Below are 57,456 nucleotides of genomic sequence, written 5' to 3' on the forward strand. Positions count from 1 at the left end.
TTGCGGCTGCTATCGATTCGTTAGTTGATATCAGGTCACGCATACCAGCCACGAACTAGACTGCATTTATTTGCAGAACAGAAGAGGTTTACGAGATGGAAGTTATTCTGCTCGAGAAAATTGGTAAGCTAGGTAACCTCGGTGACAAAGTTTCCGTAAAAAGCGGTTTCGGTCGCAACTACCTAGTACCGCAGGGCAAAGCTGTTCCTGCAACTGCAACGAATGTTGCAAAATTTGAAGAGCGCCGTGCTGAACTAGAAGCTGCTGCTGCAGAAAAACTAGCAGTTGCTACAGCACGTGCGGAAGCACTGAACGAACTTCAGGTAACTATCACATCTAAGTGTGGTGACGAAGGTAAATTGTTCGGTTCTATCGGTACTCGTGATATTGCTGATGCGATCACAGCTGCTGGCGCTAATGTTGATAAAAGCGAAGTTCGTTTACCAGAAGGTGCATTGCGCGCTATTGGTGAATTCGGAATCGATATTCAGCTTCACGCTGAAGTAACAGCAACAGTTAACGTAGCTGTTATTGGCGAGTAATCGCCTTTAGCTAAGTACAACTGTGCTGTAATATAAAGCACCGCAGGGTTAATCCTGCGGTGCTTTTTTGTTTTTAGGCCGCTGCTAAATTATGGAAATGAGTCAACTTACAGACGAAGATCTGGCAAAAATTAAAGTTCCCCCCCATTCGATGGAGGCAGAGCAATCTGTTTTGGGCGGACTTATGCTGGATAACAATGCATGGGATACGGTGTCCGAGGTGGTATTGGAGGATAATTTTTATCGCCAAGAGCATCGTCAGATCTACCGTACTATGCAGAAGCTGGTTAATGATGGTAACCCTATTGATGTGGTCACCCTCTCAGAAGAGCTGGATCGTACCGCTGAACTAGAAAGTGCGGGCGGTTTGGATTATCTGATTGAGCTGGCTAAAAATACGCCCAGTGCATCCAATATTCGGGCGTACTCCGAAATTGTGCGTGACCGTGCATTATTGCGTCAGATGATATCGGCTGCCAATGAGATTGCAGACCAAGCGTTTCATCCTGAAGGACGCAGTTCGGAAGAGATTCTGAATGAAGCAGAGCAAAAGATTTTCCGTATCGCGGAGAATCGGCCTAATCAAGGTGGTCCCGAAAACGTAAACACCCTGCTTAAAAAAGCTGTTGATCGTATAGATACACTATTCAATAGCGATGGTGACCTGACAGGGGTTACAACCGGGTTTGATGACCTTGATGCAAAAACTGCAGGTTTGCAGCCTTCTGATTTGATTATTGTTGCTGCGCGTCCCTCCATGGGTAAAACCACGTTTGCGATGAACTTGGTTGAAAATGCGCTGATGGCGTCCGACAAACCGGTGTTGGTATTTAGTCTTGAGATGCCGGCGGATCAGCTGGTTACGCGTATGTTGTCGTCGTTGGGCCGAATAGATCAAACCCGTGTACGTACGGGAACCTTGGAAGAAGAGGATTGGCCTAAGTTAACAACCGCCGTCAATATGATGCGTGATAAGCCGCTGTTTATTGACGATCAGGCTGGTATTAGCCCCAACGAAATGCGGACGCGGGCACGGCGTATAGTACGTGAGCATGGGGAGCTTTCGCTCATCATGATCGATTACCTTCAGCTCATGCAGATGAAGACGAAAAATATTGAAAGCCGAACACAGGAAATATCTGAAATATCTCGCTCCTTAAAGGCGTTAGCCAAAGAGTTGGAGTGTCCTGTTGTGGCACTATCTCAGCTCAACCGTTCACTTGAGCAACGTCCTAATAAACGCCCTGTAAACTCGGATCTGCGTGAGTCGGGAGCTATTGAGCAGGATGCCGATGTGATTATGTTTATCTATCGTGATGAGGTTTATAACGAAGATTCAGAGCATAAAGGGGTCGCTGAAATTATTATTGGTAAGCAGCGTAATGGTCCGATTGGTACATCAAGGCTCGCCTTTATTGGTAAATATACGAAGTTTGAGAACTTAGCACCTGATGTCTATGCTCAATACGTAGGTGCAGATGATTAATAAACGGGAAGATGATTTTTTATTAACCTGTTGAGTACAAAAAAGGCCGCAATAAGCGGCCTTTTTGTTATCTGCTGTTTACTCCGTGTCTTTAATAACTTTATTGGTAAACTCTTCAGGCACAGCTGAGACTTTACGCGTTTCATAATTAAAAAAGACGACCCCTGTTTTGGCGTGAGCCAGTTCTACAGCGGTTTTTTTGTTGGTGATTAAATAGTAAATATCACAGCCATATGCGTTTAGATCGGCAATCGCTATATCAATCTGTAATTGGTCACCATGAAAGCCTTCAGCTTTATAAACAATGGCTGAGTCCGTCATGATCAAGCCAAGGCCTTCAATATCAAGCTCTCCATAATGATAATGGTTCAGGAAGCGGATTCTCGCTTCATGAATAATAGAGAGCATTGCATCATTACTGAGGTGTCCACCATAGTTAATATCGCTGATACGAATAGGCAGCTCAGTGGAAAAGATATAGTTTTCTGGCATATCTAGTTTGATTCTTGCCATGTTTCCTTACCTTGTATAATGGGCGACGGCATCGACCATGCCGGTAGTTAATTGGTTGAGATCCTCATCCTGCATAATATAGGGTGGCATCACATAAACCAATTTTCCAAATGGACGAATCCAGAGTCCACGTTCTATAAATAGTTTTTGAATTTTAGCGGTGTTTACCGCTTCTTTCATCTCAATAACACCGATAGCGCCTAGGCAGCGAACATCTGCCACGCCTTCTAAGGTTTGTGCTTCGGCTAAACCTTGCTTGAGCAATCGCTCGATACGGTTAACGTCGCTTTTCCAGTCGTTGCGCTGCAATAGAGCCAAGCTTGTGTTGGCCACTGCACAGGCTAGAGGGTTGCCCATGAAGGTTGGGCCGTGCATAAAACAGCCCGCACCTCCCGCTGAAATAGTCTCACCAATATGTGTAGTGGTCAGTGTTGCCGCTAAGGTCATATATCCCCCTGTCAGGGCTTTCCCCACACAGAGTATATCCGGTTGTATATCGGCGTGTTCACAGGCAAACAACCGCCCGCTACGGCCAAACCCTGTGGCTATTTCATCGGCAATTAATAGTACATTATATTCATCACAGAGTTTACGTGCTTCTTTAAGGTAGTGGGGTGAGTAAAAACGCATCCCTCCTGCGCCTTGCACTATAGGCTCCAAAATGAGGGCGGCAATGTTGTGATGATGTTCATCGAATAAGGCTTTTAGGGGGGCAATATCGTCACTGTCCCAAGGTTCATCGAACCGGGTTTGGGGAGCGGGTGCAAAAAAGTGTTGGGGCAGTAAGCCGGTGAAAATTTCATGCATTCCCGTCACGGGGTCGCAAACAGACATGGCGCCAAAGGTATCACCGTGATATCCATTTTTAATGGTAATCAGTTTGTTTTTTTCGCTAAGATCTTGGGCGTGAAAGTACTGGATAGCCATCTTTATGGCCACTTCAACGGCCACCGAACCTGAGTCGGCGAGAAATACTTTATCTAAGTTGGCGGGGGTCATTGCCACCAGTTTTTTGCACAGTTCGATAGCGGGTTCATGGGTAAGGCCGCCAAACATCACATGGGACATTTTATCAATTTGCTCATGTGCAGCCTGGTTAAGTTCAGGGTGTCCATAACCGTGTATGGCTGACCACCAGGATGCCATGCCATCAATAAGTTCCCGCCCGTCCGACAGCGTTATTTTTACGCCGGATGCCGATTCTACAGGGTAGGTTGGCGGTGGATTTATCATCGATGAGTAGGGGTGCCATATATGTTGCTGGTCAAAAGTGATCTGTTTGGAGCTAATCATCGTAATGGATCCTAAAGAACGGTGAAAATATATAGTGTGAGACTAACTTAGGTATTTGATCCGCAACTTTTAATATAAAAAATAACAGTGGTAAGGAACTAAATACAAAAACGATGTTCTATTTAAACACGTACTCGCTGTAATAAAAAAATTCAGATTTATTTTTTTAGTATTTGAAACTTTATTTAATACATTGAGTCACAAATGACAGAGCACGTTATGAGCTTGAATCAATTTTAGAAAATATAATGCAAGATATAACAAATTATAATTGGGGTGAATTCAAAATGGTTAAAAATATTTCAGTAAAACCTATGGTAGCAGTTGTTGGCGCAGCATTCATTGCAGGTATGGCAACAGCACCTTTAGCATCCGCTGCAGAAAACCCTTTTGCGGCTAAAGAGCTGTCTTCAGGTTATAGCCAGCAAGTTGCTATGAACGAAGGTAAGTGTGGCGAAGGCAAGTGCGGTGGCGACAAAGCTAAAAAAGCTGAAGGTAAGTGCGGCGAAGGCAAATGTGGCGGCGATAAAGCTAAAAAAGCTGAAGGCAAATGCGGCGAAGGCAAATGTGGCGGCGATAAAGCTAAAAAAGCTGAAGGCAAATGCGGCGAAGGTAAATGTGGCGGCGATAAAGCTAAAAAAGCTGAAGGCAAATGCGGTGAAGGTAAATGTGGCGGTTCTAAGTAACCCCCGCTAGGCTTTTATTGTAGCTTTATAGAGGCCCTGCGATGCGGGGCCTTTTGATATCAGGTTTGAGGTGTGTAGATGAGCAGAGAAAACTATCCTGTACAAGGCGCTGGCTTTGGGTTTCGACGTTGTATGTCGGAAACATTGAAAGAGGTGGAGTCTAGTTCGTTTGATTTTCTTGAGATCGCTCCAGAAAACTGGATGGGCTTGGGTGGGCGTTTTGGTAAGGCATTTCGTCAGTACACTGAGCAGCACCCGTTTATGGCGCATGGTTTGTCGCTCTCTATTGGTGGGCCAACGCCTCTTGATATGGATTTTCTGTCTAGGCTAAAGCAGTTTTTAGCGGATCATAATATTCGCGGTTACTCTGAACATTTAAGTTATTGTTCGGATGATGGTCACCTATACGATTTAATGCCAATCCCTTTTACCGAGGAGGCGGTTAAATATGTCGCAGGACGCATACGTCAGGTGCAAGATGTTCTAGAGCAGAAAATTGCTATGGAAAATGTCTCGTATTATGCGGCGCCGGGTTCAGAAATGACGGAACAAGCGTTCCTCCTTGCTGTCCTCGAAGAGGCGGATTGTGACCTGTTGTTAGATGTAAATAATATTTATGTTAATAGCGTTAACCATGGCTATGATGCCGCAGACTTTCTAAAGGCGATGCCTGCTGAGCGGATTATGTATCTGCATATCGCTGGGCATTATACCGAGGCAGACGATTTGTTGGTGGACACTCATGGTGCGCCAGTAATTGATCCTGTTTGGTCATTATTACAGCGCGCCTATGAACAATTTGGTGTGCTTCCGACATTATTGGAAAGAGACTTTAATATCCCATCACTCCCTGAGTTACTTCAGGAAGTTGAACAAGTTCGTTTCTATCAAAATCAGTGGAAGATGATCCATGCACAAACCGTCGCCTGATCAACCTAACTTTCAGAACGTGCAGTATCAATTTGCTGCGCATATCAGAAACCCCCAGGAGAATGCTGCGCCTGAGGGGATTGAAGATCGTAGAATGGCGATCTACCGCGACCTGTTTTTTAACAATGTTGAAGGCTTTCTTGCGGGTAATTTTCCAGTCTTAAAGCTTATTAGTTCTGAGCAATACTGGCTTCGCTTAGCGCGTGATTTTTTTGATAAACACCGTTGCCATACGCCCTATTTTTTAGAGATTGGTCAGGAGTTTATCGAGTATGTGGCGGATGAGCGTGAGCCGAGTATCGAGGATCCGGCTTTTCTCCAGGAGTTGATTCATTATGAATGGGTTGAATTAGCGCTCGATGCATCGACCGTGGAGTTGCCTTTACAGGATGTTGATGCAAATGGCGACCTGCTAACAGGGCACCCAGTACAGTCGCCTTTAGCGTGGTTACTGTCTTATCAGTTCCCTGTGCATTGTATCCGTCTCGATTATCAGCCAGAGGCACCTTTGGAGGCGCCGACCTTTCTTATCGCTTATCGCAACCGTGAAGATGAAGTTAACTTTATGGAAGTTAATTCTGTCACGGCTAGGTTGCTCTACTTGCTCTCGGAGGATGAGGGGCTGTCGGGTGCGGACGCACTCAAGGCGATCGCTGATGAGATGCAGCACCCTGATCCACAGCAGGTGATCGATGGAGGGTTACAAACGATGGAACATTTGCGTTCCAAAGGGATCCTATTAGGGACAAATATCAAATCTAATGCTGCCGTAGGTTAAGGCGCTTTGGCATTATACGTATAATAAAGGATGTAATTATGGCCAATGCTGTCATTAATATAGCGAACCGTTTGCAAGATATATTGGATCGAACACGGTGTGTAGATGGCTTAGCGCCGCTGCTACTACGTTTGTATTTAGCACCCGTATTTATGCAAGCGGGCTGGAATAAACTCTCTCATTTTGAAGATACCGCGGCTTGGTTTGGTAACCCAGACTGGGGTCTTGGGTTGCCGATGCCTGAGGTGATGGCTGCTTTAGCTGCTGGCACAGAGCTCTTTGGCGGTGCTTTGTTAATTGTTGGCTTAGCGGTACGTTGGATCAGTATTCCGTTAATGGTGACCATGTTGGTAGCTGCTTTTGCAGTTCATTGGGATAATGGCTGGTTAGCGATCGCGGATGGTAGCAGTTGGCTAGCTAATGAGCGTGTTATGGAAGCTCAGGAGCGTTTAGCTGCGGTAAAAGGCGTCTTGCAAGAGAACGCTGATTACGATTGGTTAACTGGGCGGGGCTCAGTGGTGATTTTAAATAACGGTATTGAGTTTTCGATAACTTATCTCATTATGTTATTTAGTTTATTTTTTACAGGTGCGGGTCGTCTCTTTAGCATTGATTATTGGGTAGCTAAGCTATTTCGAGATTAGGCAGAGAGTTAAAAAGCACAGCACAATAAAAAAGGCCGTTAACGGCCTTTTTTATTGTAATGAAACTGAGTTAGCGTTGTTGAGTCTGGGAGAATAAACCGATATAGGCATCAGCATACCAATGAGAAGCACTCATTAGGTCGTTCACTGATGCAGAGTCTAAAACCCGCTCAATATAATATTCATATAATGCGCTAGATTCTTCGATAAAATTTTCTATATATCCAATATCGTAATTCATATACACCTCAAGGGTTAATTAACTCAGCTCCTTAAATCGTTCCGTGGTAAGGAAAGTGCGGGGTAAACTAACGCTTATTTTACGTTCATCTTATACTTTAGTCAAAATTGATATAGATCAATGTTTTTTAAAGGCTTTCCTCTAGCAGGCGTTTCTTTTGCTCTTCACTTAACGAATCAACTGGTTGGTCTGTCAGTGATTCGAGCATCTCATTTAATAAGGGGGCACATTCATTACCTGAGTTGAGGGCGTTATCGATCAGCTCACCAATGGTCATGTCCGGTTCCTGATTCAGGGCTTGTTGGTCATCCATACACTGTAGGTAGTTTTTCATATATGAACTGCTTATTTTGCCTTTTTCATCAACGAGCGCAGGAAGTTGGAAGAGCCATTGCTGTAGTTGCTCTGTTAGTGGGTCGGTATCTTCATCGGCGGCTAGATAAGACGATGTCGTCAGTAGTAAACAGCTGAGTAAAAGCCTATATAAATATGTCATTGTCACTCCTTAAAGTATGGGATGCAGCTTAGTACGCGCGAACTGAAGAGGGTCTGAATATTTCATTTAACGCACTTGCTCAATTGTATCTACATAGATGTGTGTGTCTGTAATTCTGAAGCGGATATTCAGGTCATGTAATCGTATACCGTAGGCTTTATCAGGGTCATTTTTTTTGTAAGCGGGGCGTGGGTCACATTTGAGTAGTTCGCTGATCTGGCTTTTTAGGGGTTGCTGCAAGCGCTGGGCTTCGGTTTGCAATGCGCTGAGTGCGTTGTCAGAAAAGAGGAGTGTTTGTGCTAACGGTGTGATTGTCTCAGCAAAGGGAAAGGTCGCTTCCGGTAGGCTATCGGAGTAAGGCAGGTAGGGCTTTATATCAAGAATGGGCGTACCGTCTAACAGATCAGCGCCGCTGACAGTAAGCTCTACACCGCACTCAGTGGTATGTATCTCCAGCAGTTTTACCGATGATAACCCAATCGGGTTGGGCCGAAAAGGAGAACGTGTTGAGAATACTCCGAGACGTTTATTACCGCCGAGTCGGGGGGGGCGCACGGTCGGCTTCCAGCCTTTGTCGACGCATTCGCTAAAAATAAAGATGAGCCAAATATGACTGCAGTCCTGTAAGCCTCGAATGCTTTCCTCGCTACTGTAGTTTGGCAGCAAGGTGATGGTGGATACGACGGTGTCGGCAAGCCCCGGTTGTCGAGGAATACCAAATTTCTCTTTATAAGGGCTTTTGACAACGGCAATGGGCTGGAGTGTATAAGTATCTTGCATCAATGGTTTTATCTTTTATTGATTAATCGCTGAATCACGACTCTGCATAGGGGTTAAGCTGCTCCAAAAACGAGCGGCTTTTTCAACCTGTTCAGATAATCTGTGAATATGACTTAAGGCATCAAGCAGTAAGATACTGTCCTGTGGGTTGAGTGTGCCTTTAATACTGCTTTCTAAAATAAGGGACTTAATGGTTTGATATTTGTGCTCTAGTCTTTTGATCAGTTTACGGCTATCGATACCTGATATGCATGAATTATCGGCTATTTTGCAGCTGTCGATTAATTCGATAGTACTGTGTTGATAACTATGCACCTGTTCGCGAATGGATCTGTCTGAGAGTTGCTCAATATATTCATAGTATTGAGGTATTAGAGCAGATAAACGCGCGATTTCACTATAGTACCGTGTAATACGCATTGCGGAGGGTAGTATTTCACTGATCTCGGTTGTTAAGTTGTTTTGAGCTATCTTCTGGTTATATTCGCCGATTTGTTCATTCAGTTCATGAACGCTATGCATTGATGTGGTCAGTTTCGCTGTTTCGGAGAGTTCAGCGCTCACTGCCGCTTTAGCCATTTTCGATGTCAGCACGCTAACACGGCTTAATTCATTTTTCATTGCTTCTACGGCTAAGGCGGGGGATGCAAGAATCGTTTTATCAAGAAATCTAGGTTGGCCAAAACGCTCTTCTTGCGAGCAGAATCGCCGATTAAGAAACTGTTCTAGATGGTTAGTGAACGGCCATAAAATGGCGACCCCGATCAAATTGAAGAGGGTATGAAAAGCGGCTAAAAGAATAACTAAATTAAGATTTTTTAGATCGTTGTTAATGATTCCAGCAAGTAGTACTAATAAAACAACCCCAATAAGCCCCGTTATTAAATTAAAAATAACATGGGCCGCTGCAATTCTTTTTGCATTAGATGTAGCGCCGATGACAGACAGTATGGCGGTTGAGGTTGTGCCTAAGTTAGCCCCGATAACGAGGGCGCCTGCTGATGCGATTGGAATGGAGCCCGCCGCGGTCAATGAAAGTGTAATAGCCATGGCGGCAGATGATGACTGCATTAACAAGGTTAAAATAAATCCGGCTAACACGCAGAGTATTAAGCCCAGTGCTGAATCTGTCATTTGATCAAGGGGCAGATAGCTATCTAAACCATCAAACGCATTTTTAAGATAATCGAGCCCAATAAAAAAAAGACCAAATCCCGCTAAGGCCATACCTAAGTGACTCACTTTACGGTCGCCGCCGATGAGTTTTAAGAGCATGCCGATCGCGACCATAGGGAGAGCAAAGGCGCTAATTTTAACTTGAAAACCGATCAGTGCGACCAGCCACCCTGTCATTGTTGTGCCGATATTACAGCCATAGATAACGGCGATGGATTGTCTAAGTTTAAGTAAACTCGCATTCACAAAGCCAATGGTTGCGATGGTGACTGCACTGGAGGACTGCACGATTGCCGTGATGAGAATGCCGGATGCTAACCCCTTTAAGGGCGAACCTGTCGCTGCTTGTAAGGCTTTTTTCAAACCGTGACCTGCAGCTTGCTGCATGCCTGTGGTCATTAAATGCATACCAAGAAGGAATAAGCCTACGCCTCCGGCTAAGTCACCCAATAGTCCCAACATCATAAATAACCACATCTCAAATCGGTAAACTTAATTGTTGTGCTAAACCGACAAAGAATCAATTAGATGTCAAAATCATTCACTAATAATTACTGCTCATTTGGGTGTTCTTGCTAGAACAATCGCATCAACACGTTCAGCGCCGGCACTGAGTAATGTTTGCGCGGCTGCATCTAAGGTCGCACCGGTTGTCATCACATCATCCACTAATACGATATGTCGGTGAGGAGGGGCGATACATTTGAATACGTTATGTTGGTTTTTTAGACGCTCATCCCGTGTGAGTGTCATCTGTCGCCGAGTTAGTTGTGTTTTTTTTAATAGGCGTGTTTCTACGTTCATATTGAGCTTTTTACCGAGTTCTAAGGCGAGAAGTTCGGCTTGGTTGAAACCTCTTTTATAAAGATTGAAACGATGCATCGGCACCGGAACTAAAGCATCCGCGTGTATCGGTAATGAACCGTGGGTCGATAACAGCTGGGCGAGGTGGCCGATATACTGTGTTTTTCCACTGTATTTTATCTTCCCTATAAAATGGTCAATTGGGAATTTATAGAGGAAGAGGGCATCGACGTGAGTAAATGCAGGTTTCTTTTTAAGGCAGGAGCCGCATAAGGTGTCGTGGTTGGTCGCGGTTAAAGGAAGAGCGCAGATAGCGCACCGTGCCTCTAACCAAGGGAGGTCTTTTTGGCAAGCGCTGCAGATGCCTGATGGGGTGTTACAGTGTTGCAGGCATATAATGCATAGATCAAATAATGACCTATAGTCTACTTTATTGAATATCATAGGTTGACAGTTCCTTCTGTCAGGATAGAATTACGCTATTACATAGGCGTAGCCTGTAGAGCGTTGAAGCATCATGCTTCATGATCGTTATTTTCAAGGGGATGGTTTTAAGATGCAACAGTTGGGTGCAATTCGTCATGATTGGACAGAGGCAGAGGTGAAAGCGCTGTTTGAGCTGCCTTTCAATGATTTGATGTTTAAGGCGCATAGCGTGCATCGGGAGAACTTTGATCCTAATGAAGTGCAGGTGAGTACGCTGTTATCGATTAAAACAGGTGCATGTCCTGAAGATTGCAAATACTGCCCTCAGAGCGGCCATTACAATACGGGGCTTGAGAAAGAGCGCTTAATGCAAGTTGAGCAAGTGCTTGAGAAGGCAAGAAAAGCGAAAGAGACGGGATCGACTCGTTTTTGCATGGGAGCCGCTTGGAAGCACCCTGCAGATAAAGATATGCCGTATGTGATCGAGATGGTTAAAAAGGTTAAAGAGTTGGGCTTAGAAACCTGCATGACCTTAGGTATGTTAGATGAAGACAAAGCAGAACAGCTCGCGGATGCGGGTTTGGACTACTACAACCATAACCTTGATACTTCTCCGGAATTTTATGACAAGATTATTACCACACGTACCTACCAAGACCGTCTAGACACGTTACAAAATGTGCGAGACTCCGGCATGAAGATTTGTAGCGGTGGGATTTTGGGTATGGGCGAAACGGCAAGAGACCGCTATGGTCTATTGATGCAGTTAGCGAATATGCCTGTCCAGCCAGAGAGTGTGCCAATTAACATGTTGGTTAAAGTGGCAGGTACGCCACTGGAAAACGTAGAAGACCTGGATCATTTAGACTTTATTCGTACGATCGCTGTCGCACGTATTATGATGCCCGCCTCCCATGTGCGTTTATCCGCCGGGCGTGAGCAGATGAGTGATGAGACTCAAGCCATGACCTTCTTTGCGGGGGCGAACTCTATCTTTTATGGTGAGTGCTTGTTGACGACACCTAACCCAGAAACGCACCGCGACCTACAGCTTTTCCGTAAACTCGGTATCAATCCTGAGCAGCGTATCTCTGAAGCTGATGATACACAGGAAGCCGTTATACTGAATGACTTGCAGAAGCAGACGGATAGTCAGCACTTCTACGAAGCTTAACGCTGTTATCTAAGAACGAGGAGCAGCGTCTACTGCTCCTGATTTTTTGTCCGGATCTACTCCTTACTAGAGATCGTCTATGTCTTTTGATGATTTATCTGCTGAGCTTGAGCTAAGAAAGCAGCAATCCCTTTATCGTAGTCGCCGCACACTTCAAACGGCCCAGCAGCCCATCGTGCAAGTTGAGGGGCGGGAGTTTCTAGCGTTCTGCTCTAATGATTATCTAGGGCTGGCTAACCATCCTGAAGTGATCAGGAGTTTTCAGCAAGCGGCGAATAAATATGGTGTAGGAGGCGGCGCTTCCCATCTTGTTAATGGCCACAGTCAGGCCCACCATGAGCTTGAAGAAGCGTTAGCTGAATTTACCGGACGGCCAAAAGCGTTGTTGTTTTCAACGGGCTATATGGCAAATATTGGTGCGGTGAATGCGTTACTGGATAAGCGTGATGCTATTTTTCAAGACCGGTTAAACCATGCGTCGTTACTGGATGCAGGCTTGCTTAGTGGGGCACGGTTTCAGCGCTATCTACATAATGATGCGGATAGCCTAGATAAAAAATTAGCCAAAACTGATGCCCGTCGTCACTTAGTGGTGACCGATGGTGTTTTTAGTATGGATGGCGATGTGGCGGATCTTCCTGCGCTCTCCTCCGTGTGCAAAAAGCATCAGGCATGGTTGATGGTCGATGATGCCCACGGTTTTGGTTGTTTAGGGCAGCAGGGTGGCGGGTGTGCCGAATACTTCGCTATGCCGAATGACGATTTACAAGTCTTGGTGGGGACCTTAGGTAAAGGGTTTGGTACTGCGGGTGCGTTTGTCGCCGGTTCAGACGCGTTGATTGATACACTGGTACAGCATGCACGCACCTACATTTACACCACAAGTATGCCGCCTGCTGTTGCCGCGGCAACCCTCACCAGTTTACGCCTCCTTAAAGAGGAAACGTGGCGACGGGATAAATTAACTCAGCTCATAAAACAATTTAGGCAAGGGTGCTCTGAACTCGGGTTAACATTGATTGATTCTCCTACGCCCATTCAGCCAATTATGATTGGTGAATCCTCTAAAGCGATGCAGATAAGCAAAATATTAGAAGATGATGGTATCTATATTAGCGCGATTCGTCCGCCAACGGTGCCGCAAGGCGGGGCGCGGTTGCGGGTTACATTGAGTGCTGCCCATACGGAAGAACAGGTTAATCGCTTACTTCACGCGTTAGAGAAGGTGAGCTAATGGGCCTTTATGTTGAACGTTATGCCAATGCAGATAAACCTGAATTGGTTTTATTGCATGGCTGGGGTATGGATAGTCAAGTATGGGGGGGCTTTGCTGAGGCGCTATCCTCCTACTTTACTTTGACCTTAATTGATCTCCCAGGGTTAGGCCGATCGACTGGGTTTCCTGAACCTTACCGGGCCGATGCTGTTGTGGATATGTTAGTGGCGCAGGTGCCTAAGCGCGCCGTCTGGTTAGGTTGGTCTATGGGGGGGCAAGTGGCGATCGAGTTTGCAGCGCAACACCCTGAACGCGTTCAGGGGTTAATTACGGTCGCATCAAATCCCTGTTTTGTTCAGCGCAGTGATTGGCCCTGTGCTATGAGTGAGGCCACACATCAGCAGTTTGAACAATCATTAGTGTCTAATGTTAATAAAACGCTTCAGCGCTTTATTATGCTACAAACCCAAGGGGCTGAAGCGGGACGCGATACGCTGAAACAGTTAAAACGCATTCTAAAAGCTCAGGCCCACGCGGCACCTATACAAAGCCTTCAGCTCTTAAGAGAAGATGCCCGTCCTCAATTGGCCGCTTTAACGATGCCGGTTATGCAATTGTTTGGTGATAAAGATCTATTGGTGCCATCCGCTGCTGCACAAGCGTGTGGACAGTTATCGAAGGGCGAAATCAAGGTGTATGAGGGGGCAGGTCATCTGCCTTTTTATTCACATCAGGCCGAGGTTGTTGATGACGTTGTTCGCTTCGTTCAGGAGTCGATTGTTTAGTGGACATGCTTATCGACAAACAAAAGGTAGCGAGCTCGTTTAGTCGTGCAGCGGTGACTTATGACAGCGTTGCTGAGTTACAGCGTGATGTAGGCCATACACTGATGCAGCGCTTACCTAAAGAGCTTCGCTCTAGTGCTGGGCCGTGCGTGATGGATCTTGGGTGCGGCACGGGTTTCTTCTCGCCAAAATTAAAGCAGACATATCCTACGGCTCAGTTATTCAATGTAGATTTGGCGTTGGGGATGCTGCGCTACGCGCGGGAACAGAGAGCGGTGACCGGTGCCCATTGGATCTGTGCTGATGCGGAATACTTACCCTTTGCTAAGGGTAGTATGCATCTTATCTTTTCCAGTTTAGCGATTCAGTGGTGTGAAGACTTTCCCGCATTAATGCAAGAGATTGAGCGGGTGTTAGCGCCGGGTGGTCAGTTTGTTTTTGCTACGCTTGGGCCTAACACGTTGTGTGAATTACGCACGGCCTGGGGGCAAGCGGATCGCTATACACATGTAAATCAATTTCTCTCTTCCGATGAGCATTTGTCTGCTTTGCCGGACAGTCTCAGTGTTAATGTATTTGAAGAAGAGCTCAGGGTGTTACGTTATCCACAGCTTAAAGGGTTGACCGATGAATTAAAAAGGTTGGGCGCCCATAATATGAATGCAGGTCAGCAGATAGGTTTAACCGGTAGAGAAAGAGTCAAACGTTTTAAAGCGGCGTATGAAGCGCAGCGCCTGTCGGATGGCTCTATTCCTGCAACCTATCAAGTTTTCTATGGTGTGTTTGAAAAACGCTCAATGGAGTAAGACGTACAGATGGCTAAAAAAACCTACTTTATTGCAGGCACTGATACCGATGTGGGGAAAACCTGGGTAGCTGCGGGCTTGTTGGCTGCGGCGAATGGCAAAGGGTTATCAACCATGGGGCTAAAGCCTATTGCTGCTGGGTGTGAGCATACCGCAGAGGGGCTTAGAAACAGTGATGCGCTGTTGTTGCAAAATACCGCATCAATTCAATTACCGTATGAACAAGTGAACCCTTTCTCGTTTGAACCACCCATTGCGCCCCATATTGCGGCCATGGAAGAGCAGAGAATGTTAAGCGCCGATAGAATCGCGGCGTTGTGCCGCGGTGCTTTAATGCAACCTGCGGACTTCGCGATTGTTGAAGGTGCGGGGGGGTGGCGCGTACCCTTAAGTCATCGAGAAACGATGGCCAGCATTCCTAAACAGTTAGGTATTCCAGTGATTATGGTTGTCGGGATTAAGCTGGGGTGTATTAATCATGCGTTGTTAACGGCAGAGAGCATCGCTCGAGACGGTTTGAGGCTTGCAGGTTGGGTGGCCAATTCAACAGCTGAATCCATGTCATGTTATGACGAAAATGTGGCAACGATCTCATCAATGTTACGTGCGCCGTTAATCGCAGAAATACCGTTTTTGCAGGAACTTTCACCCGAAGCCGTAGCCCAATATATCGACATAGATAAACTAGAATCCTAGAAAGTTGGTTAAAATGTGAACATTTCGTTGCTATGATCTATAATAACAGCTGGAATGACTGTATTTGAATAAGCTGAGGTGCCAGCATGAATGTGACTAACGCAATGCAATCTGGTTTTATAGGCATCAACCGTGGCTTGGACAATGCGCCGAAAGCTGCGAGTGATGTAACTGGCTCAGGTAAACCTGAAGAGGTAGAGCAGGCTTCAGGTAGAAAACGAGATGAGGTTGTCGCCGAATCAGCAGCGGGGGTGTCTGTTGAAGCTGCGGCCACTAAAGTGGTGGGTGAGGTTGAAGAGTTAGGCCAGCCCGGATCCATTATTAATATACGCGTTTAATGACGTGATTCACGGATAGAATCAGAGAGTTAAGTGAAGCATCATCGTTTTACCACTAAATTAATAGAGAGGAGGGCTGTTTATGCAAATTACCAGCTCTAGTCACTCTCAGGCCCTAAATGCCAATACTGCACCTATTGAGCTTCGATCCCAAGATGCTCAACGGGTGTTGTCATCTGTTGCTAATCTAGCCTCTCAAGAGGTCTTGGCGTCTAATCAGGGTGCGCTTAATCGTGATCGCGTGACGCTGTCGGCCGAAGCTGCTGCATTATCTCGCTTGGCTTCGCCTAGTACTGGACTGGCGGCGGATGAGGGCGAATTTATTGGTTTAGAATCCACCGGGCGTTCTATAACTTCAGCCACTGCTCCTGCCACTTCACAAGAGGAGGAGCAGCAAGAGTTAGCCATCAGTCGTGAGTTGGCGAAGCGTGATCGTGAAGTGAAAGCGCATGAGCAGACTCACGCTTCCATTGGTGGTGCTTACGCCTCGGCTCCTAGCTATACATATGAGCGAGGTCCCGATGGACGAATGTATGCGGTTGAAGGTGAGGTAAAAATTGATACATCCCCCATACCTAATGATCCAGAAGCAACCTTAGAAAAAGCTGAAATTATTCAGCGGGCCGCGCTAAGTGTGTCTGAACCATCATCAGCCGATCGTGCTGCAGCCGCTGAGGCGCGTGCGATGGCGATAGAAGCGAGGGCCGCAATACTTCAGCAGGAGAGGGAAGCTGAGGTAGAAAAAACGGAACAAAACGCTGCAGCAAAGGATGAAGCACCTGAGGATGAAAAATCTGCCGGTGATGTTCTGCGCGAGTTAAGAGATGAAAAACTGGCCCGTTCAGATGGTGCTGCTGAAGCGTTGAATGAGTTTAATGATCGAATCAACGAAATTAACAAGCAGTTAGCAGAGATTAACAAAAAGTTAGTGGATGCAGGTGTGTTTCAGAAACGATTCCCCGAAGGCTTTTTCTTAGATAGCCAAGTTTAAATTGGCTTGTGTCCTGCTGGCCTAACGCCTTACCGCTTTTTGGCGCGGCTGAACCTCTTACCCCCTGTATTGTGGCGGCCTACGTAAACGCATGGGCTACGTTAATGCCTACCTTTGTTTAAGTGATTCAATGCAATTTTTGAAAAGTCGGCGGGTTTCTCCGCATGGGGGTTATGGCCTGATCCCATGACGACTTTATAGCGTGCCTGTGGAAAAAGTTTGAGTACTGCGTCCCGGTGGGCTGGAAGCATGTAGTCTGACAACTCGCCTTTTACGAACAAAACCTCAGCATTAAACGGATTGCCGTTAGGGGCCGCACAAATGTTGTCGTACTGGTTATAAAGCGCATCGAGGTTCATGAGCCACGCAAAGGTGTTGTCTGCTGTGCGATAAAGATTTTTTAACAAAAATGCTCGGGTACCGTGATCGTCCACATACTGTGCTAACTGTTTACTGGCTTCGTTTCTTGACGTTAATGTGGCAAGGTCTATTGAATATAAGCCTTCAAATACGTTCGCATGGTGGGGAGGGTATTCGATGGGGGATATATCAACCACAATGAGCTGATCAATGCGTTCGGGATGATTTAGGGCAAGTTGCATGGATGTTTTTCCGCCCATTGAGTGGCCAATAATATTCACTTTGTTAAATCCAAGGTGATCGATTAACTCTACAATGTCATCCGCCATCAAGGCATAACTCATATCGTCTGAGTGTGGGGAGTGTCCGTGATTTCTTAAGTCTACAGCGATAACCTGAAAGTGCTGGGAGAGGACTTTAATTTGGCCGCCCCAGTTATCCATTGTGCCCAACAGGCCGTGAAGGATAATTAAAGGCGCACCTTCACCCTGTTGTTTGTAGTTTAAAAGCATGACCGGTTCCCACTCATTAAAAAAGGCGGCCTAAACCGCCTTTCTATGATAAACGAAATTATAGAATTTCTAAAAGCTCAACATCGAAGACAAGCGCAGAGTAAGGCGGAATACCACCTGGAGAGCCCTGTTCGCCGTAAGCAAGGTTGTAAGGGATGTATAATTTCCACTTAGCGCCTTTGTTCATTAACTGAAGTGCTTCAGTCCAGCCAGCGATAACGCCACCGACTGGGAATTCAGCAGGTTGACCGCGGTCATAAGAGCTGTCGAACACTTTTCCATCGATGAATGTACCGTGGTAGTGGGTACGTACTTTGGATTCGCGCGTTGGTTTTTCGCTACCCTCTTCACCGGCTTCAAGGATTTCGTATTGAAGGCCTGACTCAAGCACAACTACGCCATCACGTTTTGCGTTATCGGTTAGGAATGCTTCACCTACAGCGGATGCTTTTTTGGCTTCTTCTTCCTGTTGAGCACGCATACGCTCATTAAGCACATTAAATGCTTCTTGGATTTCGCTGACTTCAACCTGCATACCATCGCCATTAACGGCATCAGCAATACCGGCTGAAATGGCTTTAATGTCCATGCCTTCAAAGGGTTGCTGTGCTAATTGATCGCCCATCTGGCGACCGATGCCGTAACTTGCTTTTTGTTCTAGTGTTTCTAGTTGTACATCAGACATGAATTAAGTCCTACTAGGTTTCTAAAAAAAACGAGCCTTCAGGCTCGTCCTAAAAATGTTTGTATTAAAATTATGGTGCTAAAAACAATGTGGGGTCGACCCGGGTATTATTCAAGCTTACGCTCCAATGAAGATGGGGTCCGGTTACTCGACCGGTTTTTCCAATCTCGCCCAACTTGTCGCCGGTAGTGACATTATCTCCAATTTTCACATCGATTTTGCTCATATGACAGTACATGGTGGTGAGACCAAAACCATGGTCAAGAATAACAGTATTGCCATTAAAGAAATAATTACCTGTATCAACCACTGTACCTTGGCTTGGCGCAACAATTGGGTCGCCGTGCGGGGCTGCAATATCTAAACCGCTATGTGGGTTTCGTGGCTGCTTGTTAAAGAAGCGCTTTAAGCCAAATGGACTACTGTAAGGGCCTTGGGCGGGGAGCGCAAACTGTGTTGTCGCTGCTGTAGGCTCACTCCAATGCTTGAATGCCGCAACCATTTTGGCTTTTTCTGTACGCCAGCGTTTTATATCTTCTGGGTCTGGATCTACGTGGCGTTTGTTTTTGACGGTTAAATACTGGGCTTTGTACTCTTTATCCTCTATTTCAAAATAGAAGGAGGTTGCGTTCGCCCGTAGGTGCTGCTTTTGGTTGGGTTTTGCGCTTAATGGAATGCCAGCAATAGCGAGCCATGCACTCTTGCTTGCGTGCGTGCTGCCCTGGCTGGGTATTACCATTACTCTGTTGCCTTTATACCAAGCAGAGGGGGGCGTGCTACTCTCAATCCCCGTAAGTGGAATAATTGCGATGCCGCCGGGGACACGGCTCTCTTGTGGTAGCGGCTGGGCATAGGTTGTGAGGCTGATAAATAACAGCCCAATGAATATCATTAATTTTTGCATAGTCATTATTCCGTAATTACTTCATCTACGCGGCAGCGTAAATGTCCTTTATATAGCTGGCTTTCAATCATATCGCCTTTTTGAACGCTGGACGCGTCCTGAATAACCGCGCCTTTCTCATCTTTAACAATAGCGTAACCGCGCTCCAAGGTAGCCAGTGGGCTTACCGTACTTAGTTGGGAGGAGAGGGCGCCAAGTTTAAGCCCTTTTTGTTGCAAAAAGGTGTGCATTGATTGGGTTAAGCGTCGCTGTAATGAGTGAATCTGCTCCTCCTTTAAGGGGAGCTGTTTATCAGGTGATTGTGCTTTTATTCTGGAGGATAGCTGTTGCTGTTGATGCTTACTATCAGTGATTTTAGTTTTAATGGCACTGAAGAGTTTGCCCTCTAGGTGGTCTAAACGTTGAGCTTGTTCGTTTAGTTTTTGTCCTGGGTGGCGCAAACGTGTTTTAGCGTGCTGGATGCTGAGTGCAGCCGTTTTTAACCTTTGCTCAATATGACGGACTAATCGCTGTTCAAGTAAGGTCAGTCTTTGTTTTAGCTGTTGTTGATCTGGACTGAGCATCTCTGCCGCAGCAGAGGGGGTCGGCGCTCGTGTATCTGCAATAAAATCGGTAATAACGACATCGACTTCATGGCCGACCGCGCTGATGATGGGGATCTCACAATCAAACACGGTTCTTGCGACCGCTTCGGTATTAAATGCCCACAGATCCTCTAAAGAACCGCCGCCTCGACCAATGATTAAAACATCACAGGTTTGATGAGCTTCCGCCAAAATGATGGCTTTACAGATCTGTGCAGGTGCTTCATCGCCCTGAACGGCTGTTGGGTAAATTGTGACCGGAAGGCCGGGAAAGCGTCGTTTTAAAACCGTTAAAATGTCGTGTACGGCCGCCCCTGTTTTTGAGGTGATAATGCCTATATGTGATGGGTGTGCAGGAATGGGCTTTTTATGTGTGCTATCAAATAGGCCTTCCGCTTGCAGCTTTCGTTTTAAGGCTTCAAATGCTGCTTGTAGGGAGCCACTACCGCTGGACTCCATAAAATCACAAATAAGTTGGTAGTCACCTCTGCCTTCATAAAGACTGACTTTTGCCCTGACAACAACCTTATCCCCTTGCTTAGGTTGCGGATTAATTACTTGGTTGCGATTTTTAAACATCGCGCAGCGAACCTGAGCGTTGTCATCTTTTAGGGTGAAGTACCAATGCCCAGAACTCGGGCGGACGAAATTCGAGATCTCTCCCTCAACTTGAATCGTTAGGAATGAGCGTTCGAGTAATGTGCGTGCCTGCCTATTGAGTTCTGAAACACTCATGGCATGTATACGACGCGTGTTTGTTTCGTTTGTTTCAGTCAACATGGGCTTATAGTAAACGAAGTTGAAGCCCTGATGCAGTAGCTAATAGTAAGTTGTGTTGAATTGTGTGAGTTTTTAATGCGGCGAAAAGAATATTTCCGTCTATAGTTGTGCTAATTAAGCCTGTTTTTAGCGATTGAGTGTAACTTTTCGATTGAGACAAAAGGCTAATTTCTGTATAATTTCGCGTTTAAATTTATTCACTACACAGGCTGGCAAATAATGTTGCGAATCGCTGAGGAAGCTCTCACTTTTGACGATGTCTTGCTGGTTCCGGGCTACTCTGAAGTACTGCCTAAAGACGTTTCACTGAAAACACGCCTCACTAAGGAAATTGAACTTAATATTCCTTTAGTCTCTGCGGCAATGGACACAGTGACCGAATCGGGTCTTGCTATCGCTATGGCGCAGGAAGGTGGTATCGGAATCATCCATAAGAACCTGACGATTGAGCAACAGGCTGCAGAAGTGCTGCGTGTTAAAAAATACGAGGCAGGGGTTGTAAGCGATCCGGTCACGTGTCGTTCTGATATGACAGTGGGCGATCTACGTCAGTTATCTGCATCTGTAGGCTTCTCGGGTTTTCCTGTTGTTGATGACGGTAATCTCGTTGGTATCGTAACCGACCGCGATTTTCGTTTTGAGCACAAACTTGATGCTTTAGTTGCGACGATTATGACGCCTAAAGAGCGTTTAGTTACCGTTGAAGAGGGTGTTGACCCTGACGACGTAAGAAATCTGCTGCGCAAACACCGTATCGAAAAAATATTGGTAGTCGATAAGAACTTTAAACTTTGCGGCATGATGACCGTGAAGGATATGAATAAAGCTGAATCGCACCCTAGTGGAGCAAAAGACGCTAAAGGCCGCTTAATTGTTGGTGCTGCGGTGGGTACTGGTCCAGAAACACCTGATCGCGTTGCTGCGTTAGTTGCTGCGGGTGTGGATGTGATTATTGTCGATACTGCACATGGTCACTCTAAAGGTGTAATTGACCGTGTTGCTTGGGTGAAAAAGACGTTCCCTCAGGTTCAGGTTATTGGCGGTAATATCGCCACTGCAGAAGCGGCTATTGCGCTGGCTGATGCGGGTGCTGATGGCGTCAAAGTAGGTATCGGTCCAGGTTCAATCTGTACGACGCGTATTGTGGCAGGTGTGGGTGTTCCGCAAATTAGTGCGGTTGCCAATGTTGCTGAAGCGATGGCTGAACGTGGTGTACCTGTTATTGCTGATGGCGGCGTACGTTTCTCTGGCGACCTTGCTAAAGCCATTGTTGCCGGTGCATCCGCTATCATGGTTGGCTCTATGTTGGCCGGTACTGATGAAGCGCCGGGTGAAGTTGAGTTGTTCCAAGGCCGTGCATTTAAATCATACCGTGGTATGGGTTCTTTAGGTGCAATGGGACAGTCTACTGGCTCTTCCGATCGTTATTTCCAAGATGCGTCTAAAGGTGTTGAAAAGTTGGTGCCTGAAGGCATTGAAGGGCGCGTGCCTTGTAAAGGACCTATGGGTGGCGTTGTACATCAGTTAGTTGGTGGTTTACGTGCCTCTATGGGCTATACAGGTAGTGCTAATATTGAAACGATGCGAACAGTACCTCAGTTTGTACGTATTACAAACGCAGGCATGAACGAAAGCCATGTTCATGATGTGAGCATTACTAAAGAAGCACCTAACTACCGCATTAGCTAATTTTATAAACGCTAAAAAATGGGCGGAGTTCATAACTTTGCCCATTTTTTTTTTGCAGACACATAAACTCTGTAAAGCATTGAGATCATACGTTATGACCAAAGATATTCACGCTCAACGGATTTTAATTCTAGATTTTGGATCGCAATATACTCAGCTTATCGCGCGTCGTGTTCGTGAGATTGGTGTGTATTGTGAAATTCGTGCATGGGACATGTCTGAAGACGAGATTCGCGAGTTTGCACCTAAAGGTGTGATCTTAGCGGGTGGGCCTGAATCAGTGACTGAAGGTGATTCACCCCGTGCGCCTGCGATCATTTTTGATCTAGGTGTGCCGGTCTTAGGTATCTGCTACGGCATGCAGACGATGGCTGAGCAATTAGGCGGCACGGTTTCAGCCTCCGATAAGCGTGAATTTGGTTATGCGCAGGTGCGTTTAGAAGATAGCCCTAGCCACTTGCTAGAAGGGATTGAAGACCATGTAGCTAACAACGGCTCTTTGTTGTTAGATGTGTGGATGAGTCATGGCGATAAGGTGACACAGCTACCTGAAGGTTTCTCTATTATCGCAGCGACCGAATCAGCCCCTATTGCTGCTATGTGTAACCCAACTAAGAACTTCTACGGTGTTCAGTTTCACCCAGAAGTAACACATACAAAACAAGGCGGTCGTATTCTTGAACGTTTTGTTGTGGATATTTGTGGTACTGAGGCACTTTGGACATCTGCGAATATTATTGCCGATCAGATTGAAAAAGTGCGTGCGCAAGTGGGCGATAGCAAAGTTTTGTTGGGCTTATCGGGCGGCGTGGATTCCTCGGTTGTGGCTGCGTTGTTGCATAAAGCGATTGGCGATCAGTTAACCTGTGTCTTTGTCGATAATGGCCTATTGCGTAAGCAGGAAGGCGATCAGGTTATGGATATGTTCGCTAAGAACATGGGCGTTAAGGTGATCCGTGTTGATGCGGAAGACCTATTCCTAGGACGCTTAAAGGGCGAGAATGATCCAGAAGCCAAGCGAAAAATTATCGGTAATACTTTTATCGAAGTGTTTGATAAGGAAGCCACTAAACTTACTGAAGTTAACTTCCTTGCGCAGGGTACGATCTACCCCGACGTAATCGAATCGGCTGCAGCAAAAACCGGCAAAGCGCACGTGATTAAATCCCATCATAACGTTGGCGGCTTGCCAGACGATATGAAGATGGACCTAGTTGAACCGCTACGCGAGCTGTTTAAAGATGAAGTCCGTAAGCTGGGTCTAGAGTTGGGCTTGCCTTACGATATGGTCTACCGTCATCCTTTCCCAGGACCGGGTTTAGGTGTGCGTATTCTGGGTGAAGTGAAGAAAGAGTATGCAGATATTCTGCGTGAAGCGGATGCGATCTTCCTTGAAGAGCTGCATAAAGCGGATTGGTACCATAAAACAAGTCAGTCTTTTGCCGTATTCCTACCGGTTAAATCGGTAGGTGTTGTCGGTGATGGCCGTCGTTATGAGTATGTTATTGCGCTTAGAGCGGTAGAAACGATTGATTTCATGACGGCACGTTGGGCGCATCTGCCTTATGAGCTGTTGGAAACGGTTTCTAGTCGTATTATTAATGAGATCGCGCACGTATCACGCGTAACTTATGATGTAAGCTCTAAGCCACCGGCTACGATTGAATGGGAGTAGGGTTGGCAATAAATAGCTGATCAGACCTTTTCGAAGTGAAAAATGCCAGTCAGTTTCTGATTGGCATTTTTTTTGGTTTTTATTGTGATACGTGCCTTCCATTTTTTAAACAGTGGTAGTACAACACCGACCGCGGCCTGAATATGAAAGCCATTGCTGACAAAATGGAGGTATTCCAAAACAGGTTGGCCGGGCGTGCTTACAAGGACATGAAGAGATCGGTCGATCAAATCGACAAAATGAGACGCTGGCCGTTTGGTCGACGCAAGTAGTTAGAAAGCACACGGGCCGGTGATGGTGCACCGGCCCGCATTTCCACATACCACCTGACAGAGAGGTGACACATGACAACCACACATAATATCGAAGTTCAGCAAGCAATTCATCAGGCAGCGACCAAGCTGGCCGCCCTGGAGTTCATCGACTAGGAAACCGCCCGGCAGATTTCGCCCGTTGCGGAAGCCGTCGCCAATATGTTCACGATCCTGTACTACCAGGCTGAAACTGGTCGAGCGACGCCGGAGGACTTCCAGGAGGCGTTGGACACTATTCGCCAGGTGACAAGGAGGTAAGGCAAAAGATGATGAGCGAAAAGGCAAAACGAATAACGAGGAAGAGCAGTACACCTATCAAGGTGTACAGCTTACCCGAGGAAAAGGAACATATCGAGGTGCAAACAAAGCGAGCAGGCATGAGCGTTACGCGTTATCTGCGTGAGGTTGGCCAGAGCTACAAGATCAAGGGTGTGGTCGATTGTGAGAAGGTCCGGGAGTTGGCTCTAATCAACGGCGATCTTGGCCGTTTGGGTGGCCTATTGAAGCTATGGCTGACCGATGACGTGCGAACTGCCCAGTTCGGCCAGTCAACAATCCTTGCTGTCCTCCGCAAGATTGAGGCCACACAGGAGGAAATGGGAAAAGTTATGACCAAGGTGGTCATGCCGAAGATATGAACCACAACAGGTTGATTCAGAGCAGGCGGCCAACTGGTCGCCTTTATTAACGTTAAACCAACGAAGAATCTATCGTTGGATTTGTGTCAGTATATCGATTACTGTAGCGAGAATGGTAAAGTAGTATATAAGTATAAATCTTTATATTTTAGTTCCATATTTATTTAGTGGGCTAGGGATGGAGTAAGGTGATCGATTATGGAACAGTCTTTTTCAGTTAAAAACTTCCGGAGTATTTATGATCTTGATCTGAAAAATCGAGGAGATTTAGAGCGTGAATACTTCGAAAAAGCATATGCAGAAAGACTGAAAATTAGAGTTTTAAAAAAGTTTAAGTATCGGATTCTATCCAAATTTAAAAAAGGCGTGATAACAAAAGAATCCTATGAGAAAAGGGTGGATTTGATCCGTAAGTTATTGGAGGTAAGAAAGGGTAGATACAATAGTTTTGTAAATGATGAAATTGAAAGTATTTGCAATAAGGTAAATAGGAAGGGGTATAATCTCCCATTATCAAAGCTTCCCGATCAGATTTCTGGTAAAGATGTATTTACAATTGGGAAAAGCGTGGAGAGTGTATTTGTTACAAGGCATTTACATAACATAATAAGAAGTACTTATAATATAAAGCAATCGCATCGTGACTTAATCGTTAGCAGAGTTAAAAGTATTTGTTTGGATAAAAGTCCTAAATATATTGTTAAAGCTGACGTAAAAGATTTTTACGAAAGCATTGAGCATGAACTAATTATAAAAAAGCTGCACGCATCTACGAAGCTGTCTGTATTGCCTAAGAGAATACTTACCCAACTTCTTAGATCATATGCTAAATTGGTGGGGTGTGATAAAGGGCTTCCAAGAGGTGTTGGTTTGAGCGCCTATTTATCAGAAGTATATATGAAAGACTTGGATGAAGAGCTGGTGAACAATTCAGATTTAACTTTTTATTCTCGCTACGTTGATGATTTGATATTGATATACTCTCCAGATGTTATAAAGGATAAATCTCATTATCTTCAAGTTGTAGATGAAGCTGTCGGTAGGAAGAAATTAAAATTAAACAATAAAACAAAAGAAATTGATCTGACAGTGGATAAAGCTCAAGAGTTTGAATATCTGGGGTATAGGTTTTTATTGAAAGGTAAAGATATAGCAATCCGGATTAGCAGTAAAAGGGTTGATAAATACAAAGACCGTATCAATCAGGCTTTCGATAACTATTTTAAAAAGTGCAAATATAATCCTGATAAAAAAGCTGACCTTCTAATAGATAAAATTCGGTTTTTGACTGGAAATACTCGGCTTTTGCATGCCAAAAGCAAAGCGTTTACTGGCGTCTATTTTAATAACATGTATATAAATGACATTAGTGATCTGGAAGAGATTGATAAGTACCTGAGAAATAAGTTGCTAGCAATAACAGATCAGAGATTACATAGGCGCCTAAATAAATTTTCTTTTGTTGAAGGATTTGAAAATAAAGTATTCAGAAGTTTTACTACTGCTGACTTGAAAAATATAACTAGAGGATGGAAGGATGCCTAAGAAAACATTATCGATCAATTTCCCAATTGAGAGAGTAGTCCTTTCAGACCTGCTTCCATATGAGGTTCCAATAACATTTTCGAATAGGCATTTTTATAATTTTATAGTCGACAATAAAATAGAATGCTTGGGAGATTATTTTTTTTGGAGGAGGAAGGATGACGCATTCGATAGATTAGTAATGCTCTTGTTGGGCGTTCCTAGCAAAAAGGAAGTTAAGATAATTGAGGAAGAAGGGCAGAAATACAGCAAGGTTAAATTTAAAGAAAATAAAGCAGCTACATTTACTGTTCCATTTGTATTCGGAATCTCACATAAAAAAGATCAGTACAGACATCTCTCTTTAATTCATCCAAGATCTCAAGTTATTGCTGTAGAATTTTATAAAAATAATAAAGACCTAATAACTTACTATTGCGATAAAAGCCAGTTTAGTCTCAGGTCGGCGAAGCGAGTTGCTGGTTGTACATATGTAGATAAGAAGTCACTTATTGAGCAGTTTGATACTGATGGTGAAGTAATAGAGGTTGAAGGTGAGAATTACGAAAATTTGAAATCGTTTTTTGTATACGATAAATATAGCAGTATCTTTAATTTTTACGAATCTGATGAATATCATGATTGCGAGGGAAGGTATAGTTTTTTATCAAAGCTTGATATCTCGAATTGTTTTGATTCCATTTATACCCACTCGATAGCTTGGGCTGTATACAGTAAAGAATATGCCAAAAATAATCTTAGTCAAACTAAATCAACTTTTCCAAATGTTTTTGATAGTTTGATGCAGCAGCTTAACTATAATGAGACAAATGGAATTGTAATTGGTCCTGAATTGTCTAGAATATTTGCCGAAATTATACTTCAAGCTATTGATAATGATATTGTCTCAGACTTGGAGGGAAAGAGAGTTTTATTTGGGTTTGACTACCATGTATTTAGGTATGTTGATGACTTCTTTGTTTTTTATAATGACCAAGAGGTTTTCTCTAAAATAAAGTCTTCAATTAGTCTTTGTTTGACAAAATACAAGCTTAACCTGAATAAAAGTAAAGAGTACTTTTTTGATAGGCCTGTGATAACGCCTATCACAATAGCAAAAAAGAAAATTGCTGATCTTTTGTCAGATAAGCTGAAATATAATATAGAATATGTAGAGGGAACTAAGGAAATTGAGAAAGCTAGTTTGTATTTCAGAAAGTCAAGTTTAATTACAGACTTTAAATCTATCCTCCATACGTCAGATGTTTCATATGGGGATATACTCAACTACACTCTTTCTATATTAGAGAAAAAAGTAAGAAAGATATTGCTTGTTTATACTAAGGTTCCTGAAGGTGAGAATGTTGATAAACAACTTGTAAGTGCGCTAGTTAGTTTAATTGAATTTTCATTCTTCATATATTCAATGTCTCCAAAAGTTAATGGAACCATTAAGCTCTGTAGGATTATGCAGCAGATTATTCTGTTTGTTAATGATCGCACTCTGGGGATTGAATACCGTGATGTAATATTCCGTTCTATATTTAATGGCTCTTGTTCTGTATTGGAAGACATAAAGGTAGGAAATGAAACTCCAGTTGAGACATTGTACTTGCTTGTTTTAATGCGTCAGCTAGGTAAGTTCTATTGGCTTGATGAATTTTCCTTGTGCAAATATTTTGGGATTGTAAAAAGATCTGAGGGCATTAATGTTGAAAAAGATTTAAACTACTTTTCTATTATTGTTTTGCTGTTTTATATAGAGAACAAAAAACGGTATGATTTTTTAAAAGAGCCAATTGAAGAATACGTTTTGCAAAAATATGCACAAAAAAATTCGATAATAAACATTGATAGTGAAATCACACATATGACTCTTGATTTGATTGCGTGTCCATATGTGAGTAATAAACTCAAAGATGAAATTTTAGAAAAAAGTGATGTCCCTAAGGCGTGTCGAAAAAAAGTTATCAGCTATTGCTCGACTTGGTTCACTAAGTGGTCAGGGTACAATTTCGCTAAAGAGCTAGACGCTAAAGTGAGCCAAGATGTATACTGAAAAGAGCGCATCGTGCGACTTAATGGCTGTTTGCAGCTCACACACCAGCGCGCATGGGTAGACATTGTCCTACGCATGGAGATGTATGCCTGAGCGGTCCGCATGAGCCGCTCGGTCTCGGCAGTTCTACCAGACGTGAGGCGAAAGCTAAGTCGCATGGAGGGTGGGGCTGCCTAGGCTCTCTTATATAACCTTTGCTTGTATGACACATAGTTCAGATAAACCTTCCCTCCCTGATTTTGGCTCTGATAGAAAAGAAGCTAAGGTGCGCATGCTAACCCCTGAAGAGATCGTTCAGTTACGGCAGGACATGGCCGAATCCTCAGCTTGGGCCAGGGCAGAACTCAAACGCCGACGAGTAGCAAAAAATCAAAAAAATTCTGAGCATGGTATAGATGATGGTATCGAGAAAGGTTGCTCTTCTAACTAGCTGTTATTTCTATGTATTTTCTTCTAATTGATATTCGAGTGGGAATAATCGCTCTTGCGATTAGTCTTATGAGGTTGTAGTTAAGCCCACGCTAACGTGGGCTTTTTTGTGCGCGGCGTTTCAAGTTATTGGTTCAGCCTTGGCAGGCTAATGGGGTGGGTGTGGTAGAGGCTTGTGCCGCAGCGGTCATGCAGGGGGTGCCAAGGGCGGAAACGACCGAGAGAACCTGCTTGTACCCAGTCCTTAATAGGAAGGTAGGGGCGCGACCATAGCTCTTGATGCCTAAGATAAATACGCCGGGTTCCGGATGGGATAGTTCGCTTAAACCATGTTCAGGGACTGATCCGCAGCTGTGCTTATTTGGGTCGATCAGTGGTGCCAGCCGCGTAGGGCTTTGAGTTGCCGGGTCAAGGGAGATACGCAGTTCCGCTAGGAGGCTAAGGTCGGGGCGGAAGCCGGTTGCAGCGATAATACGATCCACTGGCGGCAATGTGCGTGAACCACTGTGTACAATCAGTTTACCCGCTTTATGTTCGATCTTATCGATTTCAAGTTCAGTGAATACCTCAATGCGCCCCTGCTCAAGGAGTTCTTGAATTCGCAGTTCAAGGCATCGGCGCTCTTGCAGTTCATCATTTTCGGGTGACCGAGCGACATTGGCTACTGATGCATTTCTTACCCCCCACAGAACACGCATCGTTTTATGTTCATCGGCGAGTCGAACTAAATCTTGCAGTGCGTTAAAAGCTGAATGGCCGCCACCCACAACTAATACAGTTCTGTTTTTATACTGCTCCCGTGCAGAGCCGAGAATATTGGGAACACCGTAAGCAATAGCCTCTTTCGCTTCATTTTCGCCCAAGGCTGGAATGCCGTGGCTACCTAGCCAGTTAGGTGTTTGATAGGTGCCTGATGCATCGATAACGGCCTGCACGATTATATCTTGCTCACCCTCAAGGTTGGATACTCGCAACACGAACGGTGCTTGATCACGACCTTCAGTACGTAAGAGGTCGTGTTTGAGTCGGCTGACAGACTTAACGTGCGTATTTAACTGTAGGTGCGGGGCGATTTTAGGATGAGATGCTAAGGGGGTTATATATCGCTCAAGCAGCTCATGTCCGGTAGGGAACTCATTTGCAGCGGGCTCATTCCAATCCGTTTCTTTAAGCAGCTCTACAGCAGCAGGGTCTAGATTGTATGCCCATGGTGAAAACATACGTACATGGCCCCAGCGAGCAATATTAGCGCCTGCTTGGCTTTCCGCTTCAAAAAGGATGGGGGTATAGCCTTGCTTCAGTAATTGAACCGCTGCGCTTAATCCTATAGGGCCCGCGCCAATAACGGCTACCGGTAGGTTGGTTAATTTTTTGTGCATAAGCCTCTCCTCCATGATTAATGTTGTTACTAACAACTAATAGGTTAAAAAAAGTGCGCTATGAGCCTAGGCGAGCGCGTGCAGCTTTTGTTAGCTGCCGAATAAGGGTCAATGTTCCATCAATAACGTCTGGTGACATATCTTTAATGAGTAAAGCCTCTTCCATGATTAGATCTTGATGGATGGTATGGTAGAGCGCTTCGCCCGCGGGAGTCAGGGACAGCTGGATGGCCCGCTGATCCGCTGGGTCTAACAGTTTGAGCACATACTCTTTACGCAATAGGGAATCTACAACGCGGCTGGTGGTACTCTTATCGAGATACATCTCATCAGCAAGTGCCTGAAGCCTTAAAGGGCCACGTTTTATTAACGTTTCAAGTGCATAACACTGTGCTACCGACACATCGTGAGAGCAGATGTAATCTCGGTCACGGAACTGGTGAACGCGGATGAGTTGGTTGACAGCCTCGTATAGCGCTTCAGCGCGCTCTAAATTAGCGGGCATAAAGTTAAGCCTTAAATTATTATGTTGTTAGTAACAACTATAATGGCGATATCTTCAGTTTGCAAACTTGAATGGATAGCTTCTTCACCGTGCCGCTCTCTTATTTATGCTTTTTAATCGTTGTTGTTAATGTTATCGCCGTCTTTGTTACTGTATCTCGTATGGTCGATCTTGATGTTTTACTGACAGTAATATTCAATCGATAAGTGATGTTGTCGCCAATTTTCGCTATCAAATCCAGCGGTTAAATGACCATAGAAGCCTTAAAATGTACGTAGTGTCAGAGTTCGCTTAATCCCCAGAGTAATAGGGTGCTTGGCCATAATTTGCTAAGTAGGATTGTCTAAGCGTATTGTTACGATTACTTAGCGCTTTATGAGCAGTAAAAATGATTAAAAGATCAGTTTTGACCGCTATGTTGATAGCCATTTCTCTATTCGTCAGGGCAGAGGATAGTGTTGGTGAAAAGATCCTTGCAGTAGACCAGTTATTTAAGGAAGTGCGTTACAGGGATGAACATATCAATCTAGAGGACGGGGTAACAATAGAGCAGTATGTTCAAACGCAGTTGTCGATGTGTAAAGATGGGGTGAACTCGTTATGCACGAAATTGGTTCGAAGGTGATAGGGAAATATTACAAAAACCTTGAAAGTGCGGATAAAAAGAAGCAGCGGAATGAGTTTATTCAAAACTATGATTCTTGTCTCTACATGATTAGAAGTCATGATCCAAAGAATAGGCGGGTGATAACGGCTGCCGATATCGGAAAAAGGAAAAAAAAGATGGAAGAAAGTCTGGAGCGCTATCGTAGTGGTAAAAAGGTAAAGGTAACGTTTGTAAAAAAAGAAGAGCCTTGAGTGGAAAGAGTGTCAATTAGTGTTGTTCTGACGTGATTAGGTAATAAATGCCATTAGTTTTGCAATGCTAGAACGCTACATGATTGTATGTGACCGCTAAGGATTGAATCTAATCCCTAATGGTTTCAAGTTATCGCCCTTTTGAAACAATGTGCTTGGCCCCGTGTCTGCTACATCTTATGTAGGTCAATCTGAACGATTTAATCCACTGCCAGAGTGAATGATAGTGTAGGCCCCTATTTCATGGGCATGCTGTTTTTTTAGCATCTAAGGTTTAAGGCTCCTGACGATATTTTTTGATTATCATTGCAACGCTTTTTTTGAACGACAATAATTGATCTATTTGATTGAAAGTATGCTGAGAGCGCTGCTCGGAATCGCGTTCAATAGTAGCCATTGCGCAGTGGTTTGAAGGCGTAACGGGAGATAATATTTTTCGAGCAGAAAAAACATGGGAGTAATCAATCATATTGCCATTGTATCGGAGCTAGCCCCCTTATTTTTTCTAAAAGCTAAAATAGCTTAGCAGGCAGTGAGTGTTGTTTCTGGCAAAGCGCTGTTAATTTCGGGCACTCGTCGCACCGAGTGCTATATTGATGTTAGTTGATTGATGATTTTGCGATGTGCATTTATCGGGTTGTATGGAAAATCCGTGTTGTTAATAATGTGGGGATGGCTTCTATGGACGATATGTTTGGAGGCTATATAGTGCGGCGTGCCGCTGAAGCGTTTATATTTTGATTGCGCATAAACATTATGTGCACTTGGTGGCGGTGAATAAAATGTTGGGATCGATGGGAGAAAATGACGGTAAGATTTTTTATCTTGTCCGACATAAGGTAGAAAATAGTCGGTTACACCGACCTTAAATATAACTATAAAGGATGCAAATGATGAAATTGAAGAAGTTATTTACTAACACTGTGGTTGCTGCCGGCATCGCGATTGGGGTTCAAAGTGGCGCTGCATTTGCGGCTCCGCAATCATCCTATGTGACTATCGGTACGGGGGGACAGACCGGTGTCTATTACGTGGTAGGTCAGTCCATTTGTCGTTTGGTTAATCGTGGTAACAACGATCACGGTATCAAGTGTACTGCGCCATCTACAGGTGGTTCGATTGCTAACTTAAATGCCATTCGTGCGGGTAACCAAGATATGGGTGTGGCCCAGTCTGACTGGCAGTACCATGCTTATCATGGCAGCAGTAAATTTGCTGAACAGGGTGCTAACACAGAGCTCCGCGCGGTATTCTCAGTACATCCTGAACCATTCACCGTGATTGCGCGCTCCGATGCTGGTATTAAGAGCTTTGACGATTTGAAAGGCAAGCGGGTTAATATAGGTAACCCAGGTTCCGGCCAGCGCGGCACTATGGAAGTGGTCATGAAGCGTAAAGGCTGGACCATGGATGACTTCAAACTGGCTTCAGAGTTGAAGGCGTCTGAGCAATCCCAAGCGTTGTGTGATAACAAGGTCGATGCGATTATCTACGCCGTAGGCCATCCTAATGGTTCGATTAAAGAAGCAACAACTTCATGTGATACAGTCTTGGTGCCGGTTACCGGTCCTGAAATCACGAAGTTGATCGATGATAACGCTTTTTACGCTGAGGCGATTATCCCCGGTGGCATGTATAACGGTAATGATGCCGATACGACTACTTTTGGTGTAGGTGCGACCTTCGTCTCCTCAACTAAGGCTGATCCGGAAGTGATCTATCAAGTTGTTAAGGCTGTGTTTGATAACTTTGACCGTTTCAAGCGTTTACACCCCGCCTTTGCCAATCTTGATCCTGCTAAAATGATCAAAAATGGTCTGTCTGCTCCATTACATGAAGGCGCTGTACGTTATTACAAAGAACGTGGCTGGATGTAATTAATACACTCCTGACCGGCGGCTCCGCCGCCTCTCTCGACTATCCTAGGGCACTCCTAGGATAGTCTTTTACTCAGTTCTGGCGTGACCTTTTGGGCCTTGCTGGAGCGTACTAATATTTACCGGCGGTTGACGCTGGGAGTGTTGGATCGGAGAGTATTATGACTGAACTGAATTCAAAAGAACCTACTAAACTCAGCGAAGCCGAGCTCCAAGATTTGGTGGCGTCGACGGATAGTGGTGCCCGAGACCCCGAAGGCGCTCAACGTATTTTACTGTTGGCTGCCGCACTGTTTTGGTCGCTATTTCAATTGTGGATTGCCTCGCCGCTCCCGTTTTATGATTGGCCGTTGGTCGGCAGTTTTGGTGTTTTTAACGATACTGAAGCGCGTTCGATCCATCTTGCGTTTGCCGTATTCCTTGCTTTTATGGCCTACCCCGCCTTAGGTGGCTCTCCCCGTGAGCGGGTGCCTTTACCCGATATGGTGATGGCGATAGCGGGTGCTTTTTGCGCGGGCTATCTGTTTATATTCTATGTTCAAATATCGGATCGTCCGGGTTTACCGACAACGTTAGATATCGCCGTGGCCATTGCCGGGGTGATTTTATTGCTCGAAGCCACCCGACGTGCGCTCGGACCACCATTGGTCGTCGTCGCGTCACTGTTTTTGTTTTATACCTTTGCCGGCCCTTATATGCCGGAAATCATCGCCCATAAAGGCGCGAGTTTGAAGGAAGTCGTTAATCACCAGTGGATCACTACCGAAGGTGTGTTTGGTATCGCATTGGGTGTGTCGACGAGTTTCGTGTTTCTATTTGTTTTATTTGGTGCGTTGCTGGATAAAGCCGGTGCCGGTAACTATTTCATCAAGGTTGCCTTCTCCCTGCTAGGGCATCTACGTGGCGGCCCAGCTAAAGCGGCCGTTGTTGCTTCGGGTATGACGGGGCTGATTTCAGGTTCCTCCATTGCTAATGTAGTCACCACGGGTACGTTTACTATTCCCATGATGCGTCGCGTGGGTTTCAGCGCGGAGAAAGCAGGTGCGGTGGAAGTGGCCTCATCGGTGAATGGCCAGATTATGCCGCCGGTAATGGGTGCTGCCGCGTTTTTGATGGTTGAGTATGTGGGTATCTCCTATGTGGAGGTGATCAAGCATGCTTTCCTGCCCGCATTGATCTCTTATATTGCACTGGTGTATATCGTTCACCTTGAAGCGCTTAAACAGAATATGTACGGCCTGCCACGGCGTAGTGCTGCTAAGCCTTGGATGGCGCGCTTGATGGGGCTGTTGATTGGCTTTTTTGCCACCGCTGCCGTGTCGATGGTGGTCTATTACGGTATTGGCTGGATCAAACCGTTGTTTGGTCAATACGCCAGTCTGGTGATCGGTGTCTTGTTGTTGATTGTCTATGTCTTGCTGGTGCGTTTCTCTGCAGGTTATCCCGACCTTGAATTGGATGATCCGAACTCTGATGTGGTAGAGCTACCGGAAGTTGGGCCGACCGTTAAATCGGGTTTGCATTTTATTCTGCCTGTTATCGTACTGGTTTGGTGTTTGATGGTTGAGCGTTTGTCTCCTGGACTCTCGGCATTCTGGGCGACTATGTTGATGGTCTTTATCCTGCTGACGCAAAAATCCTTGTTTGCGTTCTTTCGCAATGAAGGCGGTCTGGGACGACAGTTTAGGAAGGGCTTTAACCAGCTGATCGATGGCTTGATTGTTGGTGCGCGTAACATGATCGGCATCGGTATTGCGACGGCGACTGCCGGTATTATCGTGGGCGTGGTATCGCAGACAGGTGTAGGTTCTGTGTTGGCGGATCTAGTTGAAGTGTTGTCGATGGGCAACCTGTTGTTGATGCTAGCCTTGACGGCCGTACTTAGTTTGATTCTGGGTATGGGCTTGCCAACCACCGCCAACTATATTGTGGTGTCATCCTTGCTGGCGCCGGTGATCGTGACCTTGGGGCAAGAATCAGGTTTGATTGTGCCGCTGATTGCCGTGCATCTGTTCGTGTTCTACTTCGGCATTATGGCCGATGTAACACCGCCGGTAGGGTTAGCGTCTTTTGCAGCGGCGGCAGTGTCTGGTGGTGATCCGATCCGTACCGGGTTTGTCGCATTCTTCTATAGTTTGCGAACAGCGATTCTGCCGTTCCTGTTTATCTTCAACACAGACCTCTTATTGATCGATGTGAGCTGGTGGCAGGGCATTATCGTCTTCGTGGTGTCGACTGCAGCGATCTTGCTGTTTACCGCTGCGACCCAAGGACATTTTTTGGTGCGTAATCGGTTACACGAAACGGCGTTATTGATTCTTATTGCTTTCTCTCTATTTCGTCCCGGTTTTTGGATGGATATGGTGGCACCACCGTTCCAGACGGTAGCGGCTAGTGAGTTAATGGGTAATAGTTTGGATCTGCCAAATGGCGCTGAACTGAGGCTGCATTTGATCGGTGAGGATGATGTTGGTAATCCACGGGATTTTGTCGCGCTGTTTGAACTGGCTGACGGAGCGAACACTCAGGAACGCATAGTGAATGCGGGTCTAGAGCTGGCGGATCTTGATGGTAAGGTCGTCGTTGATATGGTTGGCTTTGGCAGTCATGCAGAGAAAGCGGGGTTGATGTTTGATCAGCAGATCGGACAGGTGGAAGTACCGAAGGGACAGCCCCCCAAGGAACTTATGTTTATCCCTGCTTTGTTATTGCTGATACCGGTCGTGCTGTTTCAGCGCCGTCGTCGACGGGCTAGCGCTGATCCGGCACCGACCTTAGCAAAATCTTAATTCAGAACCGAGGTCCCTTTTAGTAGGGCCTCGGTTTAGATAGCCATACTTTGTGGTAAAGGAAGGACTCATGTTTAAGCAAATTATTGTTCCGGTTGATATCGAAGAACCCTCTTTTTCTGATAAGGCGATTGAGCTGGCATTGCGTGAACTCGATAGTGGGGGCTGTATCCATCTAATGACTGTGATTCCTGGGTTTAACTCACCTTTGGTTGCCTCCTATTTTAAAAAATCAGCTGTTGAAAAGGCGCATGAAGCTGTCGAAAAACAGTTACAAGCACTGGCTGAAGAGAAGTTACTACCAGAGGTTAATCGAACGCTTTCGGTACATCAGGGGAATCCGGCTGAACGTATTATCAAGCATGTTAAACGCTGTAATGCAGATCTGATTATTATGACGGCGCATCACCGGGGTAAAGTCGATCACGTGTTATTAGGATCCAACTCCTCACGGGTGGTTGAGCGCGCAGGTTGCTCGGTATTGGTCTTGCGCCCTTAAGGTTAAGCTATTGTCCTATGGGATTATTTTTTCCCCATGTAATTTCATAGGTGCTAGTTGTTGTGTGCTGTCTCATTTGATTGGATGGGTTATTTTATCTATAAACCTTACTCTCGTAGCGCTATATAGGCGCTTGTTTTGGGGTTAGCTGTAAGCACTTTAAAGCGTTAATGCTAAGGGCACCTATAAAAATAAGAGCCTTGAATATACAAGAGGGGAAGAGTAATAACTGTGTCGGTTTTTGGATCATAAAAGCTCGCATAAGTTTGATATGTTCGAATGATAAAGAGCCCCTATGTAGCCGCTAAGGTTTAATTTAATCTGTTTGGGTCTTCAGCTATATTCGTGTCTGCTTCCCTTGTATGAAGGCCAATCTGATCAATCCAATACACTTTCCAAGTGAATGAGGAGTATCTCTCTCTTCATTTCATGCGCATTCAGTTTTTAATAATTTAAGATCCCTTAACGATTAAAGGGGGCGCGCTCTAATTTTATAAGGCGTTTTATTAGGTTACGGCGGCGCTATTTTATGGTTGCTATCTTTATGCTGCTAATCAATTTAACGTCTTATTTATAGATTACCCGTTTTGGCTTTGATTAAGAGAGATAAGGGGGACATGTGAATAAGCTAAATAGACGTAGGCTAGGAGACGTACAGAGATGAAATATGCGATCACACTTTTAATGGTTTGCTTGCCGAGTTTTGCTTATGCACTTAACCAAATTGAACTGATGCCGTCGGGAGAAAGCGCGCTTCAGGAAAGCATAAAGTACAGTGCGCCGTTTAAAAAAGAGTATTTTTCTGAGCTGGAAATAGGCGATAGTTTGTCTGAATCAGCAGTTATGTTGCTTGGTAAAGATCGTCCTAACTATAGAGTCACTTTTCAGCTTGAAACGAGTTTGTCGGTTAATGGGGAGGGCCCTCATCTTGACTTAACGGAGTGGGAACACTGTACCACCCAATGGCATAGCCTCAATATAATCGAGGATAATCGGGTTTTGTTGCCGAACTTTGACGAAGTGAATGTAGACTGCTTTCCTGAGGTAAGCGATGACGAAATTAAAGAGGCTGTACTCGCTCAGGGCGGAGAGGAGTGGGTAAGGGTCTTTGAAGGAGAAGGTTGGCCCGACGGTTATAGTCCGGTTGAAATTTCGCTTAGCACGGTACGTATTAAAATCGAAAAATTAATCAGCGCCCAGTGGCGTGTAGTGACGGTTATAAATATCGCTATTCCTATGGGCTGCTAACGTAGCGTACGGTCTATTCGATTGTTTTTTCTAGAGGGTGTATGTCATGAATTTTAAAATGATAACGGTAGCCTTCGTTATTTTATTGCTTCAAGGTTGTGCGGGCTCCCGCGCTAGTTACGAATCCTTAATTGAAACGAGAGGCGATGAGCCAGCTATTTATTTGTCCGTAGGCCAAACTAAAGAGGTGCTCTCCATTAGTAATGGTTTCCCCGGTTGGTGGGGGATATATCCAGCAATCGCGTCGTTTTCACCTGAGGTTGCGAGTGTGGACTGCCAAGACGTTATGGGGGGTGAAGTGTGCTACCTAACGGCGAATGAGGTGGGTGAAGCATGGTTGCAGTATGGCAATAAATTCAACATGGATATGAGTGAGTCTGAATCTCAACATAATAAAATAAGAGTCGTGGTTAGCCCTAAGTAGTGGATTTTTAGTGATAGGGTTGATGTTGGTTAGAAGATCAACGCTTTTTGGCTCTGTGATTTATTGATATGACGGAAACTAGATCTTCCCTGCGGGGGGGGTATGTATAACATTACTAGGATGTAGAAAAAATGAAGAGTATTCGCGGTATTATCAGCTTAATTCTAGTGAGTGGGGCGATCTACGCGCAGGCCGCATTGCCCCCTTCGGCTGTTAATTTGAAAGACTTGAACACGATGGTTCAATTTATAACAGAACACCCGCACGTGGCGCAGACATTAAAGCAAATTGACCTAAGATCCCTCACCATCTTTTTTGATCATGATTGCGAAGCTTATTTTGAGAGACGATCCCCGAGCTTGTTGACACGAGATATGCCTGGACCGCAGCCGGGGATAAGGTTTAAACGCAGTAACTGCCCATTGGTTGAGGGTCATAGCGAGTAATCAGCCCTGTACTTGTATAAAAATGGCACCCACTATCCGTTTGATAGGCGCGTAACCTGTTTAATATGGCAAACTAAACGCACGCACGCAGGCTAATCAGTATAAAATCAGTGCTACTCCACCAAAGAGTTTTCGTTAGTCTGCGGGTAAGATGATGCTACTAAAGCGTTATTCGTTGTTAAATTACCCATCCGAACCATAGGTTTAGGCGTTTAATTATAATCATGGGCACACCAGATTTTAGTAGTATTAATAGCCGTCGGGAGATCAGTAGTCGACGTTGTGCGGGGCTTTTCTTTGAGTATCTAGGGCAGATCGCTGTGCTCCTGTTGTTGCTATTAGCCAGTGCTCTATGTCAGGCGCAGTCGCCGGTCAATCTGTCACCTTCGATGGCAGGGCTTAGTACACGGATGCATGTTCTTTATCTTGAAGATGCAAACCGAACCTATACCTTGGCGCAGGTGCAGAGCGAACCGCTCGCCTCTCGCTTTGCGCCGTTACCTAAGGGTAAGAGTAACTTTGGTATCGTTGGCGCGGATTATTGGTTGCGTATTGACCTGAAAAACAGCAGCGAAGATGCATTGTCATGGTTTCTTGAAGTACCTCACACCAATTGGGATTTTGTCACCTTTTATATGGACGGAGCTGCGCCTCAGGTAGGCGGAGATCATGTCCCGTTTTCTGAACGTGCAATTGCCGCTGAGAGTAATTTATATCCGGTGAACACGCCTGCCGGCGCGGTGCAACGAATATGGGTTAAGCTCTCCTATGCATTGCCGGGTAAGGCGGAAACACAGCTATTATTGTGGACCCCCGATGCGTTTTTTCAACACTATGCCAAACGCTATTTTGTGATTGGTACCTTTATCGGTATTGGTCTGCTGCTGGTGTTTTCTAATTTCCTGATCGGCTACTCCACGCGGTTGCCCGAATATAAATGGTATACCTTATATATTATGGCGGCGATGATGGTCTTGCTGACTAATACGGGCCTAGGTTATCGCTATTTGTGGCAGGGGTATCATTGGTTTGCCGATTTCGCTCCGGTTCTTTTTGGCGTATTGACGTTGGTATTGGCGACTCAATTTACACGTTGTTTTTTGAACACTCGAGAGTCGTTGGTCATTGATCGGCTGCTACAAGCTCTTTTGTTGTTGGGTGGTGTTTCTGTGTTCTGCTATCTTTTAGGTGGGCGGGAATATGCACTCAAACTCGCTCTGCTCTATGCACTGTTTACGGTTTTATTTCCACTGCTTGGGATATGGCAGTATAAAAAAGGTCGAGGGGATGCGCGGTTTTATGTATTGGGCTGGAGTATCTGGAGCTTAGCTGTTTTTATTGCCGTGATGCGTAATATTGGTTTTATTCCTGCCGATTTTGTGACCAATTTTTCCCCGCCGTTGGGGTTATGTATTGAGGGGGTGCTGCTCTCGTTAGCGTTGGCGGATCGTATTAACTACCTTACTCAAGAGAAAGAGACGGTAGAGTTACAACATATTCTGCACCTACAGCAGGAGCAGATGATGCTTGAACGGCAGGTATCAGAGCGTACAGTTGAACTCGAAAAGGCGGTGAAACAGGCAGAGTTGTTGGCGCAGACAGATTCGTTGACTGGGGTGTTAAATCGTCGTGCGTTCTATGATTTTAGTGAGCGGGAAGTCAATAGAGCTCGGCGGTTTGAGACACCGTTGGCGGTGGTGATGATTGATCTGGATATGTTTAAACGGATTAATGATAGCTACGGTCATGCGACAGGAGATAAGGTCTTGATTGCCGCAATTAATACACTGCAAACGATCATTCGACATGTGGATCTGTTCGGGCGTATTGGTGGTGAAGAGTTCGCCGTGCTCCTGCCGCAGGCCCATTTGCATGAGGCAACCGAGTTAGCTGAGCGTCTCAGAGTCGCGTTGGCGGAGATGGAGGTTAAGGTTAAGGTCGATGAGCTGACCATTAAGGTCACCGCAAGTTTTGGTGTGGCGGCTGTTGATGTGGAAAATGAGTCAGTAGCCGACGCGATGCAGCGAGCCGATACGGCGCTTTATCAAGCCAAATCCAGTGGCCGTAACTGTGTCGAGCAAGCCGGTTAGCCTAGGCTGACATTAGGTGTTTTCAGTGGGAAAAAGGATCTGCGCTATACCTATTGCGCAGATCCCTTGTTAATCACTTAATGTCAGGTCTCCACCCCATGCCTGACTCTTCCATTAGGCGTTCATAAACACCTTCTACATTGAGTGGAAGCCATTGCTTAAATTGCTTGAGATCACTGTAATTTGTTAATTTTATCGTCTGCTTTATTTCATCTAAACTTTGGCCTTTATGGATACCCGTGATGACCGCGTTATACAGATCTTGCAGATAGTTAAGGTATCGCTCTACATCTGCTTTATTTCCTATGTCAGCATGTCCGCCGACGAAGGTGTCAAAATCTAGCTCAAGTACCTGTTGGGTTGAGTTGATCATCCCTTGAATGTCGTAACTCCATAGTTTTTGCCAAGGCATCCGGCCGATGACAATCCAGTCGACAACAAATAGCAATTTTTCGGGTTTAAAGAGCATGCTAATGGAGCCGCGTCCGTCATTAGGACCGTGATATCTAAGCTCAACTTTATGCCCACCTAAAGATATTGCCATTTTTTCTTTGAAGGTCATATCAGGAATAACGGTGTTAGCTTTAGTTATTCTAATATCTTGCGCGGCTAATTCATGGGCAATAAAAACGGTATCAGGATCGTCAAATACCTGTGCCCCGTAAATATGATCACTGTGGTTGTGGCTATAGATCACGTACTTAATGGGGGCATCGAAACGTTTTTTTAGCTCCGCTTTCAGCCATGTTGCCGCTTGGGTATTTAAAGGATCGGTAAGCAAGATCCCTTCGTCAGTCACTAGAAAGACTGAACGGTGCCTATCGTCTACAAATCGATAAATATCGCCCTGTATTTTCTCAATTTTATAATCACTTGCTGAGACTACCGAGCTAGCGACGGATAAAAACAGCATTAAAACGAGGGTTTTGACTGAGCTGTATGTTTTCATAATTAAGACCTAACAAAAAAATGTGTGTTAACTCAATGCCATCAGCGAATCATCAGGCGGTGAGTTTCGCCGTGCTATTTGTTTTTTCCTTGTTGAGGAAACGTGCATAAGTTATCCCACGCTCTTAACCAGTATAGTGCTAAGCACGCAGCCAGCATGGGCCAAGCCGTGAAGAAGAGTAGGTGGTTAAACGGGTCCATATATTGTTTGTAAGGTGAAAAGGTGGAGAGTGAGTGAAGAAGTAAAATGCTTCCGTAAGTCCAGCGCCGCCAAAGACCGGTTACAAAGGCGAGTATTAATAAGAGTTCTACTGCGCCAATGATATAAGACAGGTTGTTGCTCAACCAATCGATACCATAAAAGCCGTTAAGCACTTTACCTGTGTGGGCAGGGTTAACAAACTTATCGAGTGTCCACATCAACATGACGATAAACACGCCTAAACGCAGCACCAATAACGAGCGTGCTAAGGGCTTTTCTAGGGAGTCGGGGAGAGGGCTGGTGGTGCTCATCGGGCGGTGTCCTGTATGAAATGATTAGTGTATTGCCATCGCGTACCTGCACCATTTGGCATTGTGGTGATCGGCGTACAGCTCGGCATCAACCTGACATGTTTTGTCTTTTTTAGGTTGGATGGGTCAGGCTGCGGGCGCTTATTCCTTTTAGATAGAAGTAGACTGTTGGTTAGTACGAAAAGTTCAATGGAGTATTGGTTGGTCGGAGGGCGTATCAGTTACCTTTCAGGATAAAGGGGATTATCATGTGGTATTTGAGCGACGACTTGTCAGGGTGACGTGGTCGGGCCTGTGTGACTGTAAAGGCGTAGGGTTTGTCGCCGTACGCAATGGGGTGTAAACATTAATGAGTGAGCAAAAACAACAAGACCTGTTATGGATGCATGAAGCGTTAGCCTTAGCTGATCACGCAGAAAATGCAGGGGAGGTGCCCGTGGGGGCGGTCGTTGTTCTTGATGGTGAGGTTGTGGGTGAAGGTTGGAATCACCCGATTAGCGGTCATGATCCTACTGCTCATGCTGAAATTATGGCGTTAAGAGATGCGGCTGCACGGGTTGGAAACTATCGTTTAGTCGGGGCTGAGCTCTATGTGACCATTGAGCCTTGCACTATGTGTGCGGGTGCCATTGTGCACTCAAGGGTGAGCCGTGTGATCTATGGTGCAAGCGAAGAAAAGGCGGGTGTGGTTGATAGTAACTGTCAGTTATTTCAACAACCTTGGGTTAACCATCAGGTCGAGGTGACTTCCGGTGTTTTAGCGGATGCGTGCCGTCAAAAAATCAGTGCTTTTTTCCAGCGCCGCCGCGCAGAGAAAAAAGCAGCAAAGCTCGGCCAAGTAGTACGCTAGATTTATAGTGTAGGTAAAATATCCTCTACGACGGTCGTGTCATCCCAACTTGGGTGATCTGGGTTCATATCCGCTTCTTCGCTTTGGCGTTTGGCTTGACGTACTTGGACCTCCCAGCTTAAAAGTTTCATGTACTTTCTGATGTTGCTGACATAGTGCACCGGTTCATAACCACGGGCATAGCCGTAGCGTACGGTGTTGAAGTATTTCTCTTTTGTTAATAGGGGGAGATGTTGTTTTACATCGTCCCATTTGTCTGGATTTAGGCCTGCCCGGCTGGTGAGTACACGCGCGTCTTCTAAGTGGCCATAACCAATGTTGTAGCCTGCCAATGCAAACCAGGTATGGTCAGGTTGTTTTATTCGCTCAGGGATCTTGTTCATTACGCTGACGAGGTAGTGAGCGCCGCCAATAATGCTTTGTTGTGGGTCGGTACGGTCAGTAACACCCACTTCGGATGCGGCATCGTTGGTTAGCATCATGATGCCTTTTACGCCGGTGGGCGAAACCGCATCTGGATTCCAGTGGGACTCTTGATAGGCAATCGCAGCCAGCAGTTGCCAGTCAATATCGGTTTCTTGTTCGGCCATATAAAAATACTGTTCGATCTTTGGGAATCGCTCTTCCATATCCTCTTTAAAGGAGGCTGTGTCGTAGAAGTTGAGTGGATTGAAGCGATTAAAGTATTTCTTTTTTAGTTTTTTAATTAATTTTTGGGTGGATTCAAGCGCCATAAAACGATCGACGGAGCTCTTTAGGCTGCGGTCACTATGGGGGTTGAGTATCCATGCCAAATCTTGTGGTTCATTCAAGTCAAAGGCTTTTTGTAGGCCGGGGAAAAAGGATTTTTGCGCATCAAAAGTGATGCTATCAACGACGGTATAGTCGATCTCTTTATTGTGTAGTTTCTCAAGTAACTCAACGGCCGAGTGTTCGCTGCTCTCTTTCCATTTGAGTGTAGGGTGTGTTGTTTGTAATCGTGCGAGAAGTTCTGCGTGACTGCTATTTGCCAGCACTAAGATTGTCTTATCTTTGGCAACTAAGTCGTTTAAATCTTTGGGAGCCTTGACCCCTTTTGTTGTACGGTAAACCACGGCGGCCGTGGTCGTGAGAAAGGGCGCTGAGAACTCGAAGGCTTTTTCCCTGTCATCAGTAACGGTGAGCATCGCGCCGGCAATGTGGCCATTCCGTGCTTTCATGGTTGAAAATATACCGCTAAAGCTTTCCGGTAGAACCAGTTCGAGCTTGATGCCTAAATGTTCGGCATAGGCTTTCGCTAAGTCATATTCGAAACCAGCGGGTTCCCCTTTTTCAATGAAATAGGTGCTAGGGGAGTTGCGAGTAACCATTTTCAGGCTGCCCGACTCGATGATGGCGCCGAGCTGAGTTTTGCTATTCCAGCTTAAAAGTACCGGAATGCAGAACATTAAAAAAATGACCAGCGCCTGTATGGCATCTTTTTTACGACTAATATCAAACATACTGCTGCTTTTCTGGTATCCAGCGAACTGTTTCTGTAAAATTCACAGCCTATCATTCTCCTGTAACTACTGCCTAACGTAGGCAGCTATCAAGAGGCTCTATTAGAGATGCTGGCACTGCGCGGAGCACCTGCTCTTTCTGCTTTTCGTCATGAAAAGTTACTATCTGGTATTCAGTCAAAGGTTCCTGCCGTTACTGGCTTGTATGCTGAATTTATGCATTTTTCCGATCAGTCACAAGCATTATCGGAAAATCAGCAACAAGTACTTGAACGTATTTTGCGTTATGGGCCTAAAGCAGAGGCTCAAGAACCTTCTGGTCAGCTGTTCCTAGTAGTGCCTCGGCCAGGCACCATATCGCCTTGGTCATCGAAGGCAACTGATATAGCACATAACTGCGGTCTTGCCTCGATTAAACGTTTAGAACGCGGTATTGCGTATTATGTGAATGCCTCTTCAGCGCTCTCTGCATCCGATGTTGATGCCGTTAAAGCTGTATTATATGACCGCATGGTTGAAACAGTATTATCAAGTATAGATGATGCGGCCGCTTTGTTTATAGAAGAATCGCCTAAGCCTTTAACGACGGTCGATATTTTGTCCGGTGGTTGTGACGCTTTGGTTACTGCGAACGTCGAACTGGGTTTGGCATTGGCTGATGATGAAATTGATTACTTAGTTGATAGTTTTATCGAGCTAAAACGTAATCCAACCGATGTGGAGCTGATGATGTTTGCGCAAGCAAACTCAGAGCATTGTCGTCATAAGATCTTTAATGCGTCATGGGATATTGATGGCGAAGCTCAGGATAAATCGTTGTTTGCGATGATCCGTAACACGAATGAGCTAGGCGGCGAGAATGTATTGTCCGCGTATAAAGATAATGCGGCGGTTATGGCAGGGAGTAAGGCAGGTCGTTTCTTCCCGAAACCTGAAGGTAAAGAATATAGCTACAATCAGGAAGATATTCAGATCCTGATGAAAGTGGAAACACATAACCATCCTACAGCGATTGCGCCCCATTCAGGCGCCGCGACAGGGTCGGGTGGTGAGATTCGAGATGAAGGTGCGACGGGTAAAGGTTCTAAGCCTAAAGCGGGTTTAACCGGCTTCACGGTTTCCGATCTTAATATTCCCGGTTTTGAACAACCTTGGGAATCTAAATACGGCAAACCTGACCGTATTGTTACACCGCTCGATATTATGTTGGAAGGTCCGATTGGTGGTGCGGCGTTTAATAACGAGTTTGGTCGTCCAGCCTTAACGGGTTACTTCCGTACGTTTGAGCAAAAAGTAAATGGTGCGGCGGGCGAAGAGGTTCGCGGTTATCACAAGCCTATTATGATAGCGGGTGGCTTAGGTAATATCCGCGATAGTCATGTGGAAAAAGGCGAGATTCCTGTTGGCGCAAAGCTTATCTGTTTAGGCGGTCCTGCCATGCAGATCGGTTTAGGGGGCGGTGCTGCGTCGTCTATGTCTTCAGGTACCTCCTCTGCCGATTTAGACTTTGCTTCAGTACAGCGTGATAACCCAGAGTTAGAACGTCGTTGCCAAGAGGTCATCGACCAGTGCTGGCAGCAAGGCGATGACAACCCTATCGCGTTTATCCATGATGTTGGGGCGGGTGGTTTGTCTAACGCGTTCCCTGAACTTGTAAAAGATGGTGAGCGTGGCGGTAACTTTGAGTTACGTAATGTTAATAATGATGAACCGGGTATGTCGCCATTGGCGATCTGGTGTAACGAAGCGCAAGAACGCTATGTTATGGCGGTTGCGCCAGAAAACTTAGCGCGTTTTGAAGCGATCTGTAAACGTGAGCGTTGCCCTTATGCAGTTGTGGGTGAAGCAACCGAAGAGATGCACCTGACCTTAGGTGATACGCATTTCGAAAATAAACCGGTTGATCTACCGATGAGTGTTCTTTTTGGTAAAGCGCCAAAAATGCATCGCTCTGTCGAGCGTATTACATATCAAGTGCCTGATTTTGATACAAGCGCCATCGATCTAAAAGAAGCGGCAGAACGTGTTATGAAGCTGCCTTCAGTCGCGTCTAAGTCCTTTTTAATCACCATCGGCGATCGTTCCATCACCGGGCAAGTTGCACGGGATCAAATGGTCGGCCCATGGCAGGTGCCTGTTGCGGATTGCGCGGTTACAACCGCCTCTTTTGATACTTATGCTGGTGAAGCTATGGCGATGGGTGAGCGTACGCCGCTTGCGCTTGTTGATTCACCGGCGTCAGGGCGTATGTCTATTGGTGAAACGGTTACCAATATGGCGGCTGCACGTATTGGCGAGATAAAAGATATTAAGCTATCGGCCAACTGGATGTGTGCCGCAGGCCATCCGGGCGAAGATGAAAAACTTTACGATACGGTAAAAGCCGTTGGCATGGAGTTATGTCCAGCACTAGGTATGACGATTCCTGTCGGCAAAGATTCTATGTCTATGCGTACCGTATGGAATGATGAGGGCGAAGATAAGTCCGTGACGGCGCCGATGTCATTGGTGATTACCGGTTTTGCGCCAGTGCTTGATGCACGTAAAACGCTCACACCGCAGCTACGCACGGATAAAGGTGAAACGGATCTGATTCTGCTTGATTTAGGTGTGGGCCAGAACCGTATTGGTTTGTCTGCCTTGGCTCAAGTTTATAATGAAGTGGGTCAAAACGTCCCTGATGTTGATCAGCCTGAGCTGCTGGTTGCATTTTTCGCGGCCATTCAAGAGTTGAATGAGCAGGGCTTATTGCTGGCTTACCATGATCGCTCGGATGGTGGTTTATTTACCACGGTTGCTGAGATGGCATTTGCTGGACATGCGGGTGTTGATATTAATCTAGATATGCTGGCGGCTGATAAAAGTGAGCTGGCGGCTGCACTCTTTTCTGAAGAGTTGGGTGCGGTTATTCAGGTTAAGCGTGACGATCTAGGTACCGTGTTAACTGAATTGAATGCGGCGGGTCTAGGCGATGTAACCCAAGTGATCGGTTCTCTTAATTTAGATGATGAGTTGCGTTTCCATTTTGATGAGGAAGAGGTCTACGCCGAAAGCCGGACGCAGTTGCAGCGTTGGTGGGCAGAAACCTCTTATCAGATTCAATCGCTGCGTGATAACTCCGCGTGTGCGCAACAAGAGTTTGATAGCATTAATGATAAAGAGAACCCAGGACTTCACAGCGCATTAACCTTTGATCAAAACGAAGATGTTGCTGCACCGTTTATTAGTACGGGAGTTCGCCCGCAGGTTGCCATTGTTCGAGAGCAGGGCGTAAACGGCCAAATCGAGATGGCTGCTGCGTTTGATCGCGCAGGCTTTGCCGCTATCGATGTGCATATGAGCGATATCCTTTCGGGTCGGGTTGAGCTTGATCAGTTTAAAGGGCTTGTTGCTTGTGGTGGTTTCTCATATGGGGATGTATTAGGCGCGGGTGAAGGTTGGGCGAAATCTATTTTGTTCAACGCACGTGCACGTGATCAGTTCCAGTCCTTCTTTGCCCGTACAGATACCTTTGCGTTAGGTATCTGTAATGGTTGTCAGATGTTATCTAACCTGCATGAACTGATTCCTGGCGCTGATTTGTGGCCTCACTTTGTACGTAACGTTTCAGAGCAGTTTGAAGCGCGTGTAGCTATGGTTGAGGTGCAAGAGTCGAACTCTATCTTCTTGCAGGGCATGGCGGGGTCTCGTATGCCTATCGCAATCGCTCATGGGGAAGGGCGTGCTGAGTTTGAGGACGCTACTCATCTGGCTAATCTACAGGGCGCAAATGCGGTTGCATTACGTTATGTGGATAACTATGGGCAGCAGACTGAAGCTTATCCTGCTAACCCTAATGGCTCTCCTGCAGGGATTACCGGTGTAACGAATAGCGATGGTCGTGTCACTATCATGATGCCGCACCCTGAACGTGTGTACCGAGCTGTGACAAACAGTTGGGCACCGGATGAGTGGGCTGATGATGGGGCGTGGATGCGTATGTTCCGAAATGCGCGGGTATGGGTTGGTTAAACCTATAGTCATCGCATCACTAAAAAAGGTGGCCATGTGCCACCTTTTTTGTGTCTGTCGTGTCACCGCAGTGTCATCCCTTGTTAGGGGCGAACGTAAAAATAGCCCTGCTGCTGTAGGTGTACAATCTCGGGGAGTCCTGCTTGCACAACATCGTCGGCTTCAACCTCATAGAGGTCTTCACGGGTCACATGAAAGCCTTCAAGGCTGTTACGGCAAATAATGAATTGAACATTATTTAAACGTAGTGAATCGAGCGCAATTTGTTTAGCGTCATCGTGGCTGGCTTCAATAAAGTATTTAATCGCAGGGCCATGAATAACCGCTTTAACGGTGATGTGATCTTCACCCAGTTGATTTATATGATTCGCTATATTCGAGAACGTGGCGGAGATGCGGGTAGGGTCATCATAATTGATATGGTAAACGACCTTTTGATCTTGATAGGCTTCAGCAGAAAAAACAGAGGCGCTTAACAGTAAAAATAGAAAGGGGAGGACTTTTGTTAGTGTGTTCATCATCAGCCTTTATTTTATTGTTATAAAAAAAAGGCACCTTGTTTAAAGGTGCCTCTCTAGCAACAAAGTACGCTGACTTTATCGCTTATTTTTTACCAGAAATCTCAACTTCTACACGACGGTTAGCGCGTAGGCAGTCAACAACGTTAGTGCCACGTAGGCCTTCACATGATTTAGCTGGTGCATTTTCGCCCATGTAGCCAGTGCTAATTACAGAAGCGCTTACGCCGCCTGCCTGTAGTGCTTTAGCTACAGCGTTTACACGTTTCTGAGAAAGCGCATCGTTATATGCACTTGCACCAATGCGGTCAGCATGGCCAACAAGATTAACGCTAGTTACTTCTTTAAGAGAGTTAACATAGCTAGAGATGTCACTTACATCGCCAGGATTTGAGCTATCAAAATCGAAGTATACGATGTGTTTTTCAACAGTGCTCATCATTTTAGGTGCTGGAGCTGGAGCCGGAGCTGGAGCTTCTGCCATTGGCGCTTTGTAGCCCTCACAACCTTCGATTGCATCAGACTCTTCCCAGAAACCATGACGCCAGCATCCACCAGTACCTGTTTTCCATACTGTAGACGTTGGTGATTCATCCCAGTAACCTGCGTTCTCTGGGTGAGCTTGAGCACCTGTTGCTAGGCCCATAGCGAGTACTAAGCCTGAAGCGATTGCGAATTTTTTCATTTTAGCTGTCCTTGAAATACGATTTGGATTCTGTAATTAGGAATAATAAGAATTAATCTGTTTATTACAACTCTTCCTACCTTAACCTAGGATAAATAGCAGAAAAATAGTCATATTTTTGGACTAATTGCTTACTTATGCTCATCTAAGGCAACGCTCAACTAAGTTTGCTTTATCTACATTGTAGGCGCATTCTTAGTCTTTAGTTCATAGTTGTACCAGTATTATAGCGTTCTTATGTACTAGGGTAGTACTTTTTTATACGGCTTAACAGTAACTTTTTTGTAAACACCCGCAGTTATATAAGGATCTTCATCTGCCCACTGCTGTGCATCGGCTAATGATGGAAACTCAGCAACGACTAAACTGCCTGTAAAGCCCGCAGCGCCAGGGTCTTCGCTGTCGATGGCTGGGTGAGGGCCCGCGATGAGTAATCTGCCCTCTGCATTTAAATCTTTTAGTCGTAGTAAGTGCTCAGGGCGTGCTGCGAGGCGGTTTTCTAAGCTGTTTTCTTTATCTTCTGCAATAATGGCGTAATACACAGATATATCCTTAATTATTTGAATCGTTGTTTTCTGTATTTTCAATATGGCGAGAAAGGTAGACACCTTGAGCGATAATGAAAATCACCGTGAGACCTAGCATCCCAAATAGTTTAAAGTTGACCCATGTTTCTTCGCTGAAGGAATAGGCGACATAAAGATTAAGCGCGCCCATGGCTAAGAAGAAAATGACCCAAGCAATGTTGAGCGTACGCCAAGCAAAACCGGGAAGGGAGATGTTACTTCCCATCAGGCGTTCTACAATCGTTTTACTTCCAATAAATTGGCTACCTAAAAACGCTATACCAAATAACCAATTTACAACGGTCGGTTTCCATTGGATGAAGGTCTTGTCCTGAAATAGGACGGTAGCGCCACCAAGGATGACGACTAACGCTAAGGTGACCAATTGCATCTTTTCGATCTTATGCGTGCGCATCCATGTATATAGCATCTGTAAAAGCGTTGCTGGTATCAGGATAGCCGTGGCTAAAATAATGTCATTAGTCGTTTTGTATACGATAAAAAAGATAATGATCGGTAAAAAATCTAATAAAAGCTTCATGGTCGCCTTAATCTAGTGGGTTAACGTTGGATTATAAGGTTGCTTGAACTTTATATAAACAGTGAATAAATATGGAATTACCTAAATACGACCTACATTGCCACACAACCGCGTCAGATGGGGCACTTGAGCCGCACGTTTTATTGGCGCGAGCGAAGGAGCGGCAGATCGAAGTCTTGGCGATTACTGACCATGACACGCTGGCGGGAATTGCGCAATTTAGCGATGAGGACCTAGAAGGGATCCGTTTGATCTCTGGCGTTGAGTTTACCTGCACTTGGAATCAGCGCGTGCTGCATATTGTTGGTTTAGGGTTGGATGTGACGTCCGTTGAGTTGAAAGATTATCTAGCGAACCTTTCGGCCTTAAGGTTGGCAAGGGCAAGAAAGGTTGCGGATCAGTTGATGACCATGGGATTGCCCGATCTTTATTTGGCCGCTAAAGAGAAAGGGGGTGAAGGTGTTATTGGTCGTCCGCATTTTGCTCGGGTTATGTTGGAGCAGGGGTTGGTCAGTACAGAGCAGCAGGCATTTAAAAAATATTTAGGTATAGGCAAAAAAGGTGATGTAAAAATGGAGTGGCCATCGCTGGTGGAAGCGCTGTCCGTTATTAAAAACGCAGGAGGCGTTTCCATTTTGGCGCACCCGACTAAATATAAAATGACATTTACTAAACTGCGTGGCGCGATTAACGATTTTACTGAAGCTGGGGGGGATGGTATTGAAGTATCTTATCCTGGGATGACGCCGGACCATCATTTTCAATTGCTGCGTATCGCTAAAGAGAAAAATATGATGATTTCAGCGGGGAGTGATTTTCATTCTCCGGGGCATACATGGACGGACCTAGGTAAATATCCACCATTGAAAAGTAATGTAAATCACGTGTTAAATTATTTATTGTGATTTATTGATCTGGTTTAATACGTAAAATGATATAGATAAGTTATAATCGGTCATTGTTATTTTTGATAATTATCTAAGGTAGATTGTGAGTCAGTTTTTTCAAATACATCCTGAGAGCCCTCAGCAGCGTTTGATAAATCAAGCGGTTGAAATCATTAATAATGGTGGGGTTGTTATTTACCCTACAGATTGTGCGTATGCATTAGGTTGTCATCTAGGTGATAAGCGAGCGTTGGAACGGATAAAAAAAATACGCCAATTAAATGATAAACATAATTTTACGTTGGTCTGCCGTGATTTAAGTGAGATAAGTACCTACGCTAAGGTCGAGAATACTAACTACCGTTTATTAAAGGCACATACACCTGGTGCGTTTACGTTTATTCTTAAAGCGACCTCAGAAGTGCCTCGGCGCCTTTTGCATCCTAAAAGAAGAACTATAGGTATTCGTATACCAAATAACCCTATAGCGTTGGCATTAACTGAAACGCTGGGTGAACCTATTATGAGTACGTCATTAATTATGCCCGGAGATGGAACCCCGTTAATGGATCCCTATGAAATGCGGCAGTTGCTGCAAAATCAGGTTGATCTTATTATTGACGGTGGATACTGCGGTTTGGAAGCGACCAGTGTTATTAATCTTGTTGAAGAGGTGCCTGAGGTTATTCGACAAGGGGCGGGAGATATTACTAGCTTTTCATAATTTAATATTATTGTTTATACTGAGTTCCTTATTACCTATAACGATAATCACTTTATTTATTTAATTCGATGAGTATGAGAAATGTCTGATTTTTTAAAAATTCTAACGCGCAAAAATTCTCTTCGTAAACAGTGTCAGGAACTTAGTGTTTCTGAACTCGAAAAAGTAATCTCTGATTTAACTGTGATTGCGGACGATCGACGTGAAGAGGAAGCTGCAGTTCAGGCAGCTGAACAGGAAAAGCTTGAAAAGATTGAAGCGATTCGCCAAAGCATGTTAGAAGCAGGCGTGGATATGAATGATCTCATGGGTATGATTGGTGAGGTTGCTGCGCCTAAGAAAAAGGTTCAGCCAAAATATCGCGTTGTAGATGATGAAGGTGTTGAACATGAATGGTCAGGTCGTGGCCGTACGCCTTTAGCTTTCCAGGCTTATTTTGAAAAAGGATTTACTAAAGACGATTGCCTCATTTAATTATTGGGTCGCGTTTTTATAAATAAGAGCCCTTTCCTTAGCTGAAAGGGCTTTTTTGTTGGTTTTAATGTTTGTTTTATTATTATCAATAAGGGGGGGGGCTGTGTCCTCGTCGTTTATTGATGATATTTTTTGTAAGTTGTTAGATAAATGTTAGGTGCGTCATATGTCAGATGAAAAAATACATAAAGTTTTGGCGCGCTCCGGTATAGGCTCACGTCGTGAGATGGAGCGTTGGATTAAAGACGGGCGAATTTCCGTTAATGATCAAGTTGCTACCTTAGGTGACCGCATAGCAGAAGGTGATGTTGTGTCGGTGGATGGATCGCTTGTTAATCTTATCTTTGATAAGCAAGCTGAACGCAGGGTGTTGGTATATAACAAACCTGTCGGTGAAATATGTACGCGTCATGATCCAGAGGGGCGCCCAACCGTGTTTGACCACTTGCCGCCGCTTAAGGAAGGGCGTTGGATTGCCATTGGTCGTTTAGATATAAATACATCAGGTCTTTTATTGTTCACGACGGATGGTGACCTTGCGAATGCGCTTATGCATCCGTCGGCTCAAATTGATCGCGAATATGCTGTACGTGTTTTAGGGAGCGTGGATGACGCGCTTTTGAAGCGTTTAACTGATGGTGTGTTGCTTGATGATGGAATGGCACGCTTCACTGATGTGCAGTTCTTTGATGGTGATGGCGCTAATAAATGGTATCACTGTGTGGTTATGGAGGGGCGAAATCGAGAAGTACGTCGTCTTTGGGAATCACAAGAGATTCAAGTAAGCCGTTTGAAGCGTGTTCGTTTTGGTCCTGTATTTCTGCCGAGTGATGTTAGGGCGGGTACGTGGAAGATGATGGACGATAAAGAAGTTAAATCCTTGTCTCAGATGCTGGAATTAAAACCACGACGTGGCGCTAAAATGTCGGTGGTGGAAAAGCAGAAGTTTGATCGTCGTTATAAAAAGCAGAGAGCGAGAAGACAAGAAGGGGATTAAGCTCGATTGATCCTTTTGGGTACAAAAAAAGCAGTCTAGTGTAAGTGGTCAGTAGGATAGATCACTTCGCTAGGCTGCTTTTTTATGTCTGCTGGTTGCTTATTGGGCGTCCAGTGATTGTCCGTTTACCTCGAGGCTATCATCGCCCATTAGGTATAAATATAGCGGCATAATCTCTTCGGCCGATTTTACCGAAGCGGGTTTTTCGGCAGGATATGCATCTGCGCGCATTTGAGTACGCGTAGCGCCTGGGTTGATGCAGTTTGTGCGGATTTTGCTGACGGATTCAAGCTCGTCCGCTAAGGTTTGCATCAGCCCTTCGGTTGCAAACTTAGAGATGCCGTATGCGCCCCAGTAGGCTTTGGCTTTTCGGCCTACGCTGGATGAGGTGAATACGATTGATGCATGGTTCGAACGCTCTAAAAGCGGCATCAAAATCTGTGTCATCATAAAGGGTGCATTGAGGTTGACCTGCATAACCTGTTGCCAGATAACGGGGTCATAGCTTTCTATTGTGGTTCTAACGCCCAGTAAGCTTGCATTGTGGAGTATGCCGTCCAGACGGCCAAACTCCTGCTCAAGCGTATTTGCAAGCTCAATGTAGTCATGTTCTTGTGCGCTTTCTAGATTGAGCGGTACGAGCGCGGGTTGTGGGTGTCCCGCTGCTTCAATCTCATCATAAACCTGCTCGAGCTTTTCTAAGGTGCGGCCGAGTAAAATTACGGTTGCTCCGTGAGCGGCATAAGCTTTAGCGGCTGCGCGACCAATACCTGCGCCGGCGCCTGTTACCAGAATAATGCGGTCTTGTAGGAGGTTCTCCGGTGCCTGGTAGTCAAACATAATTATTGATCCTAATATCAGCTGCGTAAATCACTATAAAGTGATTGTAGCAGGGGCTTTAGTTTAGTTGCACAGGTAATGTAATGATCGGCGTGCCATGTGGATGGATCTTCGCCGTCATTTAAATAGCCGTAAGTGGCGCCAACGGTTGTCATGCCTGCGCGATTACCTGCTTCGATGTCCCGTATATGATCCCCCACGTAGATGCTCTGTTCAGCAGGGCAGTTGATTTCATTGCAGGCAAGGAAGAGCGCTTCAGGGTCTGGTTTTTTGTTTTTTACATGATCAGGACAGATCACCGTGCTTACCCGTTTTGATAACCCGAGTCCTAGCATGACTGGGGTGGTATAAAGCGCTGGTTTGTTGGTGACAACGCCCCAAGGGATGTTATGTTGCTCTAACCAGATAAGGCAATCATCAAGGCCGGGGAACAGCTGGCTCTGGGTATTTAAATGCTGTAAATAGAGTTCTAGCATCCGTTGATGCAGATAATCAAATGCGTGATCATCTTCATGTAAATTAAATGCCGCACCCACCATCGCCCGAGCACCGTTAGAGACATAATGTCTTATATAGTCATAGCTGACAGGCGCTTTGTTCTCTTCTTTTAATAGCTGATTAATAACCCAGTGAAAATCGGGGGCTGTATCAATCAGGGTGCCATCTAGATCGAATAGAACGGATGCTGGTCGTGTGTTCATCTGCGTCGCGGGCCCTTAGGCTGGTTTGGTGGTCGCAATCATATAGTTTACATCCACATCGGTGGGGTGCAGGCTGTATGTTTTTGTCAGCGGGTTGTAGGTCATGCCGCACATTTCGGTGCTGTGTAACCCGCTTTCTCGAATCCATGCGCCTAATTCGGATGGGCGGATGAACTTTTTAAAATCGTGGGTGCCGTCGGGTACTAACTTTAATAGCTTTTCTGCGCCTAAAATCGCAAATAGATAGCTCTTTGGGTTGCGGTTGAGGGTGGAAAAGAAAAGCGTGCCGCCCGGTTTGCAAAGTGTAGCGCACGCGTTGACGATTGAAGCGGGATCGGGCACATGCTCAAGCATCTCCATGCAGGTGACCACATCAAACGAAGCGGGCTGTTCTGCTGCAAGTTCCTCAACGGTAATCTGTTTGTAGCTGACATCTACACCGCTCTCTAGGCCGTGAAGTTTAGCGATTTTGAGCGGCGCTGCGCCCATATCGATACCTGTCACGTGGGCACCGCGTTGTGCCATAGATTCGGATAAGATGCCGCCGCCGCAGCCTACGTCTAATACGTTCTTGTCAGCAAGGTGGGCGATACGGTCGATAAAGCCAACGCGCAAAGGGTTGATATCATGCAGGGGCTTGAATTCGCTATTGCGGTCCCACCACTTGTTCGCCAGTTCTTCGAACTTTGCGATCTCTTCCGGATCAATGTTTTGCTGAGACGTTTTATTTGACTGTGTCATGGCGTTCTTTCGTTCGTGAATTTTGTCTTATTCTAGCACTCCTAGAGGCTTCAGAAATAGTCACAGAGGTAAATGCGTACGTCCTAATATTTAATTATATAACCCCTTATTTTTTCAGGATTCATTTGTGGAAAATATGATATACTCCTGCGGTTAAAAATATCCGCGGAAACCTTCCGTTGCGAGAGTGATTCAAGGATAGGGAATGGGCGATCAAGTCAAAGAAATTCTGCCAGTTAACATCGAAGATGAACTGAAGCAGTCATACCTAGATTACGCAATGAGCGTAATCGTGGGCCGTGCGTTACCAGACGCAAGAGACGGTCTTAAACCAGTACACCGTCGTGTTCTATTTGCGATGAACGAACTCGGCAATGACTGGAACAAAGCATATAAAAAATCAGCGCGTGTGGTGGGCGATGTAATCGGTAAATACCACCCACATGGTGATAGTGCGGTTTACGATACTATTGTACGTATGGCGCAGAGCTTTTCCATGCGCTATCCCCTTGTGGATGGTCAGGGTAACTTCGGTTCGATTGATGGCGATTCTGCTGCGGCGATGCGTTATACCGAAATCCGCATGGATAAAATCGCTCACGAACTGTTAGCTGATTTAGAAAAAGAAACCGTCGATTTTGTTGATAACTATGACGGTACTGAAAAAATTCCAGTGGTTGTGCCAACACGTATCCCGAACCTGCTTGTTAATGGTTCTTCGGGTATCGCTGTAGGTATGGCTACTAATATTCCTCCTCATAACTTGTCAGAAGTTGTGCGTGGTTGTATCGCATTGATAGAAAATGGCGATCTAACGACCGATGAGTTGATGGAATATATTCCGGGCCCCGACTTTCCAACGGGCGGTATTATTAACGGTCGCGCGGGTATTTTACAGGCGTACCGTACA

Annotated in this window: 57 protein-coding genes and 1 pseudogene (2 of these 58 only partly in view); 35 read left to right on the forward strand and 23 right to left on the reverse strand. The window is 45.4% G+C overall.

Translation table 11 applies throughout. The features are described 5' to 3' along the window. The 3 genes from A3773_RS07320 to dnaB all read left to right on the forward strand — a co-directional run. Positions 1–59, forward strand: the 3' portion of a protein-coding gene (locus tag A3773_RS07320) for a hypothetical protein (protein ID WP_067984544.1). 793 nt of this gene lie to the left of the window's left edge; 59 of the gene's 852 nt are visible here — the last part of the coding sequence; the start codon falls outside the window, past its left edge; the stop codon is at positions 57–59. A gap of 36 nt (positions 60–95) precedes the next feature. Then, positions 96–542, forward strand: coding sequence for a 50S ribosomal protein L9 (gene rplI, locus A3773_RS07325; protein ID WP_067984546.1), 447 nt, complete (start codon positions 96–98; stop codon positions 540–542). A 91-nt stretch (positions 543–633) separates the two neighbouring features. Next, positions 634–2,028 carry a replicative DNA helicase gene (gene dnaB, locus A3773_RS07330; RefSeq protein ID WP_156473462.1) on the forward strand — a complete coding sequence of 465 codons (1,395 nt, stop codon included), beginning with the start codon at positions 634–636 and terminating at the stop codon, positions 2,026–2,028. 78 nt (positions 2,029–2,106) lie between these two features. On the opposite strand, the gene A3773_RS07335 is transcribed toward dnaB, so the two are convergent. Both A3773_RS07335 and bioA read right to left on the reverse strand, forming a co-directional pair. Further along, entirely contained in the window at positions 2,107–2,541 is a 435-nt protein-coding gene (locus A3773_RS07335; protein WP_067984549.1) for an acyl-CoA thioesterase, read from the reverse strand. Between the two features lie 6 nt (positions 2,542–2,547). Beyond that, positions 2,548–3,834, reverse strand: a complete 1,287-nt coding sequence (bioA, locus tag A3773_RS07340) for an adenosylmethionine--8-amino-7-oxononanoate transaminase (RefSeq protein WP_197462736.1) — start codon at positions 3,832–3,834, stop codon at positions 2,548–2,550. Positions 3,835–4,121: 287 nt separating this feature from the next. Between bioA and A3773_RS07345 the strand changes: the two genes are divergently transcribed. From A3773_RS07345 to A3773_RS07360, 4 genes are all read left to right on the forward strand, one after another. Further along, positions 4,122–4,520, forward strand: a complete 399-nt coding sequence (locus tag A3773_RS07345) for an HvfA family oxazolone/thioamide-modified RiPP metallophore (protein WP_067984721.1) — start codon at positions 4,122–4,124, stop codon at positions 4,518–4,520. 78 nt (positions 4,521–4,598) lie between these two features. After that, complete coding sequence (locus A3773_RS07350) at positions 4,599–5,450, forward strand: HvfB family MNIO-type RiPP peptide maturase (protein ID WP_067984551.1); 852 nt, start codon at positions 4,599–4,601, stop codon at positions 5,448–5,450. Then, on the forward strand, positions 5,431–6,228 hold the full coding sequence (locus tag A3773_RS07355; RefSeq protein ID WP_067984553.1) for an HvfC family RiPP maturation protein: 798 nt from the start codon (positions 5,431–5,433) through the stop codon (positions 6,226–6,228). The genes A3773_RS07350 and A3773_RS07355 overlap by 20 nt, the downstream gene beginning before the upstream one ends. Before the next feature lie 38 nt (positions 6,229–6,266). Then, the gene (locus A3773_RS07360) at positions 6,267–6,872 is read left to right on the forward strand and encodes an HvfX family Cu-binding RiPP maturation protein (protein WP_197462737.1); all 606 of its coding nucleotides are present in this window, start codon (positions 6,267–6,269) and stop codon (positions 6,870–6,872) included. Positions 6,873–6,942: 70 nt separating this feature from the next. Here A3773_RS07360 and A3773_RS17795 read toward each other — a convergent pair whose 3' ends face one another. The 5 genes from A3773_RS17795 to A3773_RS07380 form a co-directional block, all read right to left on the reverse strand. Beyond that, entirely contained in the window at positions 6,943–7,113 is a 171-nt protein-coding gene (locus tag A3773_RS17795) for a hypothetical protein (protein WP_156473463.1), read from the reverse strand. A gap of 127 nt (positions 7,114–7,240) precedes the next feature. Beyond that, positions 7,241–7,609 carry a hypothetical protein gene (locus A3773_RS07365; protein WP_067984555.1) on the reverse strand — a complete coding sequence of 123 codons (369 nt, stop codon included), beginning with the start codon at positions 7,607–7,609 and terminating at the stop codon, positions 7,241–7,243. Positions 7,610–7,675: 66 nt separating this feature from the next. Then, on the reverse strand, positions 7,676–8,389 hold the full coding sequence (gene tsaA / locus A3773_RS07370) for a tRNA (N6-threonylcarbamoyladenosine(37)-N6)-methyltransferase TrmO (RefSeq protein ID WP_067984562.1): 714 nt from the start codon (positions 8,387–8,389) through the stop codon (positions 7,676–7,678). A gap of 15 nt (positions 8,390–8,404) precedes the next feature. Next, positions 8,405–10,030 carry a Na/Pi cotransporter family protein gene (locus A3773_RS07375; protein ID WP_067984725.1) on the reverse strand — a complete coding sequence of 542 codons (1,626 nt, stop codon included), beginning with the start codon at positions 10,028–10,030 and terminating at the stop codon, positions 8,405–8,407. 93 nt (positions 10,031–10,123) lie between these two features. Further along, a complete protein-coding gene (locus A3773_RS07380) occupies positions 10,124–10,813 on the reverse strand; it encodes a ComFC family protein (protein ID WP_067984564.1) in 690 nt (229 codons plus the stop codon). A 112-nt stretch (positions 10,814–10,925) separates the two neighbouring features. Here A3773_RS07380 and bioB point away from each other — a divergent pair, with 112 nt between their 5' ends. The 7 genes from bioB to A3773_RS07415 all read left to right on the forward strand — a co-directional run bounded on the left by bioB (position 10,926) and on the right by A3773_RS07415 (position 16,801). After that, complete coding sequence (bioB, locus tag A3773_RS07385) at positions 10,926–11,969, forward strand: biotin synthase BioB (protein WP_067984727.1); 1,044 nt, start codon at positions 10,926–10,928, stop codon at positions 11,967–11,969. 79 nt (positions 11,970–12,048) lie between these two features. Further along, positions 12,049–13,203, forward strand: a complete 1,155-nt coding sequence (gene bioF, locus A3773_RS07390; RefSeq protein WP_067984566.1) for an 8-amino-7-oxononanoate synthase — start codon at positions 12,049–12,051, stop codon at positions 13,201–13,203. Then, entirely contained in the window at positions 13,203–13,970 is a 768-nt protein-coding gene (bioH, locus tag A3773_RS07395; protein ID WP_067984568.1) for a pimeloyl-ACP methyl ester esterase BioH, read from the forward strand. Before bioF ends, bioH begins: the two co-directional genes overlap by 1 nt. 5 nt (positions 13,971–13,975) lie before the next feature. Continuing rightward, on the forward strand, positions 13,976–14,776 hold the full coding sequence (bioC, locus tag A3773_RS07400) for a malonyl-ACP O-methyltransferase BioC (RefSeq protein WP_067984729.1): 801 nt from the start codon (positions 13,976–13,978) through the stop codon (positions 14,774–14,776). 9 nt (positions 14,777–14,785) lie between these two features. Beyond that, on the forward strand, positions 14,786–15,472 hold the full coding sequence (gene bioD / locus A3773_RS07405) for a dethiobiotin synthase (protein ID WP_067984569.1): 687 nt from the start codon (positions 14,786–14,788) through the stop codon (positions 15,470–15,472). Positions 15,473–15,558: 86 nt separating this feature from the next. Continuing rightward, on the forward strand, positions 15,559–15,810 hold the full coding sequence (locus tag A3773_RS07410; protein ID WP_067984570.1) for a hypothetical protein: 252 nt from the start codon (positions 15,559–15,561) through the stop codon (positions 15,808–15,810). Between the two features lie 82 nt (positions 15,811–15,892). After that, positions 15,893–16,801 carry a putative metalloprotease CJM1_0395 family protein gene (locus A3773_RS07415; protein WP_067984572.1) on the forward strand — a complete coding sequence of 303 codons (909 nt, stop codon included), beginning with the start codon at positions 15,893–15,895 and terminating at the stop codon, positions 16,799–16,801. Between the two features lie 101 nt (positions 16,802–16,902). Here A3773_RS07415 and A3773_RS07420 read toward each other — a convergent pair whose 3' ends face one another. The 4 genes from A3773_RS07420 to xseA form a co-directional block, all read right to left on the reverse strand. Further along, positions 16,903–17,673 (reverse strand): alpha/beta fold hydrolase, encoded by a 771-nt coding sequence (locus tag A3773_RS07420; protein ID WP_067984574.1) that lies wholly within the window; start codon positions 17,671–17,673, stop codon positions 16,903–16,905. A gap of 58 nt (positions 17,674–17,731) precedes the next feature. Continuing rightward, entirely contained in the window at positions 17,732–18,358 is a 627-nt protein-coding gene (gene bamJ / locus A3773_RS07425; protein WP_067984576.1) for a BamJ family beta-barrel-assembly machinery protein, read from the reverse strand. A gap of 70 nt (positions 18,359–18,428) precedes the next feature. Beyond that, a complete protein-coding gene (locus A3773_RS07430) occupies positions 18,429–19,262 on the reverse strand; it encodes a peptidoglycan DD-metalloendopeptidase family protein (protein ID WP_075109505.1) in 834 nt (277 codons plus the stop codon). Between the two features lie 5 nt (positions 19,263–19,267). Beyond that, on the reverse strand, positions 19,268–20,626 hold the full coding sequence (xseA, locus tag A3773_RS07435; protein ID WP_067984578.1) for an exodeoxyribonuclease VII large subunit: 1,359 nt from the start codon (positions 20,624–20,626) through the stop codon (positions 19,268–19,270). Positions 20,627–20,845: 219 nt separating this feature from the next. Between xseA and guaB the strand changes: the two genes are divergently transcribed. The 6 genes and pseudogenes from guaB to drt3b all read left to right on the forward strand — a co-directional run bounded on the left by guaB (position 20,846) and on the right by drt3b (position 28,525). After that, a complete protein-coding gene (guaB, locus tag A3773_RS07440; protein WP_067984580.1) occupies positions 20,846–22,315 on the forward strand; it encodes an IMP dehydrogenase in 1,470 nt (489 codons plus the stop codon). A gap of 94 nt (positions 22,316–22,409) precedes the next feature. Next, positions 22,410–23,990 (forward strand): glutamine-hydrolyzing GMP synthase, encoded by a 1,581-nt coding sequence (gene guaA, locus A3773_RS07445; protein ID WP_067984581.1) that lies wholly within the window; start codon positions 22,410–22,412, stop codon positions 23,988–23,990. Between the two features lie 344 nt (positions 23,991–24,334). Continuing rightward, a pseudogene (locus A3773_RS07455) lies at positions 24,335–24,562 on the forward strand (type I toxin-antitoxin system ptaRNA1 family toxin). A gap of 8 nt (positions 24,563–24,570) precedes the next feature. Further along, positions 24,571–24,942, forward strand: coding sequence for a conjugal transfer transcriptional regulator TraJ (gene traJ / locus A3773_RS07460; RefSeq protein ID WP_438942551.1), 372 nt, complete (start codon positions 24,571–24,573; stop codon positions 24,940–24,942). Positions 24,943–25,140: 198 nt separating this feature from the next. After that, the gene (gene drt3a, locus A3773_RS07465; protein WP_067984583.1) at positions 25,141–26,487 is read left to right on the forward strand and encodes an antiviral reverse transcriptase Drt3a; all 1,347 of its coding nucleotides are present in this window, start codon (positions 25,141–25,143) and stop codon (positions 26,485–26,487) included. Then, complete coding sequence (gene drt3b / locus A3773_RS07470; protein WP_067984584.1) at positions 26,480–28,525, forward strand: antiviral reverse transcriptase Drt3b; 2,046 nt, start codon at positions 26,480–26,482, stop codon at positions 28,523–28,525. The genes drt3a and drt3b overlap by 8 nt, the downstream gene beginning before the upstream one ends. 563 nt (positions 28,526–29,088) lie before the next feature. Here drt3b and A3773_RS07480 read toward each other — a convergent pair. Next, entirely contained in the window at positions 29,089–30,333 is a 1,245-nt protein-coding gene (locus A3773_RS07480) for an FAD-dependent oxidoreductase (RefSeq protein ID WP_082800569.1), read from the reverse strand. 58 nt (positions 30,334–30,391) lie between these two features. Next, positions 30,392–30,838, reverse strand: a complete 447-nt coding sequence (locus tag A3773_RS07485; RefSeq protein ID WP_067984588.1) for a MarR family winged helix-turn-helix transcriptional regulator — start codon at positions 30,836–30,838, stop codon at positions 30,392–30,394. A 600-nt stretch (positions 30,839–31,438) separates the two neighbouring features. Here A3773_RS07485 and A3773_RS07495 point away from each other — a divergent pair. The 8 genes from A3773_RS07495 to A3773_RS07530 all read left to right on the forward strand — a co-directional run bounded on the left by A3773_RS07495 (position 31,439) and on the right by A3773_RS07530 (position 41,069). Next, a complete protein-coding gene (locus A3773_RS07495) occupies positions 31,439–31,696 on the forward strand; it encodes a hypothetical protein (RefSeq protein ID WP_156473464.1) in 258 nt (85 codons plus the stop codon). Positions 31,697–32,589: 893 nt separating this feature from the next. Next, entirely contained in the window at positions 32,590–33,573 is a 984-nt protein-coding gene (locus A3773_RS07500; protein ID WP_067984593.1) for a TAXI family TRAP transporter solute-binding subunit, read from the forward strand. Positions 33,574–33,734: 161 nt separating this feature from the next. Beyond that, positions 33,735–36,362 carry a TRAP transporter permease gene (locus tag A3773_RS07505; protein ID WP_067984594.1) on the forward strand — a complete coding sequence of 876 codons (2,628 nt, stop codon included), beginning with the start codon at positions 33,735–33,737 and terminating at the stop codon, positions 36,360–36,362. Between the two features lie 70 nt (positions 36,363–36,432). Beyond that, entirely contained in the window at positions 36,433–36,861 is a 429-nt protein-coding gene (locus tag A3773_RS07510; protein ID WP_067984596.1) for a universal stress protein, read from the forward strand. Positions 36,862–37,521: 660 nt separating this feature from the next. Next, positions 37,522–38,109: a hypothetical protein gene (locus A3773_RS07515; RefSeq protein ID WP_067984598.1), complete on the forward strand. Its 588-nt coding sequence runs from the start codon at positions 37,522–37,524 to the stop codon at positions 38,107–38,109. A 46-nt stretch (positions 38,110–38,155) separates the two neighbouring features. Continuing rightward, entirely contained in the window at positions 38,156–38,533 is a 378-nt protein-coding gene (locus A3773_RS07520; RefSeq protein WP_067984600.1) for a hypothetical protein, read from the forward strand. 131 nt (positions 38,534–38,664) lie between these two features. Then, complete coding sequence (locus A3773_RS19530) at positions 38,665–38,979, forward strand: ssr3402 family protein (RefSeq protein WP_067984602.1); 315 nt, start codon at positions 38,665–38,667, stop codon at positions 38,977–38,979. A 224-nt stretch (positions 38,980–39,203) separates the two neighbouring features. Beyond that, a complete protein-coding gene (locus A3773_RS07530) occupies positions 39,204–41,069 on the forward strand; it encodes a sensor domain-containing diguanylate cyclase (RefSeq protein WP_082800570.1) in 1,866 nt (621 codons plus the stop codon). 73 nt (positions 41,070–41,142) lie between these two features. On the opposite strand, the gene A3773_RS07535 is transcribed toward A3773_RS07530, so the two are convergent. Both A3773_RS07535 and A3773_RS07540 read right to left on the reverse strand, forming a co-directional pair. Further along, complete coding sequence (locus A3773_RS07535) at positions 41,143–42,018, reverse strand: MBL fold metallo-hydrolase (protein WP_067984603.1); 876 nt, start codon at positions 42,016–42,018, stop codon at positions 41,143–41,145. A 74-nt stretch (positions 42,019–42,092) separates the two neighbouring features. Next, positions 42,093–42,530 carry a MauE/DoxX family redox-associated membrane protein gene (locus A3773_RS07540; RefSeq protein WP_067984605.1) on the reverse strand — a complete coding sequence of 146 codons (438 nt, stop codon included), beginning with the start codon at positions 42,528–42,530 and terminating at the stop codon, positions 42,093–42,095. A gap of 349 nt (positions 42,531–42,879) precedes the next feature. On the opposite strand from A3773_RS07540, the gene tadA reads away from it, so the two are divergent. Further along, entirely contained in the window at positions 42,880–43,380 is a 501-nt protein-coding gene (gene tadA / locus A3773_RS07545) for a tRNA adenosine(34) deaminase TadA (protein WP_067984606.1), read from the forward strand. Positions 43,381–43,382: 2 nt separating this feature from the next. On the opposite strand, the gene mltF is transcribed toward tadA, so the two are convergent. Beyond that, positions 43,383–44,861: a membrane-bound lytic murein transglycosylase MltF gene (gene mltF / locus A3773_RS07550; RefSeq protein WP_067984608.1), complete on the reverse strand. Its 1,479-nt coding sequence runs from the start codon at positions 44,859–44,861 to the stop codon at positions 43,383–43,385. 108 nt (positions 44,862–44,969) lie between these two features. On the opposite strand from mltF, the gene purL reads away from it, so the two are divergent. Further along, positions 44,970–48,872, forward strand: coding sequence for a phosphoribosylformylglycinamidine synthase (purL, locus tag A3773_RS07555; RefSeq protein WP_067984610.1), 3,903 nt, complete (start codon positions 44,970–44,972; stop codon positions 48,870–48,872). Positions 48,873–48,955: 83 nt separating this feature from the next. On the opposite strand, the gene A3773_RS07560 is transcribed toward purL, so the two are convergent. The 4 genes from A3773_RS07560 to A3773_RS07575 form a co-directional block, all read right to left on the reverse strand. Beyond that, positions 48,956–49,393 carry a DsrE family protein gene (locus A3773_RS07560; protein ID WP_067984612.1) on the reverse strand — a complete coding sequence of 146 codons (438 nt, stop codon included), beginning with the start codon at positions 49,391–49,393 and terminating at the stop codon, positions 48,956–48,958. Positions 49,394–49,475: 82 nt separating this feature from the next. Beyond that, complete coding sequence (locus tag A3773_RS07565) at positions 49,476–50,075, reverse strand: OmpA family protein (protein ID WP_067984614.1); 600 nt, start codon at positions 50,073–50,075, stop codon at positions 49,476–49,478. Positions 50,076–50,317: 242 nt separating this feature from the next. Beyond that, positions 50,318–50,617, reverse strand: coding sequence for a YciI family protein (locus tag A3773_RS07570; protein WP_067984616.1), 300 nt, complete (start codon positions 50,615–50,617; stop codon positions 50,318–50,320). 10 nt (positions 50,618–50,627) lie between these two features. Next, complete coding sequence (locus tag A3773_RS07575; RefSeq protein ID WP_067984618.1) at positions 50,628–51,182, reverse strand: septation protein A; 555 nt, start codon at positions 51,180–51,182, stop codon at positions 50,628–50,630. A 71-nt stretch (positions 51,183–51,253) separates the two neighbouring features. Between A3773_RS07575 and A3773_RS07580 the strand changes: the two genes are divergently transcribed. The 4 genes from A3773_RS07580 (at position 51,254) to rluB (ending at position 54,264) form a co-directional block, all read left to right on the forward strand. Beyond that, the gene (locus A3773_RS07580; RefSeq protein ID WP_067984620.1) at positions 51,254–52,087 is read left to right on the forward strand and encodes a PHP domain-containing protein; all 834 of its coding nucleotides are present in this window, start codon (positions 51,254–51,256) and stop codon (positions 52,085–52,087) included. An 85-nt stretch (positions 52,088–52,172) separates the two neighbouring features. Further along, positions 52,173–52,793, forward strand: a complete 621-nt coding sequence (locus A3773_RS07585) for an L-threonylcarbamoyladenylate synthase (RefSeq protein ID WP_067984621.1) — start codon at positions 52,173–52,175, stop codon at positions 52,791–52,793. A gap of 81 nt (positions 52,794–52,874) precedes the next feature. Further along, positions 52,875–53,267: an H-NS histone family protein gene (locus A3773_RS07590; RefSeq protein WP_067984622.1), complete on the forward strand. Its 393-nt coding sequence runs from the start codon at positions 52,875–52,877 to the stop codon at positions 53,265–53,267. A 166-nt stretch (positions 53,268–53,433) separates the two neighbouring features. After that, positions 53,434–54,264 (forward strand): 23S rRNA pseudouridine(2605) synthase RluB, encoded by an 831-nt coding sequence (gene rluB / locus A3773_RS07595; protein ID WP_067984623.1) that lies wholly within the window; start codon positions 53,434–53,436, stop codon positions 54,262–54,264. 99 nt (positions 54,265–54,363) lie between these two features. Here the strand turns inward: rluB and A3773_RS07600 are convergent, their stop codons facing one another. Genes A3773_RS07600 through ubiG form a run of 3 tightly spaced genes read right to left on the reverse strand, consistent with a single transcriptional unit; the run spans position 54,364 to position 56,546 of the window. Next, on the reverse strand, positions 54,364–55,104 hold the full coding sequence (locus A3773_RS07600) for a YciK family oxidoreductase (RefSeq protein ID WP_067984626.1): 741 nt from the start codon (positions 55,102–55,104) through the stop codon (positions 54,364–54,366). A 17-nt stretch (positions 55,105–55,121) separates the two neighbouring features. Further along, complete coding sequence (locus A3773_RS07605; RefSeq protein WP_067984627.1) at positions 55,122–55,805, reverse strand: HAD-IA family hydrolase; 684 nt, start codon at positions 55,803–55,805, stop codon at positions 55,122–55,124. A gap of 15 nt (positions 55,806–55,820) precedes the next feature. After that, on the reverse strand, positions 55,821–56,546 hold the full coding sequence (ubiG, locus tag A3773_RS07610) for a bifunctional 2-polyprenyl-6-hydroxyphenol methylase/3-demethylubiquinol 3-O-methyltransferase UbiG (protein WP_067984628.1): 726 nt from the start codon (positions 56,544–56,546) through the stop codon (positions 55,821–55,823). Between the two features lie 205 nt (positions 56,547–56,751). Here ubiG and gyrA point away from each other — a divergent pair, with 205 nt between their 5' ends. After that, positions 56,752–57,456 carry the beginning of a DNA gyrase subunit A gene (gene gyrA / locus A3773_RS07615; protein WP_067984629.1) on the forward strand. The gene runs 1,923 nt beyond the window's last position, so the window shows 705 of its 2,628 coding nt (coding positions 1–705); its start codon is at positions 56,752–56,754; its stop codon lies off the right edge, out of view.

The sequence above is a fragment of the Neptuniibacter pectenicola genome, assembly GCF_001597735.1.
GTDB lineage: Bacteria > Pseudomonadota > Gammaproteobacteria > Pseudomonadales > Balneatricaceae > Neptuniibacter > Neptuniibacter pectenicola.

Coding starts and splice junctions, on each gene's coding strand:
- guaB (WP_067984580.1), top strand. CDS start 20,846: ATGTTGCGAATCGCTGAGGAAGCTCTCACTTTTGACGATGTCTTGCTG.
- A3773_RS07520 (WP_067984600.1), top strand. CDS start 38,156: ATGAATTTTAAAATGATAACGGTAGCCTTCGTTATTTTATTGCTTCAA.
- A3773_RS07500 (WP_067984593.1), top strand. CDS start 32,590: ATGAAATTGAAGAAGTTATTTACTAACACTGTGGTTGCTGCCGGCATC.
- A3773_RS07410 (WP_067984570.1), top strand. CDS start 15,559: ATGAATGTGACTAACGCAATGCAATCTGGTTTTATAGGCATCAACCGT.
- bioC (WP_067984729.1), top strand. CDS start 13,976: ATGCTTATCGACAAACAAAAGGTAGCGAGCTCGTTTAGTCGTGCAGCG.
- A3773_RS07505 (WP_067984594.1), top strand. CDS start 33,735: ATGACTGAACTGAATTCAAAAGAACCTACTAAACTCAGCGAAGCCGAG.
- mltF (WP_067984608.1), bottom strand. CDS start 44,861: ATGTTTGATATTAGTCGTAAAAAAGATGCCATACAGGCGCTGGTCATT.
- A3773_RS07380 (WP_067984564.1), bottom strand. CDS start 10,813: ATGATATTCAATAAAGTAGACTATAGGTCATTATTTGATCTATGCATT.
- bioB (WP_067984727.1), top strand. CDS start 10,926: ATGCAACAGTTGGGTGCAATTCGTCATGATTGGACAGAGGCAGAGGTG.
- A3773_RS07600 (WP_067984626.1), bottom strand. CDS start 55,104: ATGTTTGACTACCAGGCACCGGAGAACCTCCTACAAGACCGCATTATT.
- A3773_RS07565 (WP_067984614.1), bottom strand. CDS start 50,075: ATGAAAAAATTCGCAATCGCTTCAGGCTTAGTACTCGCTATGGGCCTA.
- A3773_RS07510 (WP_067984596.1), top strand. CDS start 36,433: ATGTTTAAGCAAATTATTGTTCCGGTTGATATCGAAGAACCCTCTTTT.
- guaA (WP_067984581.1), top strand. CDS start 22,410: ATGACCAAAGATATTCACGCTCAACGGATTTTAATTCTAGATTTTGGA.
- A3773_RS07575 (WP_067984618.1), bottom strand. CDS start 51,182: ATGAAGCTTTTATTAGATTTTTTACCGATCATTATCTTTTTTATCGTA.
- A3773_RS07580 (WP_067984620.1), top strand. CDS start 51,254: ATGGAATTACCTAAATACGACCTACATTGCCACACAACCGCGTCAGAT.
- A3773_RS07345 (WP_067984721.1), top strand. CDS start 4,122: ATGGTTAAAAATATTTCAGTAAAACCTATGGTAGCAGTTGTTGGCGCA.
- purL (WP_067984610.1), top strand. CDS start 44,970: ATGCTGGCACTGCGCGGAGCACCTGCTCTTTCTGCTTTTCGTCATGAA.
- tadA (WP_067984606.1), top strand. CDS start 42,880: ATGAGTGAGCAAAAACAACAAGACCTGTTATGGATGCATGAAGCGTTA.
- rplI (WP_067984546.1), top strand. CDS start 96: ATGGAAGTTATTCTGCTCGAGAAAATTGGTAAGCTAGGTAACCTCGGT.
- A3773_RS07560 (WP_067984612.1), bottom strand. CDS start 49,393: ATGATGAACACACTAACAAAAGTCCTCCCCTTTCTATTTTTACTGTTA.
- A3773_RS07365 (WP_067984555.1), bottom strand. CDS start 7,609: ATGACATATTTATATAGGCTTTTACTCAGCTGTTTACTACTGACGACA.
- A3773_RS07530 (WP_082800570.1), top strand. CDS start 39,204: ATGGGCACACCAGATTTTAGTAGTATTAATAGCCGTCGGGAGATCAGT.
- A3773_RS19530 (WP_067984602.1), top strand. CDS start 38,665: ATGAAGAGTATTCGCGGTATTATCAGCTTAATTCTAGTGAGTGGGGCG.
- A3773_RS07540 (WP_067984605.1), bottom strand. CDS start 42,530: ATGAGCACCACCAGCCCTCTCCCCGACTCCCTAGAAAAGCCCTTAGCA.
- ubiG (WP_067984628.1), bottom strand. CDS start 56,546: ATGACACAGTCAAATAAAACGTCTCAGCAAAACATTGATCCGGAAGAG.
- A3773_RS07415 (WP_067984572.1), top strand. CDS start 15,893: ATGCAAATTACCAGCTCTAGTCACTCTCAGGCCCTAAATGCCAATACT.
- bioD (WP_067984569.1), top strand. CDS start 14,786: ATGGCTAAAAAAACCTACTTTATTGCAGGCACTGATACCGATGTGGGG.
- bamJ (WP_067984576.1), bottom strand. CDS start 18,358: ATGTCTGATGTACAACTAGAAACACTAGAACAAAAAGCAAGTTACGGC.
- A3773_RS07430 (WP_075109505.1), bottom strand. CDS start 19,262: ATGCAAAAATTAATGATATTCATTGGGCTGTTATTTATCAGCCTCACA.
- A3773_RS07375 (WP_067984725.1), bottom strand. CDS start 10,030: ATGATGTTGGGACTATTGGGTGACTTAGCCGGAGGCGTAGGCTTATTC.
- bioF (WP_067984566.1), top strand. CDS start 12,049: ATGTCTTTTGATGATTTATCTGCTGAGCTTGAGCTAAGAAAGCAGCAA.
- bioH (WP_067984568.1), top strand. CDS start 13,203: ATGGGCCTTTATGTTGAACGTTATGCCAATGCAGATAAACCTGAATTG.
- A3773_RS07360 (WP_197462737.1), top strand. CDS start 6,267: ATGGCCAATGCTGTCATTAATATAGCGAACCGTTTGCAAGATATATTG.
- drt3a (WP_067984583.1), top strand. CDS start 25,141: ATGGAACAGTCTTTTTCAGTTAAAAACTTCCGGAGTATTTATGATCTT.
- A3773_RS07335 (WP_067984549.1), bottom strand. CDS start 2,541: ATGGCAAGAATCAAACTAGATATGCCAGAAAACTATATCTTTTCCACT.
- tsaA (WP_067984562.1), bottom strand. CDS start 8,389: ATGCAAGATACTTATACACTCCAGCCCATTGCCGTTGTCAAAAGCCCT.
- A3773_RS07350 (WP_067984551.1), top strand. CDS start 4,599: ATGAGCAGAGAAAACTATCCTGTACAAGGCGCTGGCTTTGGGTTTCGA.
- A3773_RS07535 (WP_067984603.1), bottom strand. CDS start 42,018: ATGAAAACATACAGCTCAGTCAAAACCCTCGTTTTAATGCTGTTTTTA.
- A3773_RS07590 (WP_067984622.1), top strand. CDS start 52,875: ATGTCTGATTTTTTAAAAATTCTAACGCGCAAAAATTCTCTTCGTAAA.
- rluB (WP_067984623.1), top strand. CDS start 53,434: ATGTCAGATGAAAAAATACATAAAGTTTTGGCGCGCTCCGGTATAGGC.
- A3773_RS07420 (WP_067984574.1), bottom strand. CDS start 17,673: ATGCTTTTAAACTACAAACAACAGGGTGAAGGTGCGCCTTTAATTATC.
- A3773_RS07355 (WP_067984553.1), top strand. CDS start 5,431: ATGCACAAACCGTCGCCTGATCAACCTAACTTTCAGAACGTGCAGTAT.
- A3773_RS07495 (WP_156473464.1), top strand. CDS start 31,439: ATGCACGAAATTGGTTCGAAGGTGATAGGGAAATATTACAAAAACCTT.
- xseA (WP_067984578.1), bottom strand. CDS start 20,626: ATGTTGACTGAAACAAACGAAACAAACACGCGTCGTATACATGCCATG.
- dnaB (WP_156473462.1), top strand. CDS start 634: ATGGAAATGAGTCAACTTACAGACGAAGATCTGGCAAAAATTAAAGTT.
- A3773_RS07515 (WP_067984598.1), top strand. CDS start 37,522: ATGAAATATGCGATCACACTTTTAATGGTTTGCTTGCCGAGTTTTGCT.
- bioA (WP_197462736.1), bottom strand. CDS start 3,834: ATGATTAGCTCCAAACAGATCACTTTTGACCAGCAACATATATGGCAC.
- A3773_RS07485 (WP_067984588.1), bottom strand. CDS start 30,838: ATGCCCGCTAATTTAGAGCGCGCTGAAGCGCTATACGAGGCTGTCAAC.
- A3773_RS17795 (WP_156473463.1), bottom strand. CDS start 7,113: ATGAATTACGATATTGGATATATAGAAAATTTTATCGAAGAATCTAGC.
- A3773_RS07480 (WP_082800569.1), bottom strand. CDS start 30,333: ATGCACAAAAAATTAACCAACCTACCGGTAGCCGTTATTGGCGCGGGC.
- A3773_RS07605 (WP_067984627.1), bottom strand. CDS start 55,805: ATGAACACACGACCAGCATCCGTTCTATTCGATCTAGATGGCACCCTG.
- drt3b (WP_067984584.1), top strand. CDS start 26,480: ATGCCTAAGAAAACATTATCGATCAATTTCCCAATTGAGAGAGTAGTC.
- traJ (WP_438942551.1), top strand. CDS start 24,571: ATGATGAGCGAAAAGGCAAAACGAATAACGAGGAAGAGCAGTACACCT.